Below are 57671 nucleotides of genomic sequence, written 5' to 3'. Positions count from 1 at the left end.
TCAATCAACCCATCAATCCGCGCGGTCTCGCAGTCGAGATACTCCGCGATTTTTGATTGTGTAGAGATATTCGGCACACGTAGTAACAAAACCCTCAGAAGCGGCCATTTCACTTGTCTTTGGATATCTCCAACGCTCAACGAAGCGAGCATGATTTTTTCAACGTAAGGTCGGGATCTGAAAAGATAGTGAGAAAAGCGAGTGTCCACTACCTCTCCATTTAATTCAAATATGCGATATGCGGGGCTCACAATGCCACGGTACGTGGAGACCCCTAATGAACCTCTCCAAGCCTGTTGGTTGTTCAAGACCAAATCGCCGGGTTCTACCAACTGGTATTTTTCTAGGCTTTCCGCCGGTTTGTGGACAAGCCCTCCGCCCTCGGAATAGGGTATGACCCCCCGGTCCAAATATACCGAGAGCAAGCTTTCCGCCGAAGCGTTGGAAACCGATTTTGGCTTGGCGACAGCCCAGAAAGGGTACTCTTTCCATTGTGATACAGCGGCGTCCTCACTCACCCCGCTACCTCCGCCAGCACGGCTGCAATCTCGGCCTCGACCGCTTTCAACTCCGCGTCGATCTCGTCCAGATCGCGGGGCGGCAAGTATTCGTAGAAGTAGCGGTTGAAATTGATCTCATAGCCCTTGATGCCGATCTGGCCGTCTGACTCGTCGCGATAGGTTTCGTCGATATAGGCGTCATGGGCGTGGGGCGTGACCTCCGCCGCCAGATAGCCGTGGATGTCGGCTGTGCCGTCCGCGGCCAGTGGCACGTTTTCGAAATCGGTCAGGTCGTCGTCGGGGATGATCTGGCCCTTTTTGTCCGTCACGGGATCAAGCTCGGGATCATGCACGCCGAGCGCCTTGCGAAAGGCCTTGATCAGCGCGACATCCGCCTTGCCCAGATCCGCATCGCGCTTGACGGCGTTCTTGGCGAAGGCCTCGATCCAATGCCAGCCTTCTTCCGCGCCCATGTGATCGTTGAAGAGTGCGGTCCAACCTGCGCGTTGCGCCTCTGTGCGTTTCTCCCATGCTTTCTCGTCGGCTAGCGTCGCCAGACCCTCGGCCGAGATGACGATCTTCTTGCGCAGGGGGCGCAAAACCTTGATGCGGCGGTAGCCGAAGTCAGGCGCGCTCAGGATAAGGCTTTGCTTGGTCGCCTCGAAATCCGCGTACATCTGGACGATATCGCGTGTCTGTTGTTCGCCCACGCGGCGGCGCTTGTTGCCCTCGGATTTGCGCATGGGCTCATACATCTCGGTCGCGTTGATCAGCTGGACCTTGCCCTTGCGATGGGCGGGTTTGTCGTTGGACAGGATCCAGATGTAGGTGCCGATGCCGGTGCGAAAGAAGATCTCGGTGGGCAGGGCGATGATGGCCTCGACCACGTCCTGTTCCAGCAGGTGGCGCCGGATCTCGCTTTCGCCCTGACCTGCGTTGCCATTGAACAGTGGCGAGCCCGACAGGATGATCGCCGCGCGCCCGCCGCCGTTCTCAGGGCTTTCGAGCTTGGACAGCAGGTGCAGCAGGAAGAGCATGGAGCCGTCCGAGACGCGGGGCAACTTGGGGCCGAAGCGACCTTCGAACCCCTGTTCTTTATGTTCGCGGGTGACGTCGGCCTGGTCCTTCTCCCACTTCTTGCCGAAGGGCGGGTTGGAGACGCAGTAGTGGAATTTCTCGGGCCGGTGTTTGTCTGCCGAGAGGGTGCTTCCCAGGGCAATGTTTTTGGACAGATCGCGGCCGGGATCGGTTTCGAGCGTCTTGAGCAGCATGCCGGCGAGACAGACGGCGTGAGTCTCTGGCTCCAGCTCCTGGCCGTAGGGGATGATGACGGGGGCGATGGAGTAACGGTCCTGCAGGTTGCGGACATGCTCCATCCCGTCGGACAAAAAGCCACCAGTGCCGCAGGTCGGGTCATAGAGCGTGCGGATGAGGCCGGGGTTTTCGATGAAGAGCTGGTCATCGGGGTCCAGCAAAAGCTCGATAGCGAGGTGGACGACATCGCGCGGCGTCATGAAGTCCTCTGCCGCCTCGTTCACCTCGGCGCCGAAGCGGCGGATGAGGTGCTCATAGACGTTGGACATGGTGCGCTCGGGCACGGTGTCGGGATGCAGGTCGATGGCGGCGAAGTTCTGACAGATTTTGTAGAGGACCCCGGCGCGGTCCATCCGGGCGATTGTGTTGGCGAAGTCGAACTGCTCAAAGATGACGCGGGCGTTGTCGGAGAACTGCGAGATGTAGTCTTCGAGGTTTGCACGTGTGCGGGTCGCGCCGAGGCTGCGCAGGTCGTAGTTCGAGGTGTTGTAGAAGGGAAAGCCGGTTTGCTGGCGCAGGATTACGTCCATATCGATGCCGCTGTCGCCCAGGTTCTTGACGGTTTCACGGACCTCTTCCCGAGTGGGTGCGAGAACGCACTCGAGGCGGCGTAGCAGGGTGAAAGGCAGAATGATCTTGCCGAATTCGGTGTGCCGGAAATCGCCCCAGAGGTCGTCTGCGTTCTTCCAAATAAAGTCTGCAAGTGAGGTGTTCTTGGTCTGCGCGTCGCTCAATGTCTTGGTCCTTTTGGCCCGTGAGGGGCTTATTTGCCTTCTGCCTCGAAATGCTCTTTCATCAGCTTGAATGCGAGGCGGAAGCCATCCACCTGGCTCATCCGATGGCTGACGCAGAACTCTTTGAAGTCCCACCGTTCGTCCTCGGTGATCTTTAGGTTCAGGTTGGCCGGTTTCGATTGCTTCTCAGGCATTTCTCGTATCCTTTGCCGCAGACTAGTGTGCTTTCTTCCATCCTGCAAAGAAAGGCTGCGGGATAGCACCGAAAATATGTGGATATTCTGAACCATGATGACGGTTGCGAGGTCTTCTTCATTGGCCCCACGCATACTTGTCCCGTGTCTTGGGGTAAGTTCGCGACCAGGAAACACCCGCTAACCAGCTATAGAAGAACTTTAGACCCTGCTGACCCTGGGCCTCCCCTTTGCTTTGGTTCAGGGGATTTGGACAAGCAAAGTTCAGGATGAATGCGCGATCCTTGCGCGGATACTTTCAGGGTCTTGTGTCGATTTGCGACACTGCGCAAAGGTTCATGATCTCATCATGTGCGGAAGACAAGGCAGTCATTGGTGAGTAGTCGGTCACCGTTCAAGAGCCACTGCGAAATAAAATTTCCGGCGAAAACGTGAGATCTAGGGTTCGATGCCCGGTCACTTAGGAATTCCCTATCAGCAATCGGTAGAGCGTCTGGCATCTGATAGGGAGCGGATAGACCATCGATGCAATCCTCAACAATATCCATTCTTCACGCAGTCAGATTTTGTTGCGACCTCGCCACAACTTATCGTGTCGCGGGATCGAAGCGCTTATGCATTCCTTGTTTTCGATGAGCGTATTGTTCATCTCTTGCCCCATGACACAGCCAACGCTTCATAACTCTTGCCGTCTCATACGGATAGCCTGACCCAGGCCGCCACGGTGCAAACCCTTGCGCCGGTTCCGCAGGAAGCATGAGCAAGCGAAGACAGTGTTTTTACCCGGATATGTGCCTTTTGGATTCGGTAACTTTGACCTCGCCGGATTCTTATCGCCACTCTGCGAATCTCCATGTGTAGCCGGTCAGATTCCTTGTTCATTTGCTGAGAACGCGATGAAGAATAATTTCCGACTAAAAGAGTCGGTTTGTTTTTCGCGTTTCTTTCGGAGGCGCGTAACGACAGGGCCAATACCGGGTTTCGCAGAGCCGCTGTAGGCGACCACAACTTCAACTGGCTGCGCATATGCGAAAAACTAGTCTCTTCCCGTTTCGTAAGACGCTGAATTAAAAAGGAAAAAAGTTTTCCCGAGGTGAGTTTGTTGGTAGCGTACCGACAGCCGAACGCCGAGAAAAAACAAGTAAAGGAACGAAGATGCCTGAACCCTAAAAATGAAAATCGCGATCTGCGCCAACAGACCGCGACTTATCTCGAAAGACCGAGGTCTTCCTGCTTTCAACGTGAAGTTATCACCTTTAGGCGATCGCTTCAAGGACATCGGTCTTTTCACACATGACAGATCCCGCCCAACCCATCTCCGGATGGGGACAGGAGAGGCTTGTCTTCAGCAGTTTCACGACGGGGGCTCAGCGCCTTGGCGAAATCGGTTGGACGGCTTCTGGGGTCAACCGCTTTCCGAACTCTCGGGCAGCGATCCCCTCCTTATGTTCGAAAGAATGAGACGATCATGTCCTATCACTTCCAATCTGGCGGTATCCGCCTTCCCGCATCCAGCCGTAGCAACCGCAAGACCCAGGTTGGCTCGACCAAGCACTTTACCGGCGGCCTCGTCCTGGGTGATCAGGAAGGCGTGCGCCTTGGCACTGAAAGCCATCTCGAGACCAACGCTGCCCTGTTGTTGGGCTACCGCGCGACAACCTTGGACCTCGTCGAACAGGTTCAATTCGCATGGTATGATGAGCACGGCGAGTTCTTCGACCATTTCATCGACCTCGTAGTCACACGGATCGATGGCACTATCTGCGGTTACGCCGTTCGTCCGGCGAGCCGGGTCAGCCAAGCTTACCAGTGCAAGCTCGCACGGATCAAAGAGCAGGCCATTGCCCAGTGTTTCCTGGACGATTTCCGCTTGTTCACTGAAGAGGACGTCTGCCCGGTCGCGCTGCACAATGCGAAACTGTTCCACTCAGTACGTCGCCCTGATGCCTTTGCCGATCCGGTTGCTCTGGATGTTTTGGCCGATGCGCCCATCGTCACTACCATCGGTGATCTGGTGGATCGAACCCGCCTCGAAGGGATGGGTTTTCGGGCCGTCGTACGCCTGATCCGTTCCGGCCACCTTCAGATGTTGCGCCACGAGCGCATGGAACGCAGTACCGAAGTACTGCGGGCTCGCATGAGCTGATCATCCTCTCCCGAGATCGGCCCGCTGTGAACCATCCAGCGCGGCCGGTCTCCCCCCGTGTTTTGAATCTGCCGAGGCGACCTTCGCCTGGGTTGGACCTCTCTATGCCTGATGAAAGGACACTGAATGACCTGCATTTTGTATGATGCGCCCTGCGCCATTGAGCCGATTGGCGACCAGACTCCTGATTTTGCTGTTGGATTTTTCCGCGCACGCCACCCGCTGGAGCGCATCGAGTTCGACGCATGGTTCAACGACCTGACAGAGACTCTGCCGACAACGCTCTGACCTCTCCAGTCTCTCACTCAGTTCAATCGCCTGCCGACCTAGGCAGGCTGTCCAGCGGCCTCATGCCGCCTGATCCCTTGAAAGGAAATTCCCATGGATCTCTCGTTCACCAACGAAAACTCCCATTACGCCTTTGGCAAATTTGACCGCGTCACCATTGAAGGGGTCGGATATCGGCTCCATCAGGAAACTGAAGTTGGCCTTGTGTTCGTCCGCGATGACGAAACGCAACTTGCTGAGCATTTCACTCATCAGAAGTTGCAGTGGCTTGGGAATACGCACGCAATCCGGGTCGAGTGTGGATATTTCGATCCAAACTTCGCGGCAAAGCGTCAATTGCAGATGAGCACAGCCCACGGTGGTCTCGTCGGTGGCGTCAAGGTTCGGTCAAGCAAGAAGGAAGCGTATTGTCAGGCTGCTCTCGACATGCACGGCGAGGGTCTTTTGAAATTCACGGACGAGTCCATCAAGGCGAACATGCCGGCATTGATGGGTCGTGCCATGGAGCTTTCTGATAATCTCAACCCGTCTGGGAAGGAAAAGCTGCCAAAAGGTGAAGACTTCAGCGTTCGTCCGTCGCCGCGCACCCTACGTCGTTGGCTGAGTGCCATGGATAACTTCGGCCGGAGCGGTCTTGTCGACCGGATCGATTGTCGTGGCAACCGATCGAACCGGATGGGCCCGGAAGCGATTGGTCTGATGATGAAAGAGGTGCGCACGTATCTCTCCCCTGAAAAGCCGTCGATCAAGCATATCCATGAGCAGGTGCAAATCAGCTTCCACGATCGCAACGAGCAGCGCGTCGCAAATGGACAATCGCCGCTCACGATCCCGAGCCGGGAAACCGTGCGCCGCGCCATCCGTGCGCTGGACCCCTATCAGGTTGAATTGGCCCGCAACGGGGAAGCCGCCGCACGCAAGAAGTTCCGGCCGGTTCTGAACGGTGTCTCAGTGACGCGGCCCTTGGAGCGCGTCGAGATTGACGAGTGGACGGTCGACGTCATGACGCTGATGCAGAGCAGCGGGATTTATGACCTCTTAGAGGATGACGCGAAGCGTTCGCTGGGTCTCTATGTCGAAGGTGATGAAGATGGGTCGGGCAAGACGAAGCGTAAAAAATGTGGTCGCTGGACACTGACCGCCGCAATCTGTTGTGCCACGCGCTGCATCGTTGGGATGGTGTTGAGCCGCAATCCTGGAGAGGAAGCGGCTGTTCAGCTTCTGCAGATGATCACGACCAACAAAGGCGCGTGGTCAGATGCTGTGGGAGGCATGACGCCTTGGGACATGCATGGCACCCCTGAGCTGATCGTTTTTGACGGCGGCGCAGCCTTTAAATCGCAACGGTTCCGCATGGCGGCCAGCGATCTTGGCGTCGCATGGGAAATGGCAATGAACGGTGTGCCTGAGAACCGCGGAACCATCGAGCGGGTGTTTGGTACTTTCGCAAGCGATTTTGCACCACGACTGACCGGTCACACTTTCAGCAGCATCATCAAGAAAGGTGATGCCGATCCGGAGAAGCGGGCCGTCCTGACCTTGGATGACTTCACCTTTGCCCTGATCCGTTGGGTGACGGACATCTACCACAATACGCCTCACGGTGGGCTGAATGGCGAGACACCCGTCAAGGCATGGCGTCGCCTGAGCAAGGAGTACGGGGTTCTTCCTCCGCCGGACATGGAGATGATGCGCCTGTGCTTCGGGCAGCAGCGCCAGTATCGCCTCGACAAGACCGGGATCACGATCCTCGGGGTGCGTTACCAGGCTGAACACCTGCAAACCTACATGCGCCGCAAGGATCCGCACATTGTTGATGTGCGGTGGCACCCCAAGGATATGGGCGCGATTTCCGTCCGGTTGGGTAAGGAATGGTTCGAGGTTCCGGCCCTGGACACTTCCCTGAAGGGGGTAGCTGCACAAACCTGGCTGACGGCCATTCGGCACACCCGTTCGGCCAACCCGACCTCGAACCGCTTGGACAATGTAGCGGTGCGCAAAGCCATCAAAGCCATCAATGATCGCAACGAGCAAGCGAAGCAGGCGTCCAGCCTGAACCTTGAAGACTGGTCGGAGGAGCGCATGGAGCGCGCCGAGCGGGACCTGTTGGCCGGGGTCGAATTCTTCGAGCGCAAGGCGCCTGCTCAGCAGAAGGGTGAACTGGGCCATCATATTCCGTCGACGGAAGAATTGACCGGTGTTCCCATGCATCACAACGCGCCGAAAAAGCCGTCTGGCGATGCGACCGCACCCTCGGATCTGCCTGCGAAGCCAACCAATATCACGATCGAGGAGGACTGATCATGAAGGATTTCGTCAACAAGGAAGCCGCTCTGGACGCGGTCCGCAAACTGCATATCGGGCTGGATTGGGATGCTGAGGCTGCCTTGCATGTCAAGCGGCTCCTCGCGCGGGATCGGGAGGGCAATCTCATCCCCAAGGCCCGCTACTTCACCAAGACAGGGGAGACCCGTGGGATGATGCTCGTCGGGGATCCCGGCAGCGGGAAGTCGCACCTGATGGACCGGACGCTGACCAAGATTCCCGAACTGGCTCCGGCCGGTGATGGGGTGCCGCGGGTCATCGCCTGTCCCGTTCCCAGTCCTGCAACCTTCAAAAGCATGACCCTCGCGTTGCTGGAGCGTTCCGGATATTCCGATGCAAACCCGCGGCAGGAGGCTTGGTCTCTCTGGCAACTCTTTCGCCATCGACTGAGCAAGTTGGGGGTCGCCGTGCTTTGGATTGATGAGGCGCAGGATTTGTTCTGTGCCGATCGCAAGGCCATCCTGCGGGCCCTCAAGTCGCTGATGCAGGGCGATGATGCTGTCGCCGTTATCCTGTCTGGCACCGACGATCTTGCACAGGTTATTCGGACCGACCCCCAGGTGAAACGTCGATTCACTGCGATGGTATTGCCGGAGCTCACCGAGGCGGCTCATGGAGACATGTTCTGCACGGTGATGTCGGACTACTGTGCGCGGGTCGACCTTGAGCCACCGGTGGAAGCCGACCTTGTTGCGCGCGTTTTCCATGGCGCACGGTATCGCTTTGGCCGCGCTGTCGAGCTCTTGCTGGTTGCTATGGAGTTCGCGCTTGCCCGCAATGCGCAGCATCTGGCGATCGACGACTTTGCCTCTGCCTATGCGATGAACGAGGCATGTCTTGCATCGCAGAATGTCTTCTATGCGGAAAACTACCTGCTTCTCAAACCTGATGCGGATGAGGACCACGCCGCCTCTTCAAAACGCTGTTCCGGCAAGGTGCGCACGTGATGAATGCGCTGTTTCCGAAAATCGCGTTCCATACCGGCGAAACGCCGATGTCATGGGCATCGCGGCAGGCGGCCTTCCATACGGGAGGCCGCGTCGTCCCGTTCCTGAACGACCTGGGGATCCCGATTGCCGATCTAGCTCGTGGCAAGCGTGACGCAGTTGAGAGGCTCTGTGTGAAGGCTGGCGAAGATCCTGCAGAGGTGATCCGCAACAGCATCGTCCCTGTCGAACATCGTCGCTTCAAACTTTGTGGCGAGGAATTCTCAGCAGAGTTCACCACGGGGCCGGTCACTCGGCTTTGCCCGCTCTGCATTGCTGAGGACATCGGCAGCTGTGAACATCCTGATGAGGCAATGCGCCATCGGGTTCAGTGGCGGCTTGCGCCATATCGGACCTGTCCGAAACACAATCTGCCAATGAGCGACATCCGCATGGGAACGTGGAGCGACATGCTTCACGAGCTTCAAGCCATGCCGGAAGCAATCGCGGAGCAGCTGGAGGTTGCGAAGACACGTTCCCGGAGAGAGCCGTCTCGCTTGCAGACATATGTGGAACGCCGGTTGGCGGGTGAGGCAGGCCCCGCCTGGCTGGACGATCAGGGCATTGATCAAGTCTGCCGTACCGGTGAAATGCTAGGCGGCCTTCTGTATTACGGACCCGGCAAAAAAGCAGCCGACATGACGGAAGACATGTGGGATGCTGCGAGCCGCAAAGGTTGGTCATTGCTGGAGGAGGGTCCTGATGCAATCAGGACAGTTCTGGCGGAGACCCTCACATGCTGTCTCCGTCAAAATGGTCATCCGAGCCCGCGCAGCGCATTTGGCATGCTCTACGGGTGGCTGTTCGCCAGCCGATTGACCAAAGATCCAGGGCCAATTCGCGACCTCGTTCGAGACGTCATTATCGAACATGTTCCTCTGGTCCCGGGCCAGATGCTGCTCGGCAAAGCAGTGGAACATCCGCGGTTGTCTAGCATCACGTCGATCGCGAAGGCTGAAGGATTGCATTCGAAGACACTGGCCAATGTCCTACGTGTCGCCGGGGTGATTGAGGATGGAGAGGAGCAAAAGAGCGCTCGGAATGTGGTTGCCGACTATGCCAAGGCGAAGGTCTTGATCGACAGGGCAAAGCGCGCGGTACCGGTGACGCAGGTCCCGGATATGCTCTCTGCATCACGTCCAATCGTGGCTGAGCTGATTTCACTAGGACAGCTGACAAGAATACAGGACCACGGTCAGCTGCAAAGCAAGCTGGGGAAGTCGATCGACGGACGGTCGGTTCAACGCACGCTCAAGTTCATCGAAGGTGTCGGCCCGCTTCTGGAGGAGCCTCCCGAAACTCACGTCCACCTTGCCAAAGCTGCGGAGAAAACCCGGGTCACATTACGGGCCATTCTCGAAATGCTGTTTCGCCAGTTTCTTCCAACAGTCTACCGGCTTAAGGGTTGCCACGGGTTCCAAGCGGTCTTGGTTTCACCGGATGAGATCATGGCATGCATCGCAGATCCGCCGCCCGATGCGTCTGACGAGATTCGGTTCTGGATGGGGTGAAGGGGCTTAAGCGGCTTGAAGGCCCAACGATTTGCCAAATTGCCGCCTTCGGGCGGCACTTTTTTGAACTTTCGATGGCCATTTGATCTGTGCAAAAGGTCATTTTGGCCGCCGACGGGCCGAAATGAACCAATAAAATAAGGACCTGCAGATCGTGTAATGGACACGTTTTGCTATGTCTCTACATTATGGCGGAAAGCAATTCCCGGCCATTTTTGAGCTAATTCGACCATTTTGCAGTCATAAAAAGGCCTTCGCCAAAAACTCGGCGAATTGCCTGCGATTGAACAGGTTCAATGGTTCGACTCTCCTGAGATAGGTCCAAAGCAAGCGCTCGCAAAACCGAGAGGCGATTTTTCTTGTTCAGAGCCGTTTGCGTTTACTTTGGCATCCGAGGCGAGAGCGCTTTGTTGCGGGATCGGCCAAGACAAACCCGCGCAAAAAAGCCTGGCGTCGGGAAACGCCGGGCCAGTGGGCTGGAGTTCGAAGGGTGCTACGCGGCTATTCGACCCGCCGCGGCGTGGCGGAGTTGGATAAGGTGCAGCCGATCCGTCAGCCGCGCGCCATACCAAGCGTTTTCGGCCAACATGCACCGTTTGTGCTGTCGCGATCTCTCTTCCAGAAAAGACGGGCGCTGCGCAGCCAGGGCCGCGACAACCGTGCTGAGAAGCCGATTGATTTTCTGCGGATCGGGGGCAACCACGCGTTTGGCTTCGTTGTGAAGATCGCAGCACGCTTCAAACGTCGTCTCGTCGTCCGGGCCGATCAACTCGAAAAGGCCCCGCTCGTGCCGCTGCAAAAACTGGCCCAGATCAAAGATGGCATCCCCCAAGTGCTCTCGTGCGTCAGGTTTGGTGTCATACATTTCAACATCTCCTTCATACGCCGGACCGCGACGGCAGTGTTTCAAATTCGGCTTAAAGCGACCGCCCGCGGCGGGCGGTCAGAAAGCGTCAGGCATATGCGAAGCAATCGCTGGGCAGGCTCACCCCCGCCCTTTGCAGCGCGCACCGCAAGCGATCGGTGACCAGACAAATCTCTTCAACGGTGGGATCGGCCGGATCGATCGCGGCGAAATAGCTGGCATCTGGACGGCTTGTGTCATGGACGTGCTCCAGCGACAAAATCTCCAGCAGTTGCACCAGTTGGGCCTAAAGGCGCCAGGTCAGTTTCGGTGTCCGCATCAACCCATCCAACACATCCTGCACCAGCTTTGCGCCCGGCTTGCCCGCGAGCAGCTCGCAGGAATGCAGGAACGCCGAAGCCTGATTTCGCATGCGATCGCGAAGGTCAGCTTCCTCAGCTGGGGTTGCGGTTCGGGGATCGAGGGAGGTTTGCAAGTACATAGTCAGCTCCTTTTCTTGCAGGTTTTGTCCATCGGGACGGGAGTCAAAGGGCTGTTGGGCTGACGATCAGTGCGGGTAGTGTCCTCCTTTCTGATGGGAATGTTGGCTCGTTTTGATTTGGGCGAAGAAAAAAATTGAATTTTTTTCGTAGATTCCGCTGTGGCCTTCGTCGAACTGCGCGCGCCAAACAACGAGGACGCGGAAGGCGGCAGAACCGCCTCGCCGCTTTGCGATGCCGACAGGGATTACTCGGACCGATCCGAGACTAGTCGGTTGTACGCGTCGATGGTCTTTAAGACTTCATGGGCGCTTCTTGGCCGGATCGGCGAAATCTCGAAAGCATCACATCCCGACTCCAACTCTACCGTAATGCCCAGCAGCGCCAGTATGTCACTTGCTCGCGTACGGATCGAACGGCGACGGTGGAGATTTTCATCGCATCCGTACACTTCGATAAATGCCATCCGGTCTTCCGCGCCTGCCCAAAAAACCAAAGATTTGGCAAATCTGGGTTCTCCGCGCGCAAAACCGTTTCGATCATGCCCAAAATTTCGGGCCTCTTTTCTTTGTCGTTCATGTCATCCATCCAAATTCCGGAGCGCCAGCAACCGACCTTCGGCTTTGCCGATTTTGAAGAGGCGCTTTTCTTGAGGGGGCGCGGCAGCCTGGGCCGCCGCGCAAAGCTGATCTGTGGCAAATGCCGTCACATTGCGCCGCCGCCGGCATCGACACCGCCACCGTTAGAAAAGCCGTCGCCCGCGACGAAGCCGGTTCCAGAGGATCCATTCGTGTCTGAAGCGATCTCTGCCGCGACGACCGCGGTGACAGCTTTGATTGCATCGCTTGTTTCCGGCATTTCCGACAACTCGATGGACCGGATCGTATCGGGGGAAAGTGCTGCCGTACGTGCAAGCGCGGACACACTTTTCCCGCGCCCGATCCGGTAGGCGCTCAACGGGTGCAACGCACCGGCCACAGTCTTTTCAGCAAGCTCCGTCCGGTCCGACGGCAGCTTCGCCATCTGCGCGTCCCGACGCTGACGGTTACGCCGTTCGGAGCGGAGGATGAGGTAGGTTCAACGACAAACAAAACCCAGTTGCTGTTGGAAATTTCACTCCGCTCTGACCTGGCGTTGCTGAGCCGCCTCGCAACTTGTTCGCGCCGCTGCAAGGCGCAAGATCCCTGAGTTGCTGAAATCTATCGCCACAACTCGGAAAAAGTATTTTTTAACAATAGCATAAAAAAAATTTTGTTTTTCTTTTTCGTCAAAATGCAAACGAGCCAACTTTCTTCACGAGCAACGAAGATCATGCTTGGGAGAGCCGCAGTGTCATTTGTCCGAACACCAACAAACGCGTGTTTTCCTGTGCCTGTTTTCGTTGCGCAATCATTCGAGGCGGTTGCGATGGAGGTAGTTTGGAAATGATCATGCAAACACCGTCGGGTGGGTATTTGTTGCCCCCGAAAGCCCAGTATTCCCGCAAGGTGGCCAAAGGAACGCAGAAGCACTTCACTGGTCAGCTCACTCTTGGCTCTGATGAAAACCCGTGTTTGTCGGATGTCGAAAGTCACACGGAAATGGCAATCGCGCTGAACCTAATGACGCGACCGGATGTGATCCATGTGGAGAATCAGGTTCCTTTCCGCTGGCGTGACGCCACCGGAAAGCCGCATATCCACCACTTCGATTTTCGGGTCTTGCGGACAGATGGAACCAGAATCGCAATTTTCGTGAAAGCAGCCTTTCGTTTGGAGAGCCGTCGGCTGATGGCCGAATTCGCCACGATTGCAGCCCAAGTCACCCCTGACTTTGCGGATCGGGTTGTTGTCATGACCGAAAAAGACAACGATCCGATTACTTCGCACAATGCTGAACTTCTTTATGCTGCTCGACTGGCTGAGCCTGAAGTTGACTCAGTAGCTCGCAAAACCATCCAAGAATTGAAAACCACCGTTCGAATTGGCGCTCTTATTGAAGAGATAGGTCATTCCGGACAGGGGTTTTGGGCCGTCGTTCGCCTTTTGAGGTCGGGCGAACTGCGATTGGTCAAGCGCGAGAAAATTACCCATGATGCTCTTGTCGTGCGGGGCAAAGCCTAATGCTTCACATCTCGCCAAGTGATTTCGTGCAACGCTTCGCTTTGCAGCCCAACGACACCCTGACCATCGAAGGGTTCGATTGGACTGTCCTCGAGGGCCGGGGGGACCGCGTTGTGGTTCTGCCGAAAGATCGGCGGGGTATGGCGCAAGAATTTTCAGACACCCAGTTGGCGCATTTCGAGCGGCAAAATTTGCTGACACATCAGCCAGCAGCTTCGCCGCAGCCTCACGTCCCAGTGACAGGGGAGGCGGCGGTTGAGTTTCTGGCTTCATTGCCGCCGAAGAAGCGCAAGAGGGTGGAAGAATGTCGCGCCGTAGTCCTGGCCTTCAACGCGGCATTCGAAGCAAAGCAGGTTAAGAAAACCCACCCTTCGATCGACGAGAACAAAGAAAAATTCAAGTGGCGGCGGGTAAGATTTTACAAGAGCAAGGAGATAAGACGCTCGTTTGTCCCGAGTTCAGTTCAAAGTCTCTTTTTCGCTGGAAAGAAGCCTATGATCGGTTTGGCATTTCCGGCCTTTGCGGCGCATCTCACCGCAGGGGCAATACTCGACGCCGCCTTGCAGCAGAGGTCTTGGCCGCCCTAAATCGGTGCGTCCAGGGTTATCTGGACCCCAATAGGCCGACAAAGGAGACAATCTATCAAAATGTCCGTTGTGCAATTGATGAGTTAAAAGAAGATCGCATCAAGTCTGGCTTGTCTAAACTGAATCCACCCTGCAGAGAAGCGGTCCGGCTTGCAATCGGCGAACTTGACGATTTCGAAGTTTGTCTGGCGCGCGAAGGCTTAGAGACAGCTCGTCGCAAATTCGCGTCCGTTTCTGTCGGTGTCGGCGCGACAAGACCGCTTCAAAGAATAGAAAAGGACGAGTGGACCGCTGATTTGATCACTCTTTTAGAGGAGAGCGACTTCTTCAGTGCGATAACGCCTGAAGAGCGTGCTGCTCTTGGTTTGGACCGTAAATCTCTGCGGGTGCTGATCACAGTCGCTATCTGCACAGCAACGAAATGTATCGTGGGGCTATGTATTTCCCCAGTTGGTAGCACGGACAGCGCCTTGCAAACCATCGAAATGATTATGCAAGATAAGGGGGTGTATTCAGATGCTGTGGGTGCCCTTTCGCCTTGGCATATGTATGGTACGCCTGAACTGATCATAACCGATTGCGCAAATTACAATATCAGTGCTGCTTCGCACTTTGCGATGGACAGTGTCGGTTGCCGTATCGAACATTGCCCTGCCGGCAAACCGCAGATGAAGGGCGTAATCGAACGATTGTTCCGCACCGTTTCGATAAACCTCTTGCCGCGATTGAGCGGCCGAACTTTCCATGACGTTGTGACCAGGGGCGACAGAGACCCCACTAAAGAGGCCGCCCTCAGTGTAAACGAGTTCTGCGATGTACTGACACGATGGATTGTCGACATCTACCATCGCAAACCGCATCAAGGATTAGGTGGCGAAGCACCAATCGATGTCTGGAACCGACTTGTCAATCAGTTCGGTGTTCGTCCGGCGCCGGATCGGAAAACCCGCGCTCTTGCTTTCGGTCAAGAAACAGAGCGGCGGCTTAAGCCCACAGGCATCACCGTAATGGGTATTCGCTACCATAACAATGTGTTGGCGTCGCTGCTACTGCGCGACGAAAAGGCTGTTGTGAAGCTGCGCTGGCATCCCGCCGACCTTGGTTCGATCTTCGTGCAGATTGGCATTGAGTGGCACGAGGTTCCAAATGTCGGAGGCGCTTTCAACGGTGTTTCGGCCTTGCACTGGGATCTGACCCGTAGAGCTCTGCGCACGCAGTACAAGGAACGAGAAACCGTCCACTTTGACGTTGTTCGCAAGGCTCTTGCCGAGATTGAAAGAGTGAACAAGGACGCGATGGAGCGTGCTGGGCTGCAGGTTCAGAAATGGACCAAGCAAAAGGTCGAGCAGATTGAGGCGGAACTTTCCATTGGACTCTCGGTGAATCAGGACCCTGCAGACGAACAACCATCAACAGACGGCTTTGGCCTCGATCTACCAACTGCACCTGCACTTGAACAACCGGCTGATGTAAGTCTCTTGGACGACAAGAGCGTATCACGTCACAAAAATGATGTTTCTGTCACACCAGAACCGACCCCACGTCCTTCACATCGCCGCTCGGCGAGTAGTGATGATTGGACCTTTGGGGAGAAATAAATGGAAAATCTTGTCGATCATACCGCCGCAACACCGTGGTTCGATCTGCGTCGCCTCTATGTGCCATCAGGTCGTGATGCTGCCTTTGAGACTGCCCTCAAGGATCTTTTGCAGCGCGGTCCGGACGGAGAGCTTATCGCGCAGCCAAAGCACTTTACTGCAACGTGTGAGACGCGCGGGCTGATGGTCGTGGCCAAAACAGGCAGCGGCAAGACAACTTTGATCCGGCATGTGTTGTCCAATCTCGACATTTTGCAAACGGTCAGCCCAGATATCCAGCCTTGGATCTCTGTTGAGGTTCCCAGCAATGTCACAATGAAATCGTTGGGGATCGAGGTTTTGGACAAGCTGGGTTACCGCATCGAAAATCAGCGCAGCATCAGCGAACATGAAATTTGGCGCATCGTGCGGCACCGCTTCCGTCTGAAGGGGACAGTTTTGCTGTGGATCGACGAAGCTCAAGACTTGTTCCGCACAAAAGGGCCGGCCACGACGAGGCATATTCTCAATACTATCAAGAACTTAATGTAGGGAGATGCGTCAGTCGTCGTTGTCCTCAGTGGTGTAGAGGAGCTCGAACAGATCACCCATACCGATCGCCAAATCACTCGCCGGATGCGCAAAATGCTTCTGACTGATCTTTCTGAAGCGCCTGACGGCGACCAGATCTGGACAATTCTCGAACGTTTCTACCAGCGCGCTGGGCTGGAGGTGCCACCGCGAAATGATCTGGTCGGTCGATTGCTACACGCCTGCCGAGGCCGTTTTGGTCTGATCATCGAGACGGTGATTGATGCCATTGAGGTTGCGCTGGATACGGGCGCCACGTCGCTGACAAGCGAGCACTTTGTGGAGGTTTTCGGGGCTCAGACAGCGTGCGATCTGTCCCAGAATGTATTTCTGACGAACCGTTGGTCGCATGTCGACATGGAACGCTTGGCATTTGGATAACTGCGTTGAAGAGAGGAAAAGTAAAATGGAAGTTCTTCGTCCAATTCTGTCCTTTGGCCCAAAAGAGAGCGCACTTTCCTGCACGGCACGTGCGGCAGCTTTTCATACAGGCGGGACAGTTACCCCTTTTTTGCCCGATATTGGCATTGCGCCAATGAGTTTGGTCGCAGGAGAGCCAGAAGCGATTGATAAGCTTTGCACGACAACTGGGTCCGACTTCGACCAGGTGTCAGCGAATGCAGCAGTTCGGACGGGGAAACGAGCCTATAGGCTACGCGGCGAGGCGTTGTCTGCGGAGTTCTTCGTGCGCCCTCGGGTGGCTTTCTGCCCGCTTTGCTTACACGATGATGACGCCAGTCACCCAGATCCCGCAGTTGCACGGCGCCATCGGTGGTTCTGGGCGCTGGACGTCGTGAAAACCTGTCCTCAGCACGGGCTGCCTATCGTGAGGCTTTCAAAGGAGCACCATGAGGATGAGCTTGTCCAATTGGGGCTGCGGGTCAAAGAACAAGGCGCAGCGCTCGCTCAATTGATCGACGGGCAAACCACTCGCCCCGTCTCTGAATTGCAGGACTACGTTATTAACCGTTTAGATGGCGCCGTCGGGCCGGCTTGGCTGGACAGCCAGAGCATTGAACAGGCTCAGTGGGCAACGGAAATGCTGGGCGCGGTGGTGGCGTTTGGCACGGGCGTCTCTCTCGACACGCTCAACGAGGACGATTGGCACGAGGCGGGGCGCGCCGGTTATGCCTACACCTCCAAAGGGGAGGCGGTTGTGCAGCAAGCGCTCGAGCAGATCTTTGCGTCGTTTGAGTACACGGCGGCGCGTCCGGGCCCCCAGAAAATCTTCGGCCCGCTGTACACGTCGCTGTCCGCAAAGCGCGCCGTCAAGGATCGCGGTCCGATCACAGACATCATGAGGGAGTTCATTTTCGAAAACTTCGCACTGTCCGCAGGCACAAAGGTGCTGGGCGAGCCGCTTGCCGAGCGTCGCCGTCACACTGCGGCATCTTTGGCGAGTAAGGCGGGCCTCGACACACGATTGGTCCAGAATGCGCTGGTAACTGCGGGTCTTTTGCCCAATGCGAAAAACGCACAGCACATGACGGTTGACGCCGAAACCGGGCGCCGCATTGCCGAGAAAATCCAGCGCGTCATTTACCTCAAAGAGCTGCCCACCGCATTGAACACAACGCGCAATGTCGCCTACCAAGTGGTCTCTGACCGCATCCTCCAGCCGATCGCGGGACGTTCAGCGCAGTCAAAAGGGCACACGTCCAAAGCCGTTGATCGGGCAGATGTGAAGAAACTCTTGGCCCAAATTGAGCAACTTGTCCCGACGGTTGTCGCCACGCCGGCGGGGCATGTGCCGCTGATCAAAGCGGCCGAGAAGGCCAAAACCCCGACAGGCAGCTTTATGCACCTTTTGCTCGCGGGGGCTTTGACGGACACGGTTCGGATCGAAGGCGAAGCCGGCATTGCCGCACTACGTTTCGATCCTGCGCAGATCAAGACATGGGTGCTCAAAGTTGACACTGTTGGGCTCGAGCCGCTGGAAGTTGCTGGCAAACTGCGCTTGCCGCTCGAAGCTGTTTTGAAGCTGTGCAAAGACCCCAGTGCGCCGTTGAAAATGAAGACGATCACCAGTTCAACGGACCATCAGTTTGCGCGGGTGCCGCTGCGTGATGTTGAAAGGTTCGGGTCGATCTACAACAGCTTGGCACCGATCCTTGAACGGCTTGAGATACGGCGTTTTGAGTTGAGACGCATCTTAAAGGCCAAGGGTATCAAACCTGTTTTTGACTGGGCGAATTTTGGGACCGACATTTATCGCATCAGCGATCTTCGCGGGATTGAGCCCGGCTGATCAAAGCAACAAGATCTCATGTAGGAGGCCGCCCTTTTCGGGCGGCCCTTTTGCGTTCTTGACGGCCTGAGCGGGGCGGTCCCGAAACTTAACATAATGGGCCCTATGCATTTGGCCCTTTGGCTTTTTGACGATGTGAATGGTCAAGTTAACCTTGCGAAATGGTCAAGTCTTCCGCCGATGCTCAGCTTGGACTACGAAATTTCAATGATTTAGGCGCTGATGATGGCCATTTATTGCTTGGGTCCACAATTATTATGGCGGCAAGCAATTCCCGGCCATTTTCGAGCTAAATCGACCATTTTGCGGGCATATAACGGCCAGTGATCGCTTCTGGGGCCGAAAAAACGGCGGTGGTACGGGTTCGACTCTTCGGAAATAGGCCCCGAACACATCTGTCCAAAACGCACTTCGGGGTTTCCTAACTCACTTGGTGGTTTTTCGTCTGGAAGATCGTCATCGCGGACAGGCGCTGCCGCTTCCTTCCCGCGCTGACCGGGATGTCACGTGCGGCTCAAAAGGGAGTTTCTCCGGACACGTGCTGGTGGGCGAATAAGCGAAGCGGCATGACAGCACATCTGATGCAATTCAGTCAGGCTGCGAACCTGTTTTGAAAAAACAGCAAAATGTGACTGGCGCCCGGTCCTCAAGGCAAAAGGCCGCGATCAGATTGCACGACGAAACCGGGTGGCTATCGCACGGGTCAGGGCATCATCCTGTCCCCCCACAAGAACATAGCCGATGCCGTCTTCCACCCAGCTGGACGTGGCCAGATCGAAAGACATGCGGGTTTGATTACCGCGGTCATCCGCCTTCTGAGGGGTCAGGCAAAAAGCAAAAGGCTGACCCTGCGCATCCAGATAGGCCATCTGGATCAACGGTGCGCCGTCAAGCGAGAGCATTTGTGCGCGCTTGAAGGTCAGACCCTCAATCTCCAACACGCCCTCAAGATCAACGCCGAACTCGTCCTGCGCCCGCTTCAGAACGCTGTACGTCATCTCGCGCGATTGAGGCGCACCCGCCAAAGTCTCGGTCACGTAAAGCGCCTGATAAGAGGCCACTATATCCACCCAGTTCGCATCGGGGCCAGGGCGCAGCGTGCTCATCACCAGCATCCCCAGCGCGAAAGATGCGGCCAGTGTTGCGGGCCAGATAATGCGTGGGGCCTTGTTGGTGTTTGCCGATGAGGGCGCGGCGGTGGACTTAATCTTTTCGTGCAATGCCGCCGGCATCGCCGGTCCACCAAGTGCGTCCAGATCAAAAGCCTGCCCAAGCAACCCGTCGGGGAGCCTCAGCCCCTCAAGCCGCTCTTGTACCGATGGGTTGTCTCGCAAAGCGGCTTCAACGGCAGCATGTTTTTCAGGTGGCAATTCACCATCGAGATATGCGGTCAGCTCTTCATCGGTGACAGAGGCGTTCACATTACTCATCCTATAGGCTCCTGAGCGGCTGTTCTGGCTACAATTGTCTTTCGTGCACCGGCAAGTCGGCTCATGACCGTACCAATCGGAATGTCGAGCATCTCCGCCGCCTCGCGGTAGGAGTACCCCTCAACATAGACCAGAAAAATGGTCACGCGCTGGCCCTCGGGCAAGGCCTGCACAATGTTTAACACTTCACCTGCAAGAATATTCACGTCAACGTGAGGGTTGTTATTCGGAACGTCGATTTCTTCCACGGGAACGACGCCCGCGCCCAAACACACCTTGTCCGCACGGATATCATTGAGCCAAATCCGCCGCGCAATTGTAAAAAGCCAACGGTCCAGATCCGTTCCTACATTAAACTTTTCAGCATTCGCCAACGCACGTTCGCACGTTTTTTGTGCCAGATCATCGGCGCGGTCGGTGGCTTTGGTCAGCACCATGCAGAACCGCCACAGACGCGGGAACAGATCGGGCAAACCGGCACTGACCGCCTCAACGCCGCGTTTTCTGTTTCCTGCAGAGTGAATAAATTCCGCTCCCCGTGTGTTTGCCTCACAGCCGCGATGATGACCGGCCTTTTTAAAAAAACTACGGGAGGAACCCCAAATGCACAATTTCAAATCACTGATCGCAGCAGTGGCCATGGCGGCAACACTTGGCCCGATGGGAACACAGGCTTTGGCCACAGACATGCCAAGAAGCTGGGTGCTGGACCCAGCATTGTCGAATGTGTCGTTCGGTTCAATCAAGAACGACTATGCGGGCGAGTCCCATTCCTTTGGCAAAACCAGCGGGACTGTTTCCGAAGACGGCACTGTCACAATCAAACTGGGATTGGGCTCGGTTGAGACCAATATAGACATCCGCAACGAACGCATGATCGAATTCGTGTTCAACAATGCGCCTGACGCCACCATAACGGCCCAGATCGACATGGCGGAATTGAAGGCTCTGCCCATCGGCGGCAGCACCAATATCAATACCTATGGCACGCTCAGCCTGCTGGGCATTGAGAACGAGCTGGAGGCTAATTTCTTTGTCATGCGCATCAGCGAAACCCAGGTGCTGGTCGATACCAATGGTATGGTGATGCTTTCTACGGAGGACGCAGAGATAGATGCGGGCATCGACACTTTGCAGCAACTCGCCGACCTCGACGGGATTACGCGGGTCAGCCCTGTATCGTTGCGACTGATCTTTAACGCCAAGGGGTAGCGCGCCCAAAATACGGGTTGGAAAACACCGACGGTCGAAAGCCGTCGGTGTTTTGCGTTTGGGCTTCGGGTCGCATGGATGGGAAGACAACATATTGATTTCAAATTCAATCACCGCAAATCCCAGCGCACACCTACGCGCCGAAATTATTCATTTTGCCTGATCACCTCTTCACGATCATACGTGATTTTACTCATTGAGCGTTCGCGGATTTAACAAAGTCGTCCTCAAGACATTTCACTTTAATCCAAAGAAAAACATACTGGAGACCCCGATGTTTAGTTTCTCGAATTCCTTTGCAGATTTCCGTGCCCTCATTGAGCGGCTGCAGGGCGAGCAAGACGCGCGCGCAGCACAGATTGTCACAAACAACAGTGAGCAGACGTTGACAATACGTCGGGGCGACGACGTTTCTGAGCGCGCGGATGACGAGGGTATCATTCGCGTCACGCAGGGCGAGAACGGTCCTTTGATCGAAGGCGATCTCCCCGACAATGCAGTTCTTCAGGTCGGTCAGGGCCAAGGCGCCCTTGCGCCGGTTGCCGAAGACGTCACCGCGCCAGCCCCCGTTGTCGAGCAAGCCGCCGAAATGACAGCCTCGACAGTCTCGAGCAATATCATCCGCCTCACGCAGGGCGAGAATGGGCCCGTTGTCCAAGGCGACGTGCCGGAAAATGCCGAACTGGTTGTTGGACAAGGTGCGGGCGATGTCGGGAGGCCCACGGAATCCAGTGTCGTCATAACAGGAGGAACAGAGCAAATCGACCGCAGCCCCGCGCCCGAGCCTGCGCAAACCATCGAAGGTTCTGAGGGTCGTGACTTCTTGCGTGGTGGCACGGGCGATGATGTGATCAACGGAAATGATGGTCGCGACCGTCTGACTGGCGGTGATGGTGATGATGTACTGGCAGGTGGTAAAGGCAGCGATGTCCTTGATGGAGGGCAGGGCGACGATGTCTTCATCTTTAACGAAGGCGACGGCTTTGACCAGATTCGCAACTTCGATTTGCTGGGCGACGATGTTCTGCAGATCGGTGTTGACGGCATTGACAGCCTCGATGATTTCCTTGGTGCGCTGACATCGACACAGGATGCCGGACAAGCCGAGAACGCAACGTTCGATTTCGGCGGTGGCGATCGTCTGAACATCACGCTTGATGCTGTCGAGAACCTGACCGCAGAAGACTTCATCTTCGTTTGAACCTGCCACAGATGGACCCGACATGTTTCGTGCAAAATCTCGCACTAAACGTCGGGGTCATCGCCTTTTGGGCCTCCCAAATCGGGCAGTCCATCCCCAGTTGCAGTGCATCGCAAAACCAGCGCCGCCACCCAGTGGAACGCTGTACGTTGGGCCTTTTCAACATCACCGCCATTAGAGCAAACGCGCCCCGGGCTCAAACCCTCGACCTGCGTCAGCGGCGTGAATTGCCGGGGGAGAGGGGGTGGTCCCGCAACAAAACTGCAGGTCACTCTGCGCGACGGGCAGACCCTCTGCACCGGATGTTTGGGAACTGGCGCCATGACACGATGCGCCGCCCGCCTTTGGGCGAATCCTCACCAAACGCGCGTCGACCGGGTCACGCGCCGCAGGCGAAAACCGTCATAAAAAAGGCCGTCATTGCGAACATGTGCCGAGATCAAAGCCCCTCTTTCACTTGAACACCGCGCACGTCATGCCTGACGCGCGATGTGATCCATTGACGTATTCAAGAATTTTGATTGCGATATTCACGGTCCCGGGCTTTATTCTCCAGAGTGCGACGCCAAAATCAAAGACTTGTGGGAGGTCATATGAAAAGAACTATTCGGGCATTGTCCATCGCAGCAGCACTTGGCATGGGTGCATCAATGGCAACAGCGGAAGGCAGCGTGACAGTCTACACCGCCGTGCCGCAGAACTTCATAGACGCGCTTGTGCCCATGTTCGAGGAACAGACCGGCACATCTGTCGAAATCATCAAGGCAGGCTCCGGAGAGCTGCTCAACCGCCTGACCGCCGAGGCAGGCGCGCCTGTGGCGGATGTTCTATGGAGTGTTGACGGTACTGTCATCGACTTCAATCCGACCCTGTTTGAAGCATATGATGCCGCAGGTTCCGACATGCTCGCAGAAGGTATGAAGCAAAGCGACATGTGGTCGCCATTCACCGCCGTTGTGATGGTTCTTATCGTCAACGAGGGCGAACTTGACGGCAAGCCGGTCCCCGACAGTTGGGCAGCCCTCGCCGATCCGATGTATGATGACATGGTTTCATCTGCGCGTGCTGAAGCCTCTGGGTCCGCCTATATCCAGTTGGCCACAGTCCTGCAGGCGTTTGAAGACGAAGTCGCCGGCTGGAGCATCTATGAGGGCATGCTGTCGAATTTTGTTTTGTCCGACAGTTCCGGTGCCGTGCCACGTTTTGTGAATGACGGTGAATTGGCCGTGGGCGTTACCCTCGAAGACGCTGCCCTGCGCTATGTCGAGGGCGGCGGACCCGTTGAAATCGTCTATCCATCCGAAGGCACGGCCATTGCGCCCGACGCCATGGCGCTTGTCGCCGGTGCACCGAACGCGGACAACGCCAAAGCGTTCCTCGACTTCATGATGTCGAAGGAAGCGCAGGTCGTTGTGGCGGAACAGGGCCGTCGCCCCGTCCGCTCCGATGTCGATTCCAACCCGGCATTGCTGCCTTTGGCCGAAGTGAACTCGGTGGGCTATGACAGCGCATGGGCTGCGGAAAACCGCGCGCGGCTGGTGGAAGAATGGCAAGACATGGTGCTTGACGTTCAGTGATTTACAGCGCCGGGCGTCCTGATGTGCGCCCGGCATCTCCTACAGGATAGGTACACTGAATGGCCTCTGTTGAAATTACCGGCCTGCGCAAGCTGTATGGCGACGTGGTTGCGCTATCCGACATCAATATATCAATTCCGTCGGGGTCTTTCTTTACCCTGCTCGGCCCGTCGGGTTGCGGAAAAACTACGCTTTTGCGGACAATTGCCGGCTTTCATGATCAGAACGCGGGCCAGATAGTCATCGACGGGAAGTCCATAGAGGGCTTGCCCGCGCACCGCCGCGACGTTGGCATGGTCTTTCAGGATTATGCGATCTTTCCACACATAAGTGTGCGCGAAAACGTGGCATTCGGCCTGAAACAACGCAAGGTCGCTGCATCCGAGATCACCAAGCGCGTCAATGAGGTGCTTGAGGTTGTGCAACTCGGGGCATTCGCCGATCGCATGCCGCACGAGCTTTCAGGCGGACAACAACAGCGCGTGGGCCTCGCGCGGGCCATTGTGATCCGGCCCAAGGTTCTGCTGATGGACGAACCGCTCTCCAACCTTGATGCGCGCCTGCGGGTGGATCTGCGCGCTGAACTGCGCCGGATCCAGCGCGATCTGGGCATCACGACGGTCTATGTCACCCATGACCAGGAAGAAGCGCTCGCAATGTCCGACACCGTCTGCGTGATGTACCAAGGTGTGATCCAACAGGCGGCAAGCCCGCTCGACATCTATCTGCGGCCGGCCAACAAGTTCGTGGCCACGTTTGTGGGGGGCAACAATTTTCTGACGCTCACAAAATCGGACAGCCAATATGCGCTGACATCTGGAGGGGCCACCGTCCTGGGGGCGCAGCAGGCCATACAGGAAATCGTGTGCGCCATCCGCCCCGAAACCCTGCGCGTCACACCCGGCACCGTCGCCGCCACCGAGACGGAAATCGCCGTGCCTGCAAGACTGTCCGATGTCAGCTTTGTCGGGCGAGAGATGGAAGTCATCGCTACCACCGAGCAAGGCGAAACCGTGAAGTCCCTTGCGCGCCCCGACCCGGCCATTATCGCGCTTGCGCCGGGCAGCCCGGTCACCATCTGCGCAAAACGCAGTGACCTCGCCTTTTTCGAGGCCCCCGAATGCGGCGGGCGCATTACATGACGGGGTTTATCCGGCGTTGCGATTTCTGGACGGTCGTTACCGGCGTGATACTCGCCGTTCTGGTCGTGTTATTGCTTTTACCCATTGTGCGCGTGCTGATGCTGTCCTTTGTGGATGCGGACACGCTTGAATGGACGTTTGGCAACTACGTTGAGGTATTTACGCGAAATTACTATCTCAACGGGTTGAAAAATACCCTGTTTGTCGGCGTCCTCGGCACTTTGGGCGCATGCCTCATCGGCATCCCGCTTGCTTTTTTCACGGCGCGGTTTCACCTCAGGGGGCGGGCGTGGATCTCAACGCTGGCCATCCTTGTCCTTGTCGCGCCTCCCTTCATCGGGGCCTATGCGTGGATCATGATGCTGGGGGCAAATGGGTTTATCACCAATTTTTTCGAAGCCATCGGGATCGAGACACCGACGATCTACGGCGCACATGGCATCATCCTTGTCTTTACCCTCAAGTTTTTTCCCTTCGTCTTTCTCATGACGCAAACAGCGCTGATGGCGGTCAACAAGTCCTTCGAGGACGCCGCAGAAAGTCTTGGATGCACACCATGGCAACGCTTTACCAAAATCACACTGCCCTTGGTTTTTCCGGCGATCAGCACCGGAGCGATCATCTGTTTCGTGCTGTCCATTGCGGATTTTGGTACCCCTGCGATCTTGGGGCGCGGCTTTCGCACGCTTTCTACCATCGCATTTGCGGCGTACCGCTCGGAACTCGGCGGTCTGCCGACCATGGCGGTCACCGTCTCCATGATCATGATCATCATCTCGATGCTGGCGCTTTTGGCACAAAGACGCATTCTGGCAAAACGGCGTTATGCCAGCAGCCTCACCAACCTGCCTGTGAAAGCCAGACTCACCGGGTGGCGCAACATCGCGGTGCACAGCTTTTGCCACGGTGTTGTCCTCATCGCGATGCTGCCAACGCTCGTGGTCGTTTATACGTCCTTCCTGAAAACCAACGGCCCGGTCTTTGTCGGCGGCTATGGTTTTGAAAGCTACGAACGTATCCTGCGCACAGCTCCCGATGCGATCACCAACAGCTTCGTGTTTGCCATCGCAGCCGTGATCCTGATCACCATGTTCTCGGCCCTGATCAGCTACGTGATCGTCCGGCGCGAAACCACAGCATCCGGCACAATCGACTTTCTGATGATGGTCCCCTACCTGATCCCCGGCGTGGTCATGGCCATTGGCTTCGTCACCACCTTCCGCTCTGGTTTCATGGGTGGGATGAGCGCGGCGTGGTTTTTGATCCTGCTTTATTTCATCCGGCGATTGCCCTACGGCGTGCGATCAACGACATCGAGCCTGCGGCAAATCAAACCCTCCATGGAAGAAGCGGCCATCAACCTCGGTGCGCCACCACTGAGTGCTTTCTTGAAGATCACAATCCCCTTGATCCTGCCGGGGCTTATTGTGGGCTCCCTTATGGGTTTCATCACGGCCATCAACGAGTTGTCCGGTACGTTGATCCTCTATGACGCGGGTACAATCACGATGCCCGTCTCTATATACCTTGCCGTTCTCGACGGTGAATTCGGCCTCGCAGCCGCGCTTTCGACGGTGTTGCTGCTGTGTACGGGTGTTTGCGTCTATCTGGTTTTCCGCTTCACCGAAGACCGCGACAACGCATTTCTCTGAAGGGCATCATGAAACTGGAGGTTTTCAACAGATCGAAATACCGCGACGGTTCTGCACCGGGCGATGACGTTCCACTCGCGGTGCCGGGCGTGGTTTTCGGGGTGTTTGACGGCGCCACCGATCCGCTCGGCACAGTCATTGACGGTGTGGCCGCTGGCCGGTTGGCCGCTCTCACCGTCGCCGCAGAAATGACCGCGATTGCGCTTGACCCGGCCGCGCGAAATGCCCCCGGCGATCAGATCATCGCTCGCCTTTCGTCGGTGCTGAAGGCCCGGACTGACCCGCTCGATCTGAAAATTCCACCCTCAACGACAATCGCCGCCGCATTGGATTGCGGCCACATGTGGCGCTTTTTACTCCTCGGAGACAGCGCCGTTCGCCTAAACGGCACCGAGGTCCACCATCATGAAAAGATCATAGACCACGTGTCGACAGTGGCACGCGTGGCGCTTTTCAACACGTTCGCTGACCAAACCAGCGACCGCGACAGGGTAGAGAACATGACCCGGCGTGGCATTTTCCTCGGCCTCGAAAAAGCCATCTGCGAAGGGGCTATCACGTCCGAATGCGCTGACGGTATCGTCGCGGACGCCATCGCGGCAACGGGGCTTGAGGCCGTGGCGGATATCGTGAGGGCCTTCTTGATGGACGGTATCCAGAGACAGTTTGCTTACGGAAATGCGCTTGGTAACCCGTTGTGCTTTGACACTCTGAATGGCGCCTTGCCTCAGCGCGGCGACCTGCAGGATTTCACGCGCGCAAAGGCGGATATCACAAGTATCGAAGTTTACACAGACGGTTATCCTGCCCCGCCCCCCGAGATCTCAGTGGCCGGGTGGGAAGCCGCGTTCCATGCCGCAGAAGCTACGGACTTCCACAAGATCCGGCAATTTGCCACGGTAAAAGGGTCAACCAGTACCGAATTCTATGATGATCGCGCTGTCGTCGTTTTGACCTGAACTGTGTTTGGTCCTGCGCACCGCGTGAAACAATGGCCACACCATTCGGGTGTATTCCCCGTTGACCTCTAGGCAAGCCCATTTTCGACATCCTCATTCTGTAAAAACACGAATTCCAACAGGTAGAACCGCTGTCTTGGTCTGAAAGTGTTGCAGACGTGTCGCCCGACACTTTGTCTGTTGCCGTTTCACAGACCTGATCGAAACAAGACGCCGAACCTGTACAGCCAACTAAGCTCGCCTTCTGGTAGTTGAAAATCGCGGTCTCATTTGTTAACATTAACTATTTGAAGTTGAGCGATTGATGTCCAAAGGAATTTTCTCAAGACTGTTTAAGGTTGCTGGCACATCCCAAGCCATTGATGGCGACGCGCTGTTGAGCGACGATAAAACTGAGCCGAATGAACGTGCTGGACCGTCCGACTCTGTCGATAGGCTCGCGGCTCAGAACGATAAGCTTAACCGAGTGCGCGACAAATTCACCCAGCGCGCGAAGGATGCCAATAACATTGCCTGGGCCGCACTTGGCGCCTCGTTCATTCTGGTCGCGCTCACGGCGGTGTTCATTGCCAACAGCGGTCGCATCTTCGACACTCAGCTTGACCTCTTTGTCCGTCACACGGCCAATATCGGTGAGTTCGACGAACAGATCAGCAAAGCTGAGGACGACCTGAGCGCGCTGGAAGACCTGCGGGGCGAAAACGCGGAGAAACTCGGGGAAATCCAATCCTACCTTGCAAAAGACAATTTCTTTTGGAGCAATAACCATCTCGCCGGGGGGTACAGCGAACCAAACGCGGACACATTGTTCGCGGTGCGGGTAAGCAACCAGATGGCCGTTGTGCTTGGTCAAGGCCTGCTCGAGGCCCAATTGCCAATCGACGTACCCACTGCTGACGCACCAGCATGGAAACCGGCGCGAATCTGCACCAGAGTTCCGAGCGGTGCGACGGACGACGATGCTTGCCCTGACACCCCCCCTGACATTTGGCATATTGGTCACAGCAAGCGCATAGGTTTCTTTGGGGCCGGCACCAATACTTTCATCCGCCGCACAAACGAAGATGACAGCGGATACTGGAAAATGACGCGCGTCGTCGAAGACGATGCCGCAGCTCCCTTCCTTTACGGTGCCAGCTTTCGAGCCGGGCGCGGCATCGTCTATGGTGAAGGCAGTCGCCTCTTTGTGACGGACAATCGCGGTGACGACTGGGCCGAATTGAAGGTTGATGAAGAAACAGAGCAGCAACTGTCACGCATTGCAGGCATTTATGTGGGGGCGCCTTTGGGCGATCAGCACTGGGTCGTGGTGGGCGCGCCGGGCCTTTTGTTTGTGTTCAAAATCAACGGGACCAACCTTGAAACCATATATCTGATGATTGAAGGCGAGGTGAAGCTCGCCAAGGACGCCGGAAACTTTCTGCCGGCCCCCGCCAGCGGCTCGCAACGCGGTGCAAAGCTAGGTTATTTCGACGTGTTGCATGCCTATCCCAACCAAAAGAAGGATCGCTACTTGGCGCTTTCCTCGGGCGGGTTTTTTGTAGAGATCGGGGTTGAAGGCGACGGTATGCTCGAAAAGCTGCGGGCCCCGCGCTGGGGGTATTTCCCTTGTGGGACATCTGCACCTGACCCCGTGGAGCAGGATGAAAACGCACCGTCCAGTGCCGCGCAGCAGCCTGCCAGTCCATCACTGACGACGCAGACATCCGGCACACCTCATACCACGTTCGGCGGCTGGGGCGGCGATGGGGTTGCGATGGCTGATGCCTGCCGCATGCGCACGATCTCAACACTTTCGAAAAGCCACTTCGTGGCCTTTGGTGATCAGGCCGAAATCGTCAGCGCAGAGATCGCGACGCTCGAATGGCGTTCGAACGAAGCTTTGCCGAAGACCGTCGTAGGCAAAATGGGCGATCCAAAAAACGTCAAATTCTACGATTCCGCAGGTTTGGGAGACAACGCCATTGCGGTCGGCTCCGAAGGTGTGGTGGCGTCTGTTCGCCTTGATGCGAACAAAAACCTGATAGCCTCCGGCGCCCCACAGTCTCTTGGGCGTGAAGACCTGCTCGGCATCGGGCTCGTTGAGGAGGGGCAGCGGCCCGATTTGATCGTGGGCGCGCAGGGACGGATTTTTGCGAATGTTTCTGACCCGGATATCCTTCTGTATGCGCAGACCAATGTGCCGGAAAGCGTCGCCAATTACATCCAACAGAACACGACACAGAAGTTGCGGCTCAAGACCGGCGTGGATCCCGAGCTTCAGACCATGGCCAGGGAAATCGCGGATAATCAATCAAAGATCGCAACCGAATCGGAATTGCGTACCCATATCAGAGAGCTGGAACGCCAGAAGGGTGAACGCAGTCTCCAATCACAGCTCGACCGCAAAGACAGCCTGATCTGGTTGAACGGAGGGCGCTTCGTGGTGCTGGTCATCGCGTTGCTGCTGCTGCGATGGACGATTGCGATCTTTAATTACAACATCAAACTGGCACATTTCTTCCGCGCGCGCGCGGACATTTTAAAGCTTCACATCTATAGCAATACGCCACTGTCAGAACTGGTGTTGTCGATGTCCCCGGATAGCATCGACATCGGAGAAGCGAAATCGTCTGTCGCTGATCTGACGAAGATGCTGAATGGAGGAGCCAAGCAGTGAAAGTCTCCAGCCCCGGGGCAGCCGTACTTTTTGCGATGTGTTTGTCTGTGGCGCATGCTGCAGAGCAGAGGCCATATGACCTGCGACCTGCGCAAAGCCCGCTCCTGCAGCTGGTAAATGTTTCGAACGTCTGCAAGTCAAAATGCACCGGTAACTTCAACAGTTGCCTCAAGAACAAGCCAAGGGTAAAATGCGAGCGCATGAAGCGTCAATGTACAACCAAGTGTAGATGACAGTGCCAACAGGCCATGAACGAAACGAATGCAAAAATATTGCAAGCTCTTTGCCTTTGTGGTATTCTTGGGTTGTAGGATGCGGGATTAATACTGTGTTTATGAAAAAATCTTGGACTTATGCGTTTGTTTTGGCCACGCTCGTTGGCAGTGCTTGGCTGTCATCGCCCAGTGTTTCGCACGCTTGTCCTGTCACAAACCCTTCCTGTCGCTGAACCACATTTATTGGTGAACGCTTAGGTTATGCTCCGTGGGCCCGCGGGGCTTCTTTAGTTTTATCGCCTATATGTCTTTCGATTCGCCTAGGTGGTGCGGGCTGGGTCGCCTTGAAAGGGCGTCCTCACCGCGTAGGTGCCGGACAGACTGATCGCAATGGTCTCTTGAATTCCGAGGCTTTGCCCGTTACATCGCCAAGGTCACATCATAAAGAAGGTGCCCCATGGCCACGACCAATCCACTCCAGTTCATCCAGCAGGTTCGTGCTGAAGTGTCCAAAGTCGTGTGGCCCACGCGGCGTGAAGTGATGTTGACCACCGTGATGGTTTTCATTCTCGCAGCTCTGACGGCTGTGTTTTTTGCTCTTGTTGATATTCTGATCCGCTGGGGCTTGCAGTCCGTCTTGACGATGTTCGGGTAGCACCGCCGCAGGGCCGTGCAAAAAACCGATTACTGCTCTTGAAAGATTCGGATTTGCGGAGTATCCCGCAACCCTGACCTGAACGAGGGCGTGCGGCGATTCGAGTTGCGCGCCGATTTTCTGTTCTGGATCAGCGGCTCAAGGGCTTGATGGTAAAAGAAAATTGGCGCTCACGTGTCGATCGCAGACAGGGAATAGGGTTCAAATGGCAAAGCGGTGGTATTCGGTCAGTGTCCTGTCGAACTTTGAAAAGAAGATCGCAGAGCAAATCCGTACTTCCGTGGCTGAGCAGGAGTTGGAAGACCAGATCGACGAAGTTCTGGTTCCGACCGAAGAGGTGATCGAGGTGCGGCGCGGCAAGAAGGTGACCACTGAGCGCCGTTTCATGCCGGGTTATGTGTTGGTGCATATGGAGATGTCGGACAAGGGGTATCACCTTGTGAACTCCATCAACCGCGTCACCGGGTTCCTTGGGCCACAGGGCCGACCGATGCCGATGCGGGATGCGGAAGTGAACGCGATTCTCAACCGTGTGCAGGAAGGTGAAGAAGCGCCGCGCACTTTGATCCATTTTGAGGTGGGCGAAAAGGTCAAGGTTGCCGATGGCCCGTTCGAGGACTTCGACGGCATGATCGAAGAAGTGGACGACGAGAACCAGCGCCTGAAGGTGTCGGTGTCTATCTTTGGCCGGGAGACGCCGGTCGAACTGGAATTCACGCAGGTCAATAAGCAGTCCTGACGTGCAAAGCGTGGGAGGCGAGGGTGCCGCGGCATCCGGACCGGACCACGACAACAAGACCTGAGGCAGCGCGCTGCACCGGGGTTGGAAAAGGAGAAGGCCAATGGCCAAGAAACTCGTTGGCAGCATGAAGCTGCAGGTGCCCGCCGGGCAAGCAAACCCATCTCCGCCGGTTGGTCCGGCGCTGGGTCAGCGCGGCATCAACATCATGGAATTCTGCAAGGCGTTCAACGCCAAGACCGCAGATATGGAGCAAGGCGCCCCTTGCCCGACCGTGATCACCTATTATCAGGACAAGTCCTTCACCATGGATATCAAGACGCCGCCAGCGTCTTATTACCTCAAGAAGGCCGCCAAGCTGTCGTCCGGCGCAAAGACGCCGTCGCGCGAAGTCGTGGGTTACGTGAGCAGCAAGCAGGTCCGTGAGATTGCCGAAGCGAAGATGAAAGACCTGAACGCCACGTCGATCGAAGCGGCGATGAAGATCATTCTGGGTTCTGCCCGCTCCATGGGCATCGAGGTAAAGTAAGATGGCAAAACTTGGAAAAAGAGCCCGCGCTGCACGTGAAGCCTTCGCAGGCAAGGAAAACGTTACGGTCGAAGAAGCTGTCGCGCTGATTAAAGCGAATTCGTCGGTCAAATTTGACGAAACCGTTGAGATCGCGATGAACCTGGGCGTTGACCCGCGTCACGCGGATCAGATGGTGCGCGGTGTTGTCGGTCTGCCGAACGGCACTGGTAAAACCGTGCGCGTCGCTGTGTTTGCCCGTGGTGCGAAAGCGGATGAAGCAACGGCGGCTGGGGCGGACATCGTTGGTGCTGAGGACCTGATGGAAACTGTGCAAAGCGGCAAGATCGAATTTGATCGTTGTATTGCAACGCCTGACATGATGCCAATCGTTGGTCGTCTGGGTAAGGTGCTTGGCCCGCGTAACCTGATGCCGAACCCCAAGGTTGGCACCGTGACGATGGACGTCGAAGCCGCAGTGAAAGCGGCGAAAGGCGGCGAAGTTCAGTTCAAGGCCGAGAAAGGCGGCGTCGTGCATGCCGGCGTTGGCAAACTGAGCTTTGACGAGGCCAAGCTGGTGGAGAACATCCGCGCCTTCGTTGGAGCGGTGTCCAAGGCCAAGCCGACCGGCGCCAAAGGCGCCTATATGAAAAAGATCGCGCTGAGTTCGACCATGGGCCCGGGCGTGTCGGTCGCGATCGAGGACGCGAACGTCGAATAAGAATTTGGCGGGGCAACCCGTCAAGTAGGCAAGGCCGACACGTTGGCCTTGCTTTCTGTCCGAGACGGAGGGTTCGGGGGTCACCTCGCATAATTCCTTCCTGAGATGGGAAACGAGATCATTCAAGCCTTCGGGCGGTCATGGCTCGGGACCCTGAATTGGACCCGAAACGAGGGGCAGAAGATCGCTTCTCTAAACTGAGCCGGTCGGGGGAACCCGACCACAATTGGAGTGAAACTGTGGATAGAGCACAAAAAGAACAGTTGGTCGACGAACTCGGCCAGATCTTTGAAAGCTCTGGTGTCGTTGTGGTAAGCCACTACGCCGGTCTGACAGTTGCTGAAATGCAGGACCTTCGCGCGCGCGCACGCGACGCGGGTGGGTCTGTGCGTGTTGCCAAAAACAGGCTCGCCAAGATCGCCCTTGAGGGCAAGCCATGCGCAAGCATCGCTGACCTTCTGACGGGTATGACCGTTCTGACCTTTTCTGAGGATCCCGTGGCTGCGGCCAAGGTTGCTCAGGACTATGCCAAGGAGAATCAAAAGTTTGTGATTCTCGGCGGCGCAATGGGTGAGAACGCGTTGGACGCCGCCGGTGTGGAAGCCGTGTCCAAAATGCCTTCGCGCGAGGAGCTTATTGCTACTATCGCGGGCATGCTGGGCGCACCTGCTTCGAACATCGCCGGGGCCATTGGCGCACCTGCGAGCAATATCGCATCCATCTTGTCCACTGTTGAGGACAAGGCGGCCGCTTAAGCAATCGTCATATTGGCGTTGGGTTGAACACTCGGCGTTGGAAAACACATATCGTTAACGGAAAGAGCTAAAACATGGCTGATCTGAAAAAATTGGCGGAAGAGATCGTTGGTCTCACTCTGCTGGAAGCACAAGAACTGAAGACAATCCTCAAAGACGAATACGGCATCGAGCCAGCAGCCGGTGGCGCTGTCATGATGGCCGGTCCTGCCGATGCGGGCGCTGCCGAGGAAGAAAAGACAGAGTTTGACGTTGTATTGAAAAGCCCAGGCGCTTCGAAAATCAACGTCATCAAGGAAGTACGCGGCATCACCGGTCTGGGCCTGAAAGAAGCCAAGGACCTCGTCGAAGCTGGCGGCAAGATCAAAGAAGGCTGCGACAAGGCAGAAGCCGAAGAGATCAAAGGCAAGCTGGAAGCAGCTGGCGCCGAAGTCGAGCTGGCCTAAGTTGCCACGCCCGAAAGCCGGACTATATGGCTTTCGATGCAAAAACCGAGCTGGACCTGAGATTTCAGGTCCGGCTCAACCTGTCTTGGTAAGGGCCTTTTGACGAGGGCGCTTTCCAAGATGCGGTTCAATGGTCGGGAGGGCACCGGTGGGACGGTGCTCACGAATAGACCGAAACGTATCGTCTCGTATGGGCGAGGTGCCGTGGCCCGACGGTGTCCTCGACCGGTGAGAACTCTGAAAGGTGACACCTGATATGGCTCAATCGTTCCTTGGCCAGAAACGTCTACGTAAATATTATGGCAAAATCCGCGAAGTACTGGATATGCCAAACCTGATCGAGGTGCAAAAATCCTCGTATGATCTCTTCCTGAACTCAGGCGAAGCAGAAGTACCCACCGATGGTGAGGGCATTGCTGGCGTGTTCCAGTCTGTTTTCCCGATCAAGGATTTCAACGAAACATCCGTTCTTGAGTACGTAAAATACGAGCTTGAGAAGCCCAAATATGATGTTGAGGAGTGTCAGCAACGCGACATGACCTACAGCGCACCCTTGAAAGTGACGCTGCGCCTGATCGTATTTGATGTTGATGAGGACACCGGTGCCAAATCGGTCAAGGACATCAAGGAACAAGACGTTTTCATGGGTGATATGCCCTTGATGACACCGAACGGTACATTTGTGGTGAATGGGACCGAGCGTGTGATCGTGTCCCAGATGCACCGCTCCCCCGGTGTGTTCTTTGATCACGACAAAGGCAAGACGCATTCCTCGGGCAAGCTGCTGTTTGCCTGCCGGATCATTCCTTATCGCGGTTCATGGCTGGACTTCGAATTTGACGCAAAAGACATCGTCTTTGCGCGGATCGACCGCCGCCGCAAGCTTCCTGTGACCACGCTGCTTTATTCGCTGGGTCTCGATCAGGAAGCGATCATGGATGCCTATTATGACACCATCACCTACAAGCTGGAGAAGAACAAAGGCTGGGTCGCCCCCTTCTTCCCTGATCGCGTGCGCGGGACCCGCCCGACGTATGATCTGGTGGATGCGGCATCCGGTGAAGTCCTTTTCGAAAGAGGCAAGAAAGTCACGCCACGCGCGGTCAAGAAACTGATCGACGAGGGCAAGGTGACCGAATTGTTGCTCCCCTACGAGCACATCGCGGGCAAGTTTGTCGCCAAGGACATCATCAACGAAGAGACCGGTGCGATTTATGTCGAGGCCGGTGATGAGTTGACGCTTGAGTATGACAAGGACGGCACGCTGATCGGTGGCACGGCAAAAGAGCTGGTCGATGCAGGGATCACGGAGATTCCGGTGCTGGACATCGACAATGTGAATGTCGGCCCTTACATGCGCAACACGATGGCGCAGGACAAGAACATGAACCGCGACACCGCGCTCATGGACATTTACCGCGTGATGCGTCCGGGCGAACCCCCCACCGTCGAGGCCGCATCGGCCCTGTTTGACACGTTGTTCTTTGATGCCGAGCGGTATGATCTGTCTGCCGTTGGCCGCGTGAAAATGAACATGCGTCTGGCGCTGGACGCCGAAGACACGCAGCGCACCTTGCGCCGCGAAGACATCGTCGCCTGCATCAAGGCGCTGGTGGACCTGCGCGACGGGCGCGGTGACATTGACGACATCGACCACCTCGGCAACCGTCGTGTTCGCTCTGTCGGCGAACTGATGGAGAACCAGTACCGTGTGGGCCTGCTACGCATGGAACGCGCGATCAAGGAACGCATGTCCTCGGTCGAGATTGACACGGTGATGCCGCAGGATCTGATCAACGCGAAACCGGCTGCGGCCGCTGTGCGTGAATTCTTCGGCTCCTCGCAGTTGTCGCAGTTCATGGACCAGACCAACCCGCTGTCGGAAGTGACGCATAAACGTCGTCTTTCCGCGCTTGGGCCGGGCGGTCTGACGCGCGAACGTGCGGGCTTTGAGGTGCGCGACGTGCACCCGACGCACTATGGCCGGATGTGTCCGATTGAAACGCCGGAAGGGCCGAACATCGGTCTGATCAACTCGCTGGCAACTTTTGCCCGCGTGAACAAATACGGCTTCATCGAAACGCCATACCGCAAGGTCGAAAACCGCATGGTAACGGACGAAGTACAGTATATGTCCGCCACCGAAGAGATGCGTCACACTGTTGCGCAGGCGAACGCGCAGTTGGATGAGGACGGTCGTTTCAAAAACGATCTGGTCAGCACGCGTCAGTCCGGTGACTATACCTTGGCACCCTCCGAGAATGTCGATTTGATCGACGTGTCGCCCAAACAGTTGGTATCTGTTGCGGCCTCGCTGATCCCGTTCCTCGAAAACGATGACGCGAACCGGGCCTTGATGGGCTCGAACATGCAACGTCAGGCGGTTCCACTACTTCAGGCCGAGGCCCCTCTCGTGGGTACTGGCATCGAAGAAGTGGTTGCGCGCGACTCCGGTGCGGCGATCATGGCGAAACGCGCGGGCATCATCGACCAGGTGGATGCACAGCGTATCGTTATTCGTGCGACATCTGATCTGGAACTGGGTGACGCGGGTGTGGACATTTACCGCATGCGCAAATTCCAGCGCTCCAACCAGAACACCTGCATCAACCAGCGTCCGCTGGTGAAGGTGGGCGACACGGTGCTCAAAGGGCAGGTGATCGCGGATGGTCCCTCCACCGATATGGGGGAACTGGCGCTCGGCAAGAACGTCGTCGTCGCCTTCATGCCGTGGAATGGCTACAACTATGAAGACTCCATTCTGATCTCCGAGCGGATCGCCCGTGACGACGTCTTTACCTCGATCCATATCGAGGAATTCGAAGTCGCCGCGCGTGACACGAAACTGGGTCCGGAAGAAATCACCCGCGATATTCCGAACGTCGGCGAGGAAGCCCTGCGCAACCTTGATGAAGCGGGCATCGTCTACATCGGCGCCGATGTGGAGCCGGGCGATATCCTCGTGGGCAAGATCACACCCAAGGGCGAAAGCCCGATGACGCCGGAGGAAAAACTTCTCCGTGCGATCTTTGGTGAGAAAGCATCGGATGTGCGGGACACATCGTTGCGTGTCAAACCGGGTGATTTCGGTACGGTCGTCGAAGTGCGCGTGTTCAACCGCCATGGTGTGGAAAAAGACGAGCGCGCCTTGCAGATCGAGCGCGAAGAGGTCGAACGTCTGGCCCGTGACCGTGACGATGAAATGGCGATCCTTGATCGCAACATCTACGCGCGTCTCAAGTCGACGATCCTGGGTAAGGTGGCGGTGAAGGGGCCGAAAGGCGTCTCCGCGAATGCGGAGATCACCGAGGACCTGTTGCAAATGCTGCCCCGCGTTCAGTGGTGGCAACTGGCGCTCAAGGATGAGGGGGATGCGCAAGTCGTTGAAGCCCTGAACGAGCAGTACGAGATCCAGAAACGTACGCTGGATGCGCGTTTCGAGGACAAGGTCGAAAAAGTCCGTCGTGGCGATGATCTGCCCCCGGGCGTGATGAAGATGGTCAAGGTCTTCGTGGCGGTGAAGCGCAAGCTGCAACCGGGTGACAAGATGGCCGGGCGTCACGGGAACAAAGGGGTTATCTCCAAAGTCGTTCCGATGGAGGATATGCCGTTCCTTGCAGATGGCACTCCGGTTGACTTCTGTCTGAACCCGCTGGGCGTGCCGTCGCGCATGAATGTGGGTCAGATCCTCGAGACACATATGGGCTGGGCCGCACGCGGTCTGGGGCTGAACGTGGATGAGGCGTTGCAGGAATATCGTCGCTCTGGCGATCTGACACCTGTGCGCGACGCGCTCAGCCATGCCTATGGTGAAAACGTCTATGACGAGGGCATCGCCGGTATGGATGAGGAAACGCTCATCGAGGCGGCGGGCAATGTCACACGTGGTGTGCCGATTGCAACGCCCGTCTTTGACGGTGCGAAAGAGGGCGACGTGAACGACGCTCTGGTGCGCGCGGGCTTCTCTGAATCCGGTCAGTCGATCCTGTTTGACGGCCGCACCGGCGAGCAATTCGCCCGCCCCGTGACCGTCGGCGTGAAATACCTGCTCAAGCTGCACCACCTTGTGGATGATAAAATCCACGCACGCTCGACCGGTCCATACTCGCTGGTCACCCAGCAGCCCTTGGGCGGTAAGGCGCAATTCGGTGGACAGCGTTTCGGGGAGATGGAGGTCTGGGCGCTGGAAGCTTATGGCGCTGCATACACCCTGCAGGAAATGCTGACCGTGAAGTCGGACGACGTTGCCGGACGGACGAAAGTCTACGAAAGCATCGTCAAAGGCGAGGACAACTTCGAAGCCGGCGTACCGGAATCGTTTAACGTTCTGGTCAAAGAAGTCCGCGGCCTCGGCCTCAACATGGAACTCCTGGATGCGGAGGAAGATGAGTGAAGCTGAGAAACAGAGCTACTTGTAATGACAACGCTTTCCATAATCGCAGTAGGGGCAATCGCCATTTCTCTCGTTGCTTCAATGGCGCGCTGTATCAACTGGTTTTGGGACACAATTCCCGGAACAACGTGGGACCAGAAGTCGAGCTTCTTGCGAGACCGTCATATGATGGAACGTCAGATTGCGCTTTTAACTCCGCATATTTTTGGCGCTTTTGCAGTGCATTGCATTCTGATCGCAGTGGTAATCCTCGTCGACATTTTTATTGTCTGACATCCTCGCTGAAAGAGGTCTAAAGAAATGAACCAAGAACTGACAAACAACCCGTTCAATCCGGTTGCCCCCCTTAAGACATTCGACGAGATCAAGGTCTCTCTGGCATCGCCAGAGCGGATTCTGTCGTGGTCCTTCGGTGAGATCAAGAAACCCGAAACCATCAACTACCGGACGTTCAAGCCTGAGCGGGACGGTCTGTTCTGCGCGCGTATCTTCGGCCCGATCAAGGATTACGAGTGCCTTTGCGGCAAGTACAAGCGCATGAAGTATCGCGGCGTTGTCTGCGAGAAATGCGGTGTGGAAGTCACGCTGCAAAAAGTGCGCCGTGAGCGGATGGGCCACATCGAACTGGCCTCGCCGGTCGCGCATATCTGGTTCCTGAAATCGCTGCCGTCCCGTATTGGTCTGATGCTGGACATGACGCTGCGTGATCTGGAACGTGTGCTTTATTTCGAGAACTATGTCGTGATCGAGCCGGGCCTGACAGAACTCACCTACGGTCAGATGATGACCGAAGAAGAGTACATGGATGCGCAAGACATCTATGGCATGGATGCCTTCACCGCGAACATCGGTGCCGAAGCGATCCGTGAGATGCTGGCCGCCATTGATCTCGAAGCGGAAGCCGATCAACTGCGCGCTGACCTTAAGGAAGCCACCGGTGAGCTGAAGCCCAAGAAGATCATCAAGCGTCTGAAGGTTGTGGAATCCTTCCTCGAATCCGGCAACCGTCCGGAGTGGATGGTTCTGACCGTGATCCCCGTGATCCCGCCGGAACTGCGCCCGCTGGTGCCGCTGGATGGGGGCCGTTTTGCAACCTCCGACCTCAACGACCTTTACCGTCGTGTGATCAACCGGAACAACCGCCTCAAGCGGCTGATTGAATTGCGCGCACCTGATATCATCGTGCGTAACGAAAAGCGGATGCTGCAGGAATCCGTCGATGCTTTGTTTGACAACGGTCGTCGGGGTCGCGTGATCACGGGTGCCAACAAGCGTCCGCTGAAATCGCTGTCGGACATGCTGAAAGGCAAGCAGGGCCGCTTCCGCCAGAACCTTTTGGGTAAACGCGTCGACTTCTCCGGTCGTTCCGTCATCGTGACCGGCCCGGAACTGAAGCTGCATCAATGTGGCTTGCCGAAAAAGATGGCGCTGGAGCTGTTCAAACCGTTCATCTATTCGCGGCTTGAGGCCAAGGGGCTTTCGTCCACCGTGAAGCAGGCGAAAAAGCTGGTCGAAAAAGAGCGTCCCGAAGTGTGGGATATCCTTGATGAGGTCATCCGCGAACACCCTGTCATGCTGAACCGTGCGCCCACGTTGCACCGTCTCGGTATTCAGGCGTTTGAACCCGTGTTGATCGAAGGGAAAGCCATTCAGCTTCACCCGCTGGTCTGTTCGGCCTTTAACGCGGACTTTGACGGCGACCAGATGGCTGTCCACGTGCCGCTGAGCCTTGAGGCGCAGCTTGAAGCGCGCGTTTTGATGATGTCGACGAACAACGTTCTGTCGCCTGCAAACGGTGCACCGATCATCGTACCGTCGCAGGACATGATCCTCGGTCTCTACTACACGACACTGGAGCGTGAAGGGATGAAGGGCGAAGGCATGGTCTTTGGCTCCGTCGAAGAAGTGCAACACGCGCTCGATGCCGGAATGGTGCACCTGCACTCCAAGATCACGGCACGGATCACCCAGATCGACGAGAACGGTCTGGAAGTGATGAAGCGTTTTGACACGACACCGGGACGTATCCGTCTTGGTGCGCTGCTGCCGCTGAACGCCAAGGCGCCGTTTGATTTGGTGAACCGTTTGTTGCGCAAGAAAGAAGTGCAGCAGATCATCGACACCGTCTATCGCTATTGCGGTCAGAAGGAATCCGTCATTTTCTGCGACCAGATCATGACCATGGGTTTCCGCGAAGCTTTCAAGGCCGGGATTTCCTTTGGCAAGGACGACATGCTGATCCCCGACACCAAATGGCCCATCGTTGGTGAGACACGGGAGTTGGTGAAGGATTTCGAACAGCAATATATGGACGGCCTGATCACCCAGGGCGAGAAGTACAACAAGGTGGTCGATGCCTGGTCGAAGTGTAACGACAAGGTCACGGACGCGATGATGGGTTCGATCTCGGCCAGTCGGAAAGACGCTGACGGTTCCGAAATGGAACCGAATTCGGTCTATATGATGGCCCACTCCGGTGCGCGGGGATCGGTGACGCAGATGAAACAGCTCGGCGGTATGCGCGGCCTGATGGCCAAGCCGAATGGCGATATCATCGAGACACCGATCATTTCGAACTTCAAGGAAGGGCTGACCGTTCTGGAGTACTTCAACTCGACCCACGGCGCGCGGAAGGGTCTGTCGGATACCGCTTTGAAGACGGCGAACTCAGGTTACCTGACGCGGCGTCTTGTCGATGTGGCGCAGGATTGCATCGTGCGTATGCGCGATTGTGGCACCGAATCGTCCATCACAGCCGTGGCTGCGGTGAATGACGGTGAAGTCGTGTCGTCGCTGAGCGAACGTATTCTGGGCCGCGTGCTGGCTGAGGATGTGGTGCGTCCGGGAACCGATGAGGTGCTCGCCGCTGCGGGTACGCTGATCGACGAACGGATGTCGGACACGATCGAGGAGGCAGGTGTTGCCTCGGCGCGTATCCGCAGCCCGCTGACCTGCGAAGCTGAAGAGGGCGTCTGTGCCATGTGCTATGGTCGTGACCTGGCGCGCGGTACGATGGTCAACACTGGCGAAGCGGTCGGCATCATCGCCGCGCAGTCCATCGGTGAGCCCGGCACGCAGCTGACGATGCGGACCTTCCACATCGGCGGTGTTGCACAGGGTGGCCAGCAGTCCTTCCTTGAGGCAAGCCATTCCGGTAAGGTTGTCTTTGACAATGCTCAGACGCTCGAAAACGATGCGGGTGAGATCATGGTCATGGGTCGGAACATGAAACTCATCATTCAGGACGACAATGGTGAGGAGCGTGCGAGCCACAAAGTGGGCTACGGTACAAAGCTTTTCGTCACCGAAGGCCAGAAAGTGGCACGTGGCGACAAGCTCTTTGAGTGGGACCCCTACACGCTGCCCATCATTGCGGAGAAATCCGGTACGGCGAAATTCGTGGATCTTGTATCCGGGATCGCCATCAAGGATGAGACCGATGATGCAACCGGCATGACACAGAAGATCGTGATCGACTGGCGCTCTGCCACCAAGGGCAATGAGCTGAAGCCTGAAATCATTCTGGTGGACGCCGATGGCGAGCCTGTGCGCAATGATGCGGGCAACCCGGTGACCTATCCGATGTCGGTGGATGCGGTTCTGTCCATCGAGGATCAGGCCGAGGTCAAGGCGGGTGATGTGGTCGCGCGCATTCCACGTGAAGGTGCCAAGACCAAGGACATCACCGGTGGTCTGCCACGGGTGGCGGAACTCTTCGAGGCGCGTCGCCCCAAGGATCACGCCATCATCGCCGAAATCGACGGCTATGTGCGCTATGGCAAGGACTATAAGAACAAACGCCGTATCGCGATTGAGTCCTCCGAAGATCCGGATCACAAGGTCGAATACATGGTGCCCAAGGGCAAGCACATCCCGGTTGCGGAAGGTGATTTTGTCCAGAAGGGCGACTACATCATGGACGGTAATCCGGCCCCGCATGACATCCTTGCCATCATGGGTGTCGAAGCGCTGGCGGATTACATGATCGACGAGGTGCAGGACGTTTACCGCCTGCAAGGTGTGAAGATCAACGACAAGCACATCGAAGTCATCGTGCGCCAGATGCTGCAAAAGTGGGAGATCCAGGAATCCGGTGATACCACGCTGCTCAAGGGCGAGCATGTGGACAAGCAGGAGTTTGATCAGGCCAACGCGAAGGCGCTGAGCAAAAACGGCCGTCCTGCCAAGGGCGAACCGATCCTTCTGGGGATCACCAAGGCCAGCTTGCAAACCCGCAGCTTCATCTCAGCGGCGTCGTTCCAGGAAACCACGCGTGTTCTGACCGAGGCCTCAGTGCAGGGTAAGAAGGACAAGCTGGTCGGCCTGAAGGAAAACGTCATCGTCGGGCGTCTGATTCCGGCGGGCACGGGTGGTGCCACCATGAAGGTGCGCCGTGTGGCGCAGGATCGCGACAACGTTGTGATCGAAGCCCGCCGCGAAGAAGCAGAAGCCGCAGCCGCCCTCGCGGCACCTGTCGCGGACGATATGGTCGGCGGCGATGTGTTTGACCAGCCCGTACATCACGAGGAAGAAAGCCGCGATTAAAGCGTCATGCGAAAAACCTCGATCACGTAACGCTGTCTGAAATCAAAGATTTCAACGCGTTACGTGACACTTGATGTTTCAGGTACTTCGTCAGACGCGCCAATTGGCGCTTCATGAACAGGGAAAGCCCTCACCGGATCCGACCGGTGGGGGCTTTTCATTTCGTGCAGATGGGTGTTCTGTGACGCAGCGCCGGTCAATCAGGCGTGATTTGGCACTGCAAAAGGTGTTTCGTGCGAGAGTGCAGGAAGTAAATTGATGATGGCGAACATGAATGGCGCGTTACTCATGATCGCGTCAATGGCCTGCTTTACACTGAATGATGCGTTCCTGAAGGCCACCAACGGCGATCTACCGCTATTCCAGCTGTTGTTTCTGCGCGGGATACTGGCCACGGTGTTCATCGGATTTCTCGCGCATGGGAACAACGCCTGGCAATTTGACATCCCGCGTCGCGATTGGATGCTGATCGGTATCCGTTCAATGGCCGAGGTGGCGGCGGCCTTCTTCTTCGTGACCGCCCTGTTGAACATGCCGCTGGCGAATGCAACGGCGATCCTGCAGATGCTGCCGCTGATGCTGACGCTTGGCTCTGCGGTGTTCTTGCGGGAGGCCGTGGGTTGGCGCCGCTTCGCTGCCATCGGTGTCGGATTCATTGGCATGTTGCTGATCGTGCGCCCGGGTGCGGATGGGTTTTCGATCTGGTCGATTTTTGCCCTGCTCGCAGTGGTATGTGTTACGGTGCGCGACCTCTCGACAAGGCGTATGTCGGCGCGTGTCCCGTCCTTGCTGGTCACTTTCGCCGCGTCCTTTTCCGTGCTGGTGACCTCCGGTCTTGCGTGCCTCTTCACCGAATGGGCACCTGTGACCCCCCAATTGGGCGGCATGGTTTTGGCCGCTGCGGTCTTTATTATTGGCGGTTACTTCTTCTCGGTGCATGTGATGCGGGCGGGGGATGTGTCTTTCATCGCGCCATTCCGCTACACCGGTTTGATCTGGGCGCTGGTTCTGGGATGGTTGTTTTTCGGGGACTGGCCGTCGCCGCTGACCTTCCTTGGGGCAGGTCTGATTGTTGCAACGGGATTGTTTACGTTTTACCGTGAGCGCCAGTTGATGGCGGCCAGCTAAGTCAGCCATCCTTCGGCGACCCGTCAGAACCTGTTCACGGCTTCAGGCAAGCTGTTGACACCCTTTGCGACTCCTTTTATACGCGCGCTATCTCGGGGCAGGTATTACACCTATCTGCGCTGACATCATACTGAAGTGGTCACGATCCGGCCCCCTATCGGCCCGATCCTCTGTTAACCCACCGCGTCGTTTCCTCGGTACGGAAGCGGAGGCGGTTTTTTTGTTGTCGCAGTCGTGCGGCAAGAAATAAACGCGCTTTTTGCGCAAGGGGCGGCTCATGGACGCGTGAGCTGTGTAAATTTGAAACCGCACGGGGCCGTCCCGTGTACACATATGTGAGCAACACGGGGATAAAGCCGGAATGCCAACCATCCAACAGCTGATCCGCAAGCCGCGGCAGCCTAAAATCAAACGATCCAAATCGATGCACTTGCAAGAGTGTCCGCAAAAGCGCGGCGTTTGCACGCGCGTCTACACAACCACACCGAAAAAGCCGAACTCCGCGATGCGGAAAGTTGCAAAGGTTCGCCTGACCAACGGTTTTGAGGTCATCAGCTACATTCCGGGCGAAAGCCACAACCTTCAGGAACACTCTGTGGTTCTGATCCGTGGCGGCCGTGTCAAGGACCTTCCCGGTGTCCGTTACCACATTCTGCGTGGTGTTCTGGATACCCAAGGCGTCAAAGACCGTAAGCAACGTCGTTCGAAATACGGCGCGAAGCGTCCGAAGTAAGAGGAATAAGATATGTCCCGTCGCCACGCAGCCGAAAAACGCGAAGTCCTGCCCGATGCCAAATATGGTGATCTGGTCCTGACGAAATTCATGAACAACCTGATGATTGATGGCAAGAAATCAGTCGCAGAAACCATTGTTTACAACGCGCTGACCCGCGTTGAGACGAAAATCAAACGTGCGCCCATCGAGGTGTTTCACGAAGCGCTGGACAACATCCAGCCCTCTGTCGAAGTGCGCTCGCGTCGTGTTGGTGGTGCCACCTATCAGGTGCCCGTCGAAGTCCGCCCCGAGCGTCGTCAGGCGCTGGCCATTCGCTGGTTGATCAAAGCCGCCCGTTCGCGCAATGAGAACACCATGGAAGAGCGTCTCGCGGGTGAATTGCTCGATGCTGTCCAGTCACGCGGCACCGCGGTGAAAAAGCGCGAAGACACGCACAAGATGGCAGACGCCAACAAAGCCTTCAGCCACTACCGCTGGTAAGCACATTTCGCGCCCCGTCTGGGGGCGCATTCAACCGTTTTTAGATATCCTGAGGAAGCAGCCCAATGGCACGCGACTATCCGCTCGACCGCTACCGCAACTTTGGCATCATGGCCCATATTGATGCCGGCAAAACGACCTGTTCCGAACGCATCTTGTTCTATACGGGCAAATCCCACAACATCGGTGAGGTGCACGATGGTGCGGCCACGATGGACTGGATGGAGCAGGAGCAGGAACGCGGGATCACCATTACATCCGCTGCGACCACCACCTTCTGGGAGCGCACCGAAGATGGTACGACTGCGGACTCGCCAAAGCACCGACTGAACATCATCGACACGCCCGGCCACGTTGACTTCACCATCGAGGTCGAGCGGTCTCTGGCGGTGCTCGACGGTGCGGTTTGTGTTCTGGACGCAAACGCCGGTGTTGAGCCACAGACAGAAACGGTTTGGCGTCAGGCCGACCGTTACAAGGTTCCGCGCATGGTTTTCGTCAACAAGATGGACAAAATCGGCGCCGACTTTTTCAACTGCGTCAGAATGATCGAAGACCGCACCGGTGCGCGTGCTGTACCTGTCGGCATTCCAATCGGTGCGGAAACCGAGTTGGAAGGTCTGATTGACCTCGTGACCATGGAAGAATGGCTCTGGCAGGGCGAAGACCTTGGCGCGTCCTGGGTGAAGGCACCAATCCGTGACAGTCTCAAGGACATGGCCGAAGAATGGCGCGGCAAGATGATCGAAGCAGCCGTCGAAGAAGACGACGATGCGATGATGGAGTATCTGGAAGGCAACGAACCCGACGTGCCAACCCTGCGCGCTCTGCTGCGCAAGGGCACGCTGGCGCTGCACTTCGTGCCGGTTCTGGGCGGCTCTGCCTTCAAGAATAAAGGCGTTCAGCCGCTGCTCAATGCTGTGATCGACTACCTGCCGAGCCCGCTCGACGTGGTTGACTACATGGGCTTCAAGCCGGGTGACGAAGAAGAAACCCGTAACATCGCGCGCCGCGCGGATGACGACATGGCCTTTGCCGGTCTTGCGTTCAAAATCATGAACGACCCCTTTGTTGGCTCGCTGACGTTCACACGTATCTATTCGGGTACAATGAACAAGGGTGACACCATCCTCAACGCGACCAAAGGCAAGAAAGAGCGCGTCGGTCGGATGATGATGATGCACTCGAACAACCGTGAAGAGATCGACGAGGCGTTTGCGGGCGACATCATCGCATTGGCGGGTCTCAAGGACACAACAACCGGTGACACGCTTTGTGCGCAAAACGATCCGGTGGTTCTGGAAACCATGACTTTCCCCGATCCGGTGATCGAGATTGCGGTTGAGCCAAAAACGAAGAACGACCAGGAAAAGATGTCTCAGGGCCTCGCGCGTCTGGCAGCAGAAGATCCATCGTTCCGGGTGGAAACGGATCTTGAATCCGGTCAGACCATCATGAAAGGCATGGGCGAACTTCACCTCGACATTCTCGTCGACCGTCTGAAGCGCGAATTCAAGGTCGAGGCGAACATCGGTGCGCCACAGGTTGCCTATCGCGAGACCATCTCGAAAGAGGCCGAAGTCACCTACACGCACAAGAAGCAGTCTGGTGGCTCGGGTCAATTCGCCGAGGTCAAGATGATCCTGACGCCGACCGAGCCTGGCGAAGGGTATTCCTTCGAGAGCCGGATCGTTGGTGGTTCTGTTCCAAAGGAATACATCCCCGGTGTCGAAAAGGGCATCAAATCGGTGATGGACTCCGGCCCGCTGGCGGGTTTCCCCGTGATCGATTTCAAGGTCGCGCTCATCGACGGTAAGTTCCACGACGTGGACTCCTCCGTTCTGGCGTTCGAGATCGCTGCTCGTATGGGTATGCGTGAAGGCATGAAGAAAGCCGGTGCGAAACTGCTCGAGCCGATCATGAAGGTAGAAGTGATCACGCCGGAAGAATACACTGGTGGCATCATTGGTGACCTGACCTCCCGCCGGGGGCAGGTATCCGGGCAGGAACCACGGGGCAATGCGATTGCGATTGATTGCTTTGTGCCGCTTGCCAATATGTTCGGTTACATCAACACGCTGCGCTCCATGTCGTCGGGACGTGCGCAGTTCACGATGCAATTCGATCACTACGATCCCGTGCCACAAAATATCTCCGACGAGATCCAGGCCAAATTCGCTTAATTCAGTCGCCCCATATGGGGCGGCGATCCCCAACACCGGGTGCATAGATACCCAAATGAATATCTAAGGAGGCCATCATGGCAAAGGCAAAGTTTGAACGTAATAAACCGCATGTTAACATTGGCACGATTGGTCACGTTGACCACGGCAAGACGACGCTGACGGCTGCGATTACGAAGTATTTCGGTGATTTTCAGGCGTATGACCAGATTGACGGCGCGCCTGAGGAGAAAGCGCGCGGGATCACGATTTCGACCGCGCATGTGGAATACGAGACGGAAAACCGTCACTACGCGCATGTGGATTGCCCCGGTCACGCGGACTACGTCAAGAACATGATCACCGGTGCGGCGCAGATGGACGGCGCGATCCTGGTTGTGAACGCGGCTGACGGCCCGATGCCCCAGACGCGCGAGCACATCCTGCTGGGTCGCCAGGTTGGCATCCCGACGATGGTTGTCTTCATGAACAAGGTCGATCAGGTCGATGACGAGGAACTGCTTGAGCTGGTCGAGATGGAAATCCGCGAGCTGCTGTCCTCCTACGACTACCCCGGCGACGACATTCCCGTGATCCCCGGCTCCGCGCTGGCGGCGATGGAAGGGCGTGATCCCGAGATCGGTGAAGAGGCGATCAAGAAGCTGATGGCGGCTGTGGATGAGTTCATCCCGACGCCTGAGCGTGCGATTGACCAGCCGTTCCTGATGCCGGTTGAGGACGTCTTCTCGATCTCCGGTCGTGGTACTGTTGTGACGGGCCGTGTTGAGCGTGGCGTGATCAACGTGGGCGACAACATCGAGATCGTGGGGATCAAGGACACCCAGAGCACAACATGTACGGGTGTTGAGATGTTCCGCAAGCTGCTGGATCGCGGTGAGGCGGGCGACAACATCGGCGCGCTGCTGCGTGGTATTGACCGTGAGGCGGTTGAGCGTGGCCAGGTTCTGTGCAAGCCGGGGTCGGTCAAGCCACACACGAAGTTCGAGGCCGAAGCCTATATCCTGACCAAGGACGAAGGTGGCCGCCACACGCCGTTCTTTGCGAACTACCGCCCGCAGTTCTACTTCCGCACAACGGACGTGACGGGCACGGTTCAGCTGGCGGAAGGCACCGAGATGGTCATGCCGGGCGACAACGTGTCCTTTGGCGTTGAACTGATCGCACCGATCGCGATGGAGCAGGGCCTGCGCTTTGCGATCCGCGAAGGCGGCCGCACCGTCGGCGCCGGCGTCGTGTCGAAGATTACGGAGTAATCCCGAGACGCGCCCTCAAAAGCGTGTCGAAGATTATGGAGTAACGGCAGCTCTGCCGCACTCCGATATCACTACGAAAAAAGGCCGCAGCGAACGCTGCGGCCTTTTGCACTTGATAATAAGGCCATTCCGCGCGAAGTTATTTGCCTACTAGAGCGCAAGTCCGGCCAAATGCGCCGCCGGCTGGCCGGGATCGGCGTTGCAACGGTCGGTTATCCGTAAGGGACATGCTGATGTTAAAGATGTTTATGACTACTGCAGCATTGATTTGCAGCGCTGCCCATGCGAGCGAACAGTCAGATAATTCAGTGCAATTCGCAGAATACGCAGCCACGATTGTACGGGTTATAGACGGTGATACGCTAGAAGTCGTTGTCGATCTTTGGCCGGGCCTTACAGGCACATACTCGATTCGGGTTCGAGGGATAGATGCGCCTGAAACGCGGCGCGGTTCTTGCCCGGAAAGAGAAGAGGAGATGCTGGAGTGGGGTGCCGAAGCCAAAGCACAGGTGGAAAAACTCTATCCAGCGGGAACGCCGATCAAATTGGAAGATATTGAACCTGATCCGTTTGCGGGCCGTTTCGTTGCAGATGTGCGGCGCCGGCGCACAGATCGGTGGCTCTTTTTGAAAAATGAGTTGCTCGACCGCGGTCTGGCAGTGGAGTGGACGCCGGATATGAGCGATGTCCCGTGGTGTTTGGTTTTAGATACTCGATAATCGGTGCGCTCGCAGCCAAATCTTCTTGAAAACTCCTGCGTTTGCGACTAATGCGATAAACGGCATAGGGGTTTAGCTCAGTTGGTAGAGCATCGGTCTCCAAAACCGAGGGTCGTGGGTTCGAGTCCCTCAGCCCCTGCCAAGTCTTCGACATTGCTGATACGTCCCGGTATCACGGCGGATTGGCTCAGCCATCCAGCGGACGGGCAACCCATATCCAACGCCCTCAAAGGCTTTTATAGGGCGGCAAATCCGACAAAGCCTTGCGCAACGCGTCGCCCCAGCGCTCAGATATTGACTGAAAATAAGCGTCATCCGCTTCAACCCGGGACTGTTCCTTGATCGCGAAGCTGTCGTTTGCATAGACTTGCAGGTCTAGCGGCAGTCCGACCGACAGGTTCGCCTTGATGGTCGAATCGAATGAAACCATCAAAAGCCGGATCGTATCTTCGAAACTCAGGTCGGGATCATAGGCGCGCACGAGGATGGGCTTGCCGTATTTTGCCTCGCCGATCTGGAAAAAGGGCGAATCCTCGGTCACTTCGATGAAATTCCCCTCAGGGTATATCAAAAACAGCGTCGGCAGGCCGCCTTTGACCTGACCGCCGACGATCACCGAGGCTTTGAACTGAGACGACGCGACCTGACCTGTCCCGGCGGTGTCTGCGATCACTTCCTTCAGTGTCGCACCAACCAGACGCGCAACCTCGAACATGGTGGGCCGTTCAAGGATTGACGGGCTGCGTTCGGATGGTGTTTTTGACCTTTCTTCCAGCAAACTGATCAGCGCCTGCGTCGTCGCAAGATTACCGGCGGTCATCAGAGTGATCACGCGCTCCCCCGGCACTTCCCAGGTAAACATCTTTTTGGTGGTCGAAAAATTGTCCACACCTGCGTTGGTGCGGGTATCCGACATGAAAACGAGGCCACGGCGCAAGCGCAGGCCGACACAGTAGGTCATTTAAGATCCAAAACAGGGGCAACACACCCGATCATCCGACGTTTCTAGTTAGTGCTGAAACCAGGCGGATACAATCTTTAATTCCTTTGTATTCCGTGAATCCAAGGGGGAAATCTGTGTTAAGTGGGTAGACGAACCACATCGACCGATTGCTCGATGAGGTCGATTGCCCCGTAAGATGTGAGAAATGACGCATCCCCTGCATCGCGCCCCACGCAGATTTTCGCAACCTCTGACGGGCGTGCCATGCCCGTGGGGTCAACGATATGCCAGTCGCCAGCGAGGTGGACCTCAACGAGGGCGTGAAAGTCCTGCGGCCTGACGTCCGGTGCATATGCGCTGACAAACCTTGCGGGAATGCCGCCCGCGCGCGCCAGAGCGATCAGCACATGGGCATAATCACGGCAAACGCCGGAGAGGCTGGCGAAGCTGTCTGTGGCGGTAGTTCCTGAATGGCTGACGCTATTGTCATAGGTGAAATGCGTGCTGACCCATGTGCTGAGCGCGTTGACCAATGCACCGCCGGTCAAATCCGCAAACCGGGTCGCGACGAAATCCAGAAACAGGTCCGACTGGCAATAGCGCGAGGGCATCATATACGGAATGACATCTCCGGGGATTGCAAGGCGTGGCGTTTCGGGCAGGGTTTCGATGGGGGCCTCGTGTCGCATGATGCGCACCTGCGTTTCATAGCGGCAGTCAAACAGCGCGTCACACTGTACCCAACGGCGTGGGCCGGCGGTGTCAGCGCCGGGTATCTCGCGTTGCGGCAGGTCCTTGTTCAGGTGCAGGCGCGTGTGGCGGCAGGTTTGCTGCGCGTCTGACAGCACCTCGATCTGCAACAGCAGATCGCTTGGTTGCGGGACGGCGTATCTCAGATGTGTCTTGATAAGGAGGTCCACAAACAGTCCATGTGTCAAAGAGGGTCGGCCCCGTTCCCTATCCCAGCCCTTGCGCCTTTGTCGACCGCCGACACTTCGGGGTTGGCAAAGCGTTTCGCGGTCCCCTTGGATCACGCGTTCGCGGCCTCTGCCTTTGGTCGAACGCGAAGTGACGCGCAAGGCCTCACGATAAACTGGAAAAGCTGTAGGGCGACACCTCTGACCCCATGAGATCGAAGCGGGGCGTCACGCTGCGGGTCTGGCGCTTTTGATCACACTTGTGGCGAGGAACGTCAGCGCGGCAACGCAGACAATTGATGGACCCGCGGGCGTATCAAGGACATAGGCAGCGCGCAGTCCCACGATTGCTGAAAGCGTCCCGATCGCACCTGCGGCAAGGGCCATGCCTTCGGGGGTGCGCGACAGGGGCCGGGCGGCAGCCGCCGGGATGATCAGCATGGCCGCGATCAGCAAAACCCCGACGACCTTGATCGCAACCGCGACGGTAATGGCCAAGGCCAGCGTCAGCACCAGTTGTTCGCGTTTGGGGTCAAGCCCGCTTGCGTGGGCGAGATCCTCGTTCAGCGTGGATGTAAGCAACGCCGACCAGCGCCAGCCAATCAGCAGCACAACCAGCGCTGCACCGCCCCAGATCACCGCGAGATCACCGCGCGAGACGGCGAGGATATCGCCAAAGAGATAGGCCATCAGGTCGATCCGCACACCGGACAAAAACGACACGGCAACCAGCCCGAAGGCCAGCGCGGAATGCGCCAGAACACCCAGCAGCGTATCCATTGCATAGCCGCGGCCTGACAGCACGCTGACCGTCAGGGCCATCAGCAACGCCACGACCATGGTGCCGATAAAGATCGACATCGAGAAAGCAAGCGACAAGGCAACGCCGAGGATGGCCGCATGCGCGGTGGCATCGCCAAAATACGCCATACGCCGCCAGACGACAAAACACCCAAGAGGGGCTGCGGCAACGGCCACGCCGATCCCGGCCAAAGCGGCGCGCACCATGAAATCATCGAGCATTATTCAGCGGCCTCTGTTCGATCTTCGGTGGCCTGCCCGTGTGCGCAGCCGTCGTGGTGGTCATGTTCGTGATCGTGTTCATGCCGGTAGAGCGCCAATGCGCCGCCGGTGCCTGTTCCGAACAGGGCGCGATACTCCGGCGCGGAGGCGACAACTGCCGGTGTCCCCTCGCAGCAGACGTGCCCATTGAGGCAGATGACCCGGTCAGAGGCGCTCATCACCACGTGCAATTCGTGGCTGATCATCAAAACGGCGCATCCGGTGTCGCGGCGTACCTGTTCGATCTGCTGGTAAAAGGAGGCCGAGCCGCGCTGATCCAGCCCCTGCGTGGCCTCGTCCAGAAGCAGCAGATCAGGTTTTCCGATCAGCGCGCGCGCCAGCATGACCCGTTGAAACTGCCCCCCCGAAAGCTGCGCCAATTGTGATCCGGACAAATCCCGCACCCCGGCCTGCGCCAGTGCCTGATCAATTTCTGCCTCGGATGCGCCTCCGGGAAGCCTGAGAAACCGCGCCACCGTCATAGGCAGCGTTTCGTCGATGTGCAGTTTTTGCGGGACATAGCCCAGCGTGACGCCGGCCCCCCTTGTGACGCGCCCCTGAAACGGTTTCACCGCCCCGATGATCGCGCGCAGCAGGCTGGTTTTGCCCGATCCGTTTGGCCCGACGATCGTGACGATTTCACCCGGTGCGATGCTCAGGGAAACGCGCGACAGGACTGTTCTGGCCCCATAGCGGAGGCTGAGCCCGTCAACGTCAACAAGGCTCATGCGTCTTCCTTTTCCGCGCAGGCCGGGCAGATGCCCTCCGCTTCGACGACGGTGCGTTCGATCCGAAAGCCGGTGGCGCGCGCGGCGTCCCCCAATGCCCCTTTCGCAGGCGAGGACTGCGTTTCGGCCACAGCGTCACACAGACGGCAGATCATGAAGGCAGGGGTATGCGCTTCGCTGGGGTGGACGCATGCGATGAAGGCATTCAGTTGCTCGATCTTATGCGCCAGACCGTTCATCACCAGAAAATCCAGGGCGCGGTAGGCGACAGGCGGCTGTGATCCGAACCCGTCTTCGCGCAGTCGGTCAAGGATCGCATAGGCACCGAGCGCGCGATGCTCCTGCAGCAGGATCTCAAGCACCTTGCGGCGCACAGGCGTGAAACGCAGACCATCCGCCGCGCAGCGTGCCTCGGCGGCGGCCAGCGTGTCACTGACGCATGCGTCATGATCATGCAGCGCAAAGCCGAGCGGGCCGCTGTTCGTGCCGTTCTCCGTCGAATCACTTGTCATGTTATTACATTTCGCTTATCTCGGCCGTAATGTTATATAATCACATGGTATTTCGAATGTCCAGAATGCGTCTCGCCCTTTCCCTGACAGTCGCGCTGACAGGCGCACCCGCCTTTGCCGATGCGCCTAAGGTTGCTGCTGATATTGCGCCGGTTCACGCGCTCGTCGCGCGGGTGATGGAGGGGGTCGGCGCGCCCGACCTCATCGTACAGCCAGGGGCCAGTCCGCATGAATACAGCCTGCGCCCTTCCGAAGCGGCGGCATTGCAGAATGCCGACCTTGTGTTCTGGATCGGTCCTGACCTGACGCCCTGGCTTGGCGATACGCTGGAAACCCTTGCCGCCAATGCTGTGGTGAGCGCGCTGCTTGATGCGCCGGAAACAATCAAACTGGACCTCCGCGAGAACGCGCTGTTTGAAGCGCATGATCATTCAGATCACGATGATCACGGGGATAAGCAGCATGCCGATCACGATCATGAAGAGCATGCCCACGATGACCACGCCCATGATGACCACGCCCACGACGAGCATGCCCACGACGACCACGACGACCACGCGCATGGTGATCATGCGCATGGGGCACATGATCCGCATGCGTGGCTGTCGCCGCGAAATGCAAGCAATTGGCTGAACGTGATCGCTGCTCAACTGTCGGCGGCGGACCCGGAGAACGCCAGCCTCTATTTCGCAAATGCGGCCGAGGGCCGGGCAGAGATTGAAACGTTGATTGACACCGTGAATGCCACGCTTGCGCCAGTACGCGGCGGTGAATTCATCGTGTTTCACGACGCCTACCAGTATTTTGAAGTGGATTTCGATTTCCCGGCCGCAGGCGCGATTTCACTCAGTGACGCCTCTGATCCAAGCCCTGCGCGGATTGCGGAAATTCAGGGCCGGATCGCGGATCAGGCCGTCAGTTGCGTTCTGACAGAGCCACAATTCAATCCCGGCCTTGTGGCGACGGTGCTGGATGGCACTGAGGCGCAGACGGGTATCCTTGACCCGCTTGGTTCGGACCTTGAACCCGGTCCGGCGCTTTATCCCCTGCTCATCGGGAACCTCGCCACGGCGCTGGCGGCGTGTATGTAAGCGCCCGCGATCAGCCGCCGCAGACGTCTTCGGCAAGCGCGAGCCCATAGCCATAGACCGGGTCGCGTCCGCTTGGTCCAAGTTCCGCACTGGTTGCGGCCAGTCGCTTGCGCACGTCGGAAACGCTGCGTGCGCTGGCAAGTGTCGGATCAGCGGCCAGTCGGGCCGTGACCAGCGGGGTCGCGATCGACGTGCCTGTCACGAACCGAACGCTGTCACCGGATGGCACGAGGACGTCGACACCGGGCGCGGCGATGTCCACATGCGGGCCACGCACTGCGTTGCGATAGATGCGCCCGTCGGCATCCACGGCGGTCACCGCAATCACCCCGTCAAATCCGGCGGGGTAGAGCGGATCAACGTTTGGCCCTTCATTGCCAACAGCGGCGACAAGGATCAGACCCCGCGCAACCGAGCGTTCCACAGCAAGGTCGAGCAGCTTGTTGTAAGGCCCGGCGAGGGCCAGATTGACAAAACGCACGTCTTCCGCCGCCAGCCAGTCAAGCGCACGCACCAAGGCGTCCGCACCCGCCTTCAGCCCGAGGGCGTCCTGCTGCCCGAAGACATTCGCGCCGTAAATCGTGACCCCTTGCAGGCGGCTGGGGCTGGCCAGAACCGAGGCGACATCCGTGCCATGTGCAGCCGGTGCAGCCGGGCCCTCAAAGAACGCGCGTGTGATGATGCGTGCGCTGTTCAGGGCAGGGCTGGCGGTGTCGATGCCCGTGTCAATCACACCCATTGGCACCTGCGCGCGACATCCATCCGCATGCCACCGCATCATCGCATTGGCATAGTCGAGGGTCTGCACGGGACTCGTCGATTGCTGCAGCCTATAGGCGTGGTTGATGCCCACGGTCGATGTCGGCACGTCCGCTTCGAGCGCCGCGATGGCTTCGGGTCCGGTGATGCCGTCGGGCATCCGGAAAGTCAGCATGGTCAGATCAAGCCCGGCCAGATCGGTTTCATCCAGCAGTTGATATCCTCCCGCAGCCCCGGCCACGCGCATCGCATCGCGCGCCTGCGCATCCGGAACCAGCGCAATGACCTTGCGCGGCCCGACCACATTTGTCTCCCCTGTGCCGCGGGTGTCTGTCAAAGGCGCGCAGCCGATCAAAAAGGCCAGCAAAGCCAGGGTGGCGACAGGGCGAAGGAGGTGCAGGGCTTGTATCACTTGGTATCTCCTGTTGGACGTGGGGGCGCAACATCGCGTCCGCCTTCGCTATATCCGTCGCACCGAGGTGCGCGAGGGTTCAATATGAATGAAAAAACAGGCAGTATTGCCAAGTTTTTTTGAACCTTTGCGCAAGACTGTGCGACAAAGCCATGAACACTGCAACTGAATGGCTTTGCCGAGATGGATCGTGACGACCAAATACTGAACTATGTGCAAGATCGGCTGTCCCCGCAGGATCGGGCGGCGTTCGAAGAGGCCATGGCAAGGGATGCCGCTCTTTCTGGCGAAGTCGCATTGATGCAAGCCGTGCGCGGCGCGCTGGCGCAAGAGCCGAAACATGACAACAGCGATGCGGTCTGGGACAGGTTGTCTGCCAGCATGTCGCCCGTGCCCCAGCCGGCAAATATGAACAGCAGTCCTTGGGCGCAGCTTGCACGATATGCAGCGGTCGCGGCAATTGCCGTTCTTGCCTGGCAGGTGGTGGTTCCGCGCAGCAGCGGCGTGCCGACAGGTTTTACCCCTGCAACCGAAGGGGCAGGGGCGTTCGTGTTGCAGGTCAAATTCGCCGATAGCGCGACGTTTGGTGACATCGGCGCGTTGCTCGGGCCTTTGGGCGGCACGATCACGGATGGGCCGACAGCTTTGGGCCTTGTGCGGGTGTCCTTCGCTGATGCGACATCTCTGCAAGAGGCTGCCGTTGCGCTGGATGCGCGTAGCGATCTGGTCGAACTGGTTGTGCAACAGTGATCTGACGGCACGTGCGCAGGGGCGTCACACAGCCGCTTCAGCGATGCAAACCAGCGCTGAGACACCGCATCAACGCTTGTTTGGCGTGAAAGATGCGGGTTTTGATCGTTCCGACCGGCACCGCTTCGATTTCCGCGATTTCGGGATAGGTCAGGTCTTCGAGAAAGGCGAGGCGGATGGCGGAATGCTGCACGTCTTTCAACCCCTTCAGACAGGTATGAAGCCGTTGCTTTTCCGATGCCGCGATGGCAGCGGCCTCAGGGTCGGGGGCCGTATCCGCGCTTTCGGGCACCTCATCCACAAAGGAGAGCTTGCCGCGTTTGCGCAATGCATCGACCAGCTTGTTGCGCGCGATCGAAAACAGCCAGGTCTTGACGCTTGACTGTCCGCCAAAGCGCGATGCGGTGCGCCACACATCAAGCATCGTGTCATGCACGCAGTCTGATGCAAGTTCGCCATTTCCGCAGCGCCCCATGGCAAAGGCATAGATGGCCTGATCATACCGGGTGTAGAGGTCCCGCATGGCACCTTTGTCGCCAGCAGCAATACGTGCAATGAGGTCTTTGTCTTCCATCTTTGATGTTTACCGGTCCAGATCCTTGTGCAGACAAGAAGTGCCATCGCGCATCGGCAGACACAACTCATAAGCGAGACAACCGCGTGCGCGTGTTGCAGTGCTGTGCGTTTTTCCGCCCATGGGGTGGTTTAGTTGCCGTGCGATTGCACCGCACCTACAAACCGT

General features: G+C 57.2%; 51 protein-coding genes and 1 tRNA gene (1 of these 52 only partly in view). 37 read left to right on the top strand and 15 right to left on the bottom strand.

All coding sequences use genetic code 11. The features are described 5' to 3' along the window. The 3 genes in view from RD1_RS18540 to RD1_RS20870 are tightly spaced (at most 29 nt apart) and all read right to left on the bottom strand, a layout consistent with a single transcriptional unit that may run on beyond the window. On the bottom strand, window positions 1-518 hold the 5' end (the start) of the coding sequence (locus RD1_RS18540; RefSeq protein WP_011570108.1) for a restriction endonuclease subunit S. 727 nt of this gene lie to the left of the window's left edge; 518 of the gene's 1245 nt are visible here — the first part of the coding sequence; it begins with the start codon at window positions 516-518; its stop codon lies off the left edge, out of view. Then, a complete protein-coding gene (locus RD1_RS18535; RefSeq protein WP_011570107.1) occupies window positions 515-2548 on the bottom strand; it encodes a type I restriction-modification system subunit M in 2034 nt (677 codons plus the stop codon). The genes RD1_RS18540 and RD1_RS18535 overlap by 4 nt, the downstream gene beginning before the upstream one ends. Window positions 2549-2577: 29 nt before the next feature. Then, window positions 2578-2742 carry a hypothetical protein gene (locus RD1_RS20870; RefSeq protein ID WP_085978968.1) on the bottom strand — a complete coding sequence of 55 codons (165 nt, stop codon included), beginning with the start codon at window positions 2740-2742 and terminating at the stop codon, window positions 2578-2580. Between the two features lie 1468 nt (window positions 2743-4210). Here RD1_RS20870 and RD1_RS18525 point away from each other — a divergent pair. The 5 genes from RD1_RS18525 (at window position 4211) to RD1_RS18510 (ending at window position 9998) form a co-directional block, all read left to right on the top strand. Further along, a complete protein-coding gene (locus RD1_RS18525; protein WP_105880290.1) occupies window positions 4211-4888 on the top strand; it encodes a hypothetical protein in 678 nt (225 codons plus the stop codon). Between the two features lie 126 nt (window positions 4889-5014). Continuing rightward, the gene (locus RD1_RS21190; protein WP_011570104.1) at window positions 5015-5176 is read left to right on the top strand and encodes a hypothetical protein; all 162 of its coding nucleotides are present in this window, start codon (window positions 5015-5017) and stop codon (window positions 5174-5176) included. Window positions 5177-5269: 93 nt separating this feature from the next. After that, window positions 5270-7477, top strand: a complete 2208-nt coding sequence (locus tag RD1_RS18520; RefSeq protein WP_011570103.1) for a Mu transposase C-terminal domain-containing protein — start codon at window positions 5270-5272, stop codon at window positions 7475-7477. A gap of 2 nt (window positions 7478-7479) precedes the next feature. Then, a complete protein-coding gene (locus RD1_RS18515; protein WP_011570102.1) occupies window positions 7480-8448 on the top strand; it encodes a TniB family NTP-binding protein in 969 nt (322 codons plus the stop codon). Then, on the top strand, window positions 8448-9998 hold the full coding sequence (locus RD1_RS18510) for a TniQ family protein (RefSeq protein ID WP_011570101.1): 1551 nt from the start codon (window positions 8448-8450) through the stop codon (window positions 9996-9998). The genes RD1_RS18515 and RD1_RS18510 overlap by 1 nt, the downstream gene beginning before the upstream one ends. 493 nt (window positions 9999-10491) lie before the next feature. On the opposite strand, the gene RD1_RS21035 is transcribed toward RD1_RS18510, so the two are convergent. The 3 genes from RD1_RS21035 to RD1_RS21025 all read right to left on the bottom strand — a co-directional run bounded on the left by RD1_RS21035 (window position 10492) and on the right by RD1_RS21025 (window position 11344). Next, entirely contained in the window at window positions 10492-10863 is a 372-nt protein-coding gene (locus RD1_RS21035; protein WP_105880289.1) for a hypothetical protein, read from the bottom strand. 88 nt (window positions 10864-10951) lie between these two features. Next, window positions 10952-11140 carry a hypothetical protein gene (locus RD1_RS21030; RefSeq protein WP_011570100.1) on the bottom strand — a complete coding sequence of 63 codons (189 nt, stop codon included), beginning with the start codon at window positions 11138-11140 and terminating at the stop codon, window positions 10952-10954. A gap of 9 nt (window positions 11141-11149) precedes the next feature. After that, window positions 11150-11344 (bottom strand): hypothetical protein, encoded by a 195-nt coding sequence (locus RD1_RS21025; protein ID WP_105880288.1) that lies wholly within the window; start codon window positions 11342-11344, stop codon window positions 11150-11152. Window positions 11345-11766: 422 nt separating this feature from the next. On the opposite strand from RD1_RS21025, the gene RD1_RS18495 reads away from it, so the two are divergent. The 7 genes from RD1_RS18495 (at window position 11767) to RD1_RS18470 (ending at window position 18447) form a co-directional block, all read left to right on the top strand. Continuing rightward, a complete protein-coding gene (locus tag RD1_RS18495; protein ID WP_044033262.1) occupies window positions 11767-12291 on the top strand; it encodes a hypothetical protein in 525 nt (174 codons plus the stop codon). A 469-nt stretch (window positions 12292-12760) separates the two neighbouring features. Continuing rightward, window positions 12761-13444 (top strand): hypothetical protein, encoded by a 684-nt coding sequence (locus RD1_RS18490; RefSeq protein WP_146120763.1) that lies wholly within the window; start codon window positions 12761-12763, stop codon window positions 13442-13444. Beyond that, window positions 13444-14031, top strand: coding sequence for a hypothetical protein (locus RD1_RS20500; protein WP_050759105.1), 588 nt, complete (start codon window positions 13444-13446; stop codon window positions 14029-14031). The genes RD1_RS18490 and RD1_RS20500 overlap by 1 nt, the downstream gene beginning before the upstream one ends. Then, on the top strand, window positions 14019-15629 hold the full coding sequence (locus tag RD1_RS18485; protein WP_050759104.1) for a Mu transposase C-terminal domain-containing protein: 1611 nt from the start codon (window positions 14019-14021) through the stop codon (window positions 15627-15629). Before RD1_RS20500 ends, RD1_RS18485 begins: the two co-directional genes overlap by 13 nt. Then, window positions 15630-16160: a TniB family NTP-binding protein gene (locus tag RD1_RS18480; protein WP_044033261.1), complete on the top strand. Its 531-nt coding sequence runs from the start codon at window positions 15630-15632 to the stop codon at window positions 16158-16160. 93 nt (window positions 16161-16253) lie between these two features. Further along, window positions 16254-16580, top strand: coding sequence for a hypothetical protein (locus RD1_RS18475; protein WP_143090262.1), 327 nt, complete (start codon window positions 16254-16256; stop codon window positions 16578-16580). 25 nt (window positions 16581-16605) lie between these two features. After that, window positions 16606-18447 carry a TniQ family protein gene (locus RD1_RS18470; RefSeq protein ID WP_011570094.1) on the top strand — a complete coding sequence of 614 codons (1842 nt, stop codon included), beginning with the start codon at window positions 16606-16608 and terminating at the stop codon, window positions 18445-18447. Window positions 18448-19112: 665 nt separating this feature from the next. Here RD1_RS18470 and RD1_RS20495 read toward each other — a convergent pair. Both RD1_RS20495 and RD1_RS18460 read right to left on the bottom strand, forming a co-directional pair. Continuing rightward, entirely contained in the window at window positions 19113-19877 is a 765-nt protein-coding gene (locus RD1_RS20495; RefSeq protein ID WP_011570093.1) for an anti-sigma factor family protein, read from the bottom strand. Further along, window positions 19874-20518, bottom strand: coding sequence for an RNA polymerase sigma factor (locus RD1_RS18460; RefSeq protein WP_081432944.1), 645 nt, complete (start codon window positions 20516-20518; stop codon window positions 19874-19876). The genes RD1_RS20495 and RD1_RS18460 overlap by 4 nt, the downstream gene beginning before the upstream one ends. On the opposite strand from RD1_RS18460, the gene RD1_RS18455 reads away from it, so the two are divergent. The 23 genes from RD1_RS18455 (at window position 20481) to RD1_RS18345 (ending at window position 49897) form a co-directional block, all read left to right on the top strand. Further along, window positions 20481-21089 (top strand): YceI family protein, encoded by a 609-nt coding sequence (locus tag RD1_RS18455; RefSeq protein ID WP_011570091.1) that lies wholly within the window; start codon window positions 20481-20483, stop codon window positions 21087-21089. The genes RD1_RS18460 and RD1_RS18455 overlap by 38 nt on opposite strands. A gap of 274 nt (window positions 21090-21363) precedes the next feature. After that, window positions 21364-22290, top strand: coding sequence for a calcium-binding protein (locus RD1_RS20490; protein WP_011570090.1), 927 nt, complete (start codon window positions 21364-21366; stop codon window positions 22288-22290). 593 nt (window positions 22291-22883) lie between these two features. Continuing rightward, a complete protein-coding gene (locus RD1_RS18445; protein WP_011570089.1) occupies window positions 22884-23867 on the top strand; it encodes an extracellular solute-binding protein in 984 nt (327 codons plus the stop codon). A gap of 59 nt (window positions 23868-23926) precedes the next feature. Further along, the gene (locus RD1_RS18440; RefSeq protein ID WP_011570088.1) at window positions 23927-25009 is read left to right on the top strand and encodes an ABC transporter ATP-binding protein; all 1083 of its coding nucleotides are present in this window, start codon (window positions 23927-23929) and stop codon (window positions 25007-25009) included. After that, window positions 25006-26661: an ABC transporter permease gene (locus tag RD1_RS18435; RefSeq protein ID WP_011570087.1), complete on the top strand. Its 1656-nt coding sequence runs from the start codon at window positions 25006-25008 to the stop codon at window positions 26659-26661. The genes RD1_RS18440 and RD1_RS18435 overlap by 4 nt, the downstream gene beginning before the upstream one ends. 8 nt (window positions 26662-26669) lie before the next feature. Further along, window positions 26670-27620, top strand: a complete 951-nt coding sequence (locus tag RD1_RS18430) for a hypothetical protein (protein WP_011570086.1) — start codon at window positions 26670-26672, stop codon at window positions 27618-27620. 304 nt (window positions 27621-27924) lie between these two features. After that, the gene (locus RD1_RS18425; RefSeq protein ID WP_044033259.1) at window positions 27925-30279 is read left to right on the top strand and encodes a hypothetical protein; all 2355 of its coding nucleotides are present in this window, start codon (window positions 27925-27927) and stop codon (window positions 30277-30279) included. 672 nt (window positions 30280-30951) lie between these two features. Then, window positions 30952-31149 carry a preprotein translocase subunit SecE gene (secE, locus tag RD1_RS18420; protein WP_011570082.1) on the top strand — a complete coding sequence of 66 codons (198 nt, stop codon included), beginning with the start codon at window positions 30952-30954 and terminating at the stop codon, window positions 31147-31149. A 205-nt stretch (window positions 31150-31354) separates the two neighbouring features. Then, complete coding sequence (gene nusG / locus RD1_RS18415; RefSeq protein ID WP_044033258.1) at window positions 31355-31888, top strand: transcription termination/antitermination protein NusG; 534 nt, start codon at window positions 31355-31357, stop codon at window positions 31886-31888. 103 nt (window positions 31889-31991) lie between these two features. Then, a complete protein-coding gene (gene rplK, locus RD1_RS18410) occupies window positions 31992-32417 on the top strand; it encodes a 50S ribosomal protein L11 (RefSeq protein ID WP_011570080.1) in 426 nt (141 codons plus the stop codon). A gap of 1 nt (window position 32418) precedes the next feature. Then, entirely contained in the window at window positions 32419-33117 is a 699-nt protein-coding gene (gene rplA, locus RD1_RS18405; protein WP_011570079.1) for a 50S ribosomal protein L1, read from the top strand. Window positions 33118-33356: 239 nt separating this feature from the next. Then, a complete protein-coding gene (gene rplJ / locus RD1_RS18400) occupies window positions 33357-33872 on the top strand; it encodes a 50S ribosomal protein L10 (protein ID WP_011570078.1) in 516 nt (171 codons plus the stop codon). A gap of 74 nt (window positions 33873-33946) precedes the next feature. Further along, the gene (gene rplL, locus RD1_RS18395; RefSeq protein WP_011570077.1) at window positions 33947-34318 is read left to right on the top strand and encodes a 50S ribosomal protein L7/L12; all 372 of its coding nucleotides are present in this window, start codon (window positions 33947-33949) and stop codon (window positions 34316-34318) included. Between the two features lie 256 nt (window positions 34319-34574). Continuing rightward, the gene (gene rpoB / locus RD1_RS18390) at window positions 34575-38711 is read left to right on the top strand and encodes a DNA-directed RNA polymerase subunit beta (protein WP_011570076.1); all 4137 of its coding nucleotides are present in this window, start codon (window positions 34575-34577) and stop codon (window positions 38709-38711) included. 24 nt (window positions 38712-38735) lie between these two features. Beyond that, entirely contained in the window at window positions 38736-38984 is a 249-nt protein-coding gene (locus RD1_RS18385; RefSeq protein WP_044033257.1) for a hypothetical protein, read from the top strand. 27 nt (window positions 38985-39011) lie between these two features. Then, window positions 39012-43256: a DNA-directed RNA polymerase subunit beta' gene (gene rpoC / locus RD1_RS18380; protein ID WP_011570075.1), complete on the top strand. Its 4245-nt coding sequence runs from the start codon at window positions 39012-39014 to the stop codon at window positions 43254-43256. Between the two features lie 258 nt (window positions 43257-43514). Further along, on the top strand, window positions 43515-44384 hold the full coding sequence (locus RD1_RS18375) for a DMT family transporter (protein WP_011570073.1): 870 nt from the start codon (window positions 43515-43517) through the stop codon (window positions 44382-44384). Between the two features lie 361 nt (window positions 44385-44745). Beyond that, a complete protein-coding gene (rpsL, locus tag RD1_RS18370; RefSeq protein ID WP_011570072.1) occupies window positions 44746-45117 on the top strand; it encodes a 30S ribosomal protein S12 in 372 nt (123 codons plus the stop codon). Between the two features lie 12 nt (window positions 45118-45129). Beyond that, window positions 45130-45600: a 30S ribosomal protein S7 gene (gene rpsG, locus RD1_RS18365; protein ID WP_011570071.1), complete on the top strand. Its 471-nt coding sequence runs from the start codon at window positions 45130-45132 to the stop codon at window positions 45598-45600. Between the two features lie 65 nt (window positions 45601-45665). Further along, window positions 45666-47783, top strand: coding sequence for an elongation factor G (gene fusA, locus RD1_RS18360; RefSeq protein ID WP_011570070.1), 2118 nt, complete (start codon window positions 45666-45668; stop codon window positions 47781-47783). A 77-nt stretch (window positions 47784-47860) separates the two neighbouring features. Then, entirely contained in the window at window positions 47861-49036 is a 1176-nt protein-coding gene (gene tuf / locus RD1_RS18355) for an elongation factor Tu (protein ID WP_011567656.1), read from the top strand. Window positions 49037-49269: 233 nt separating this feature from the next. After that, entirely contained in the window at window positions 49270-49755 is a 486-nt protein-coding gene (locus RD1_RS18350; RefSeq protein WP_171960026.1) for a thermonuclease family protein, read from the top strand. A 66-nt stretch (window positions 49756-49821) separates the two neighbouring features. Then, window positions 49822-49897: transfer RNA gene (locus RD1_RS18345), tRNA-Trp, on the top strand. Between the two features lie 84 nt (window positions 49898-49981). Here the strand turns inward: RD1_RS18345 and RD1_RS18340 are convergent. From RD1_RS18340 to RD1_RS18320, 5 genes are all read right to left on the bottom strand, one after another. Then, window positions 49982-50716, bottom strand: a complete 735-nt coding sequence (locus RD1_RS18340; RefSeq protein ID WP_011570068.1) for a peptidase — start codon at window positions 50714-50716, stop codon at window positions 49982-49984. 119 nt (window positions 50717-50835) lie between these two features. Next, window positions 50836-51618 carry a transglutaminase-like domain-containing protein gene (locus tag RD1_RS18335; protein WP_044033256.1) on the bottom strand — a complete coding sequence of 261 codons (783 nt, stop codon included), beginning with the start codon at window positions 51616-51618 and terminating at the stop codon, window positions 50836-50838. 225 nt (window positions 51619-51843) lie between these two features. Continuing rightward, window positions 51844-52638 (bottom strand): metal ABC transporter permease, encoded by a 795-nt coding sequence (locus RD1_RS18330; RefSeq protein ID WP_011570066.1) that lies wholly within the window; start codon window positions 52636-52638, stop codon window positions 51844-51846. Next, window positions 52638-53405 (bottom strand): metal ABC transporter ATP-binding protein, encoded by a 768-nt coding sequence (locus RD1_RS18325; protein ID WP_011570065.1) that lies wholly within the window; start codon window positions 53403-53405, stop codon window positions 52638-52640. The genes RD1_RS18330 and RD1_RS18325 overlap by 1 nt, the downstream gene beginning before the upstream one ends. Continuing rightward, a complete protein-coding gene (locus RD1_RS18320; protein WP_011570064.1) occupies window positions 53402-53917 on the bottom strand; it encodes a Fur family transcriptional regulator in 516 nt (171 codons plus the stop codon). The genes RD1_RS18325 and RD1_RS18320 overlap by 4 nt, the downstream gene beginning before the upstream one ends. Before the next feature lie 56 nt (window positions 53918-53973). On the opposite strand from RD1_RS18320, the gene RD1_RS18315 reads away from it, so the two are divergent. Further along, complete coding sequence (locus RD1_RS18315; RefSeq protein WP_044033255.1) at window positions 53974-55008, top strand: zinc ABC transporter substrate-binding protein; 1035 nt, start codon at window positions 53974-53976, stop codon at window positions 55006-55008. Between the two features lie 10 nt (window positions 55009-55018). Here the strand turns inward: RD1_RS18315 and RD1_RS18310 are convergent, their stop codons facing one another. Further along, on the bottom strand, window positions 55019-56179 hold the full coding sequence (locus tag RD1_RS18310) for a S8 family serine peptidase (protein WP_044033254.1): 1161 nt from the start codon (window positions 56177-56179) through the stop codon (window positions 55019-55021). Between the two features lie 183 nt (window positions 56180-56362). Here RD1_RS18310 and RD1_RS18305 point away from each other — a divergent pair, with 183 nt between their 5' ends. Continuing rightward, window positions 56363-56929 carry a hypothetical protein gene (locus tag RD1_RS18305; RefSeq protein ID WP_011570061.1) on the top strand — a complete coding sequence of 189 codons (567 nt, stop codon included), beginning with the start codon at window positions 56363-56365 and terminating at the stop codon, window positions 56927-56929. A gap of 37 nt (window positions 56930-56966) precedes the next feature. Here the strand turns inward: RD1_RS18305 and RD1_RS18300 are convergent, their stop codons facing one another. After that, window positions 56967-57503: an RNA polymerase sigma factor gene (locus RD1_RS18300; protein WP_011570060.1), complete on the bottom strand. Its 537-nt coding sequence runs from the start codon at window positions 57501-57503 to the stop codon at window positions 56967-56969. Window positions 57504-57671 lie beyond the last annotated feature (168 nt).

The sequence above is a fragment of the Roseobacter denitrificans OCh 114 genome (genome assembly GCF_000014045.1).
Lineage (GTDB): Bacteria > Pseudomonadota > Alphaproteobacteria > Rhodobacterales > Rhodobacteraceae > Roseobacter > Roseobacter denitrificans.
The sequence above is the reverse complement of the archived record's forward strand: the minus strand, read 5'-3'. Positions and strand labels throughout refer to the sequence as shown.

Coding starts and splice junctions, on each gene's coding strand:
- RD1_RS18510 (WP_011570101.1), top strand. CDS start 8,448: ATGAATGCGCTGTTTCCGAAAATCGCGTTCCATACCGGCGAAACGCCG.
- RD1_RS21190 (WP_011570104.1), top strand. CDS start 5,015: ATGACCTGCATTTTGTATGATGCGCCCTGCGCCATTGAGCCGATTGGC.
- RD1_RS20500 (WP_050759105.1), top strand. CDS start 13,444: ATGCTTCACATCTCGCCAAGTGATTTCGTGCAACGCTTCGCTTTGCAG.
- RD1_RS21025 (WP_105880288.1), bottom strand. CDS start 11,344: ATGTACTTGCAAACCTCCCTCGATCCCCGAACCGCAACCCCAGCTGAG.
- RD1_RS18320 (WP_011570064.1), bottom strand. CDS start 53,917: ATGACAAGTGATTCGACGGAGAACGGCACGAACAGCGGCCCGCTCGGC.
- RD1_RS18350 (WP_171960026.1), top strand. CDS start 49,270: ATGTTAAAGATGTTTATGACTACTGCAGCATTGATTTGCAGCGCTGCC.
- RD1_RS18440 (WP_011570088.1), top strand. CDS start 23,927: ATGGCCTCTGTTGAAATTACCGGCCTGCGCAAGCTGTATGGCGACGTG.
- RD1_RS18375 (WP_011570073.1), top strand. CDS start 43,515: ATGATGGCGAACATGAATGGCGCGTTACTCATGATCGCGTCAATGGCC.
- RD1_RS18475 (WP_143090262.1), top strand. CDS start 16,254: ATGCTTCTGACTGATCTTTCTGAAGCGCCTGACGGCGACCAGATCTGG.
- RD1_RS18425 (WP_044033259.1), top strand. CDS start 27,925: ATGTCCAAAGGAATTTTCTCAAGACTGTTTAAGGTTGCTGGCACATCC.
- fusA (WP_011570070.1), top strand. CDS start 45,666: ATGGCACGCGACTATCCGCTCGACCGCTACCGCAACTTTGGCATCATG.
- tuf (WP_011567656.1), top strand. CDS start 47,861: ATGGCAAAGGCAAAGTTTGAACGTAATAAACCGCATGTTAACATTGGC.
- RD1_RS18300 (WP_011570060.1), bottom strand. CDS start 57,503: ATGGAAGACAAAGACCTCATTGCACGTATTGCTGCTGGCGACAAAGGT.
- rplL (WP_011570077.1), top strand. CDS start 33,947: ATGGCTGATCTGAAAAAATTGGCGGAAGAGATCGTTGGTCTCACTCTG.
- RD1_RS18445 (WP_011570089.1), top strand. CDS start 22,884: ATGAAAAGAACTATTCGGGCATTGTCCATCGCAGCAGCACTTGGCATG.
- rpoB (WP_011570076.1), top strand. CDS start 34,575: ATGGCTCAATCGTTCCTTGGCCAGAAACGTCTACGTAAATATTATGGC.
- RD1_RS18305 (WP_011570061.1), top strand. CDS start 56,363: ATGGATCGTGACGACCAAATACTGAACTATGTGCAAGATCGGCTGTCC.
- RD1_RS18470 (WP_011570094.1), top strand. CDS start 16,606: ATGGAAGTTCTTCGTCCAATTCTGTCCTTTGGCCCAAAAGAGAGCGCA.
- rpsG (WP_011570071.1), top strand. CDS start 45,130: ATGTCCCGTCGCCACGCAGCCGAAAAACGCGAAGTCCTGCCCGATGCC.
- secE (WP_011570082.1), top strand. CDS start 30,952: ATGGCCACGACCAATCCACTCCAGTTCATCCAGCAGGTTCGTGCTGAA.
- RD1_RS18455 (WP_011570091.1), top strand. CDS start 20,481: ATGCACAATTTCAAATCACTGATCGCAGCAGTGGCCATGGCGGCAACA.
- rplA (WP_011570079.1), top strand. CDS start 32,419: ATGGCAAAACTTGGAAAAAGAGCCCGCGCTGCACGTGAAGCCTTCGCA.
- RD1_RS18520 (WP_011570103.1), top strand. CDS start 5,270: ATGGATCTCTCGTTCACCAACGAAAACTCCCATTACGCCTTTGGCAAA.
- RD1_RS18315 (WP_044033255.1), top strand. CDS start 53,974: ATGTCCAGAATGCGTCTCGCCCTTTCCCTGACAGTCGCGCTGACAGGC.
- RD1_RS21035 (WP_105880289.1), bottom strand. CDS start 10,863: ATGTATGACACCAAACCTGACGCACGAGAGCACTTGGGGGATGCCATC.
- RD1_RS18340 (WP_011570068.1), bottom strand. CDS start 50,716: ATGACCTACTGTGTCGGCCTGCGCTTGCGCCGTGGCCTCGTTTTCATG.
- rplK (WP_011570080.1), top strand. CDS start 31,992: ATGGCCAAGAAACTCGTTGGCAGCATGAAGCTGCAGGTGCCCGCCGGG.
- RD1_RS20495 (WP_011570093.1), bottom strand. CDS start 19,877: ATGAGTAATGTGAACGCCTCTGTCACCGATGAAGAGCTGACCGCATAT.
- RD1_RS18430 (WP_011570086.1), top strand. CDS start 26,670: ATGAAACTGGAGGTTTTCAACAGATCGAAATACCGCGACGGTTCTGCA.
- RD1_RS18515 (WP_011570102.1), top strand. CDS start 7,480: ATGAAGGATTTCGTCAACAAGGAAGCCGCTCTGGACGCGGTCCGCAAA.
- RD1_RS18330 (WP_011570066.1), bottom strand. CDS start 52,638: ATGCTCGATGATTTCATGGTGCGCGCCGCTTTGGCCGGGATCGGCGTG.
- RD1_RS18525 (WP_105880290.1), top strand. CDS start 4,211: ATGTCCTATCACTTCCAATCTGGCGGTATCCGCCTTCCCGCATCCAGC.
- RD1_RS20870 (WP_085978968.1), bottom strand. CDS start 2,742: ATGCCTGAGAAGCAATCGAAACCGGCCAACCTGAACCTAAAGATCACC.
- rpsL (WP_011570072.1), top strand. CDS start 44,746: ATGCCAACCATCCAACAGCTGATCCGCAAGCCGCGGCAGCCTAAAATC.
- RD1_RS18385 (WP_044033257.1), top strand. CDS start 38,736: ATGACAACGCTTTCCATAATCGCAGTAGGGGCAATCGCCATTTCTCTC.
- RD1_RS18460 (WP_081432944.1), bottom strand. CDS start 20,518: ATGGCCACTGCTGCGATCAGTGATTTGAAATTGTGCATTTGGGGTTCC.
- rpoC (WP_011570075.1), top strand. CDS start 39,012: ATGAACCAAGAACTGACAAACAACCCGTTCAATCCGGTTGCCCCCCTT.
- RD1_RS18435 (WP_011570087.1), top strand. CDS start 25,006: ATGACGGGGTTTATCCGGCGTTGCGATTTCTGGACGGTCGTTACCGGC.
- RD1_RS18480 (WP_044033261.1), top strand. CDS start 15,630: ATGGAAAATCTTGTCGATCATACCGCCGCAACACCGTGGTTCGATCTG.
- RD1_RS20490 (WP_011570090.1), top strand. CDS start 21,364: ATGTTTAGTTTCTCGAATTCCTTTGCAGATTTCCGTGCCCTCATTGAG.
- nusG (WP_044033258.1), top strand. CDS start 31,355: ATGGCAAAGCGGTGGTATTCGGTCAGTGTCCTGTCGAACTTTGAAAAG.
- RD1_RS18325 (WP_011570065.1), bottom strand. CDS start 53,405: ATGAGCCTTGTTGACGTTGACGGGCTCAGCCTCCGCTATGGGGCCAGA.